The following is a 57671-nucleotide window of genomic DNA, read 5'->3' as shown; positions in this document are numbered from 1 at the left end:
GGGCTCTTTATTTTCGAATGAGTCTTCAGCAGCCAGCGTTGAATGCAGAAGGCTGATCGCTGACGACTGGCGGTTAGCCCTGTAATTCGTCCTCGATCAAATCCTCGCTGGCAGGCATGCCGTAGGCCACATACTTGGCATAGGAGAGGTAGATTCCAGCGCTATCGCGCATGGCCTTGGAGCCATTCGTCATCCGGACGACTTTGTCTGACCCAGGCGGCTCGCTATTTTGCAGATAGAGCACATGTTCGTGTAGGACTTGGGTGAAACGTTCCATTGCCGCCTCGACCTCTTTATATGCCTCAAGAACGGGATCATTCATGGTTGCCCTCCAGTCTTAGTTACGCATACATTAGGCTATGATGACCTTCAACGGCAAGGGGGCCGCACGGCTCTCAGTACAGGTGCTCAATTCCATTGAGCAGGTTACCAATGGCATGGTACGAGGCGGGCGGGATCGCCCTGCTCAGGCCGTGGCTGACCTCTCAAAACTTTTCACGAAAGATCGATCCTCTCTTTTGGCTGGCTATCTGGATAATCCGGCCTATGCCGCGGCCTATCTCCGGTATTTCCTCCCGGTAAATCTCTCTAAGATTCAAAGCGTGCTCGATGAGATGCCGCAGGACTGGACGGAACAAGGGCGCGGTGCTCAGATCCGCGTGCTGGATGTGGGGGCGGGACCAGGCACCGGCACATTGGCCGTGCGCGACTGGCTGCATCAGTATCGTCCGGATCGTGAGGAGGATCTCGCTGTTGTCGCGGTCGATGCATCGGGGGAGGCGCTCAAACAGGCCAGGCATCTATGGGATGCCTATGGCCAAGAATCGGGAGTGGCCGGTGGGCAACTGACCACCTACGAGGGATACCTGGAGCGGTCTCCGGGCGGGCCATGGTTCCAACAGATCGAACAACACGCGCCCTATGATGTCATCATCGTGGCGAATTGTTTGAACGAGCTGTTCTCTCGAACGGCCGATCCGGTGGAGGCACGGGGGAAGTGGGTTGCGCTGCTTCTAGCGAGGCTCGCGCCGACTGGCACAGTGCTCATTGTTGAGCCGGCCTTGCGGGAAACATCGAGGGCATTGCATCACGTCCGTGATCGACTGGTTCAGGACAAGGTCTGCACGGTCTACAGCCCCTGCCTTCACGAACACCGTTGCCCCGCGCTGGTGAACCCGTTTGATTGGTGTCATGAAGAGCGGCCGTGGGAGACGCCGCCTGAAATTCAAGAGATCGACGAAGAGGTGGGATTCATCAAAGATTCATTGAAGTTCTCCTATCTCCTGCTCAGAAAAGATGGACGGACCATCGTCGAGCGCAGGCCAGATGTGTATCGGGTGGTCAGCGAATTGCGTGAGATGAAAGGCGAGAAGCGGGCGTGGCTCTGCAACGAGTTGGGGCGATCGGAAATCGGCCGGCAAGACCGGCTGGCATCGCCGCAGAACGCCGCGGTTGATGCGTGGCACCGCGGGGCCATCGTGCAGATCGAGCGGGTTGTGCGGAAAGAACGAGAGGGGAAAGTGTCAGCCGTGGGCCGAATCGAGCGGGATGCGGCGGTGCAGATTATCCGATCAATCTAATGGGTACAGCATTGGCTAAGGATCGGTAGAAATGGGTGTTGAGAGTAGATGACGGAGAGCGTCAGGGGCTAGTCCGCTTCCGGCTCGGAGCTGCCGTGCTGGTGGCTCACCCGGTCTTCGTCGAACATCTCCGCCATTTCTGCGGCGATCATGTCGCGGTCGTTCGGCACAGAGATCAGCGGGATCTCTTTACGGATCTTAGGCGTTGGTTCAGGGTCTGGCTGTTTAATCTTGTCGTCCATAAGAACAGTATACACCACACTGGCTGGGTAATGGGGAGTTATTCAAACGCCTCCATGGAGGAGCGTTCGGGGAATTGCCGCTTGCAGCTCAGACAGGTCACGAAGTAGATGGACTCACGAACCGACATCGTCGCGCGAAAATCCAGATTGACGCCTCGGTGGTTGCAGGCGGTGCAGGAGATTTCCTTGAGCCGGTAGGGAATATCCGGCTGAGTGCGCTGATAAAACTCCATATCGGTATAAACGGGGAAGCTGTAGCGGCATTTCATGCAGACGCTCCGCCATTCGCCATCCGGCTGCATAAACCGGCGGTCGATTCCGAAGCGGTCGCCTTTGCAGATGGCGCACTGAACGGAGGTCAGGCGCCGTTCAACTTCTTCAGGAGCCAGTCCGGGCATAGGCGGTTCTCCGATTTCGTTGTATTCCTCGATAGTATAGCGTCCGCTTCTTTATTCCTGCAACCAAGAGCCTGGCAGCGTCAAGCGCCTTGACGCATCGAAGGAAGTGATTATACTGAAGGCACGATGCATTTGATTACCGATACGCTCTTACTGGGAAATATCGATGATGCGCGCCAGCCGATGGCTGCTATCGGCGCGCTGTTATTGGTGGCGGAAGAATATCAGGTTGAGCCGCCGGCCTGGCTGGAATATCAACACATTCCATTCAGGGAATTTTCCGCCGTTGATCCGGTGCGTCTCGATCAAGCTGTCGCTTGGTTGGAAAGCCGTTCTCCTGGAAGGCGCACGATGGTTTGCTGCCGAGCGGGAATGGGACGATCGGCCTCGGTGGTGATCGCCTACTTTTGTTGCAGCCAGGGCATGGCGTATGAGGAGGCCGTCGCCTTTGTCAAATCGAGACGGCCTGGCGCACAACCGCTTCCGAAGTTGCAGGAAACGATAGGAAAAGTTCTCAAGCTTCGAGCCCACCGGATTAGCCGGGATGCCAGGGCCGCTCATAAACCGCGCGTGGCCTAGGCAGACGACGATTTCCCGCATTGCGTTTTGCTCACCTCCCATGGCGTAATCACTATCCAGACCGTGCTCCTCTCGTACACATATTAGGTGGTCGATGCCTGAATTGCCTGAAGCAGAAGTGGCGGCACGCCAAATCCGTGCGCAGCTTGTCGGGGGGCGGATCGCCACGATCGCGGTGGGACGGCTGGATATCATCCGTGAGGGGGCGGGTTCGCTTGAATGGTATCCGGGTAGTATCGTGTCCGGCGTCGAACGGTATGGGAAGAGTGTGGTGCTGGAATGCCGGAAACCGGGCGGCTCTCGCTATCTGGTTGCGGAACTTGGGATGACCGGGTTGTTAGTCCTGCCTTCCGTTGAAATTCGACTTCCGCAACATGTGCATGCCACGCTGGAGTGTGAGGGCGCGAAGGCGTCCTCGTTGCGCTATTGGAATCCCCGCCGGTTTGGCCGGCTCTCGCTGCTGGATTGCGAAGGGCTTAACCGCTATCGCGCGCGGCGGTTTGGATGTGATCCCCTCCAAGTGCGAATCGAAGACTTTGCTGGACTGCTTCGGTCCAAGCGGCGCAGGCTGAAGGCGCTCTTGATGCATCAGCAGACCATCGCCGGCATTGGAAATATCTACGCCAACGAGATCCTGTTTCGCGCCAAACTCCATCCGAACGCGATTGCCAGCCGCCTGACATCCCCTGTAGTGGCGCGCCTCCATTGCGTCATGCAATCAGTTCTCCGGCACGCGATTCAATGTGGAGGATCGAGCGTGAAGGATTTCTTTGCGCCGGACGGGACGTTGGGACAGTATAAACAGCATCATCTTGTCTATGGCAAAGAAGGCCAGCCTTGTCCGAACAGTTGCGGAAGCGTAATTCGACGTGTACAAAGTGAACGCAGTTCGTTTTATTGTGAGAACTGTCAGATGAAGAAATAATCGTTGAAGTTAATGCGGCGGACAAAGGGAACCAGGAGGGCAGGTTATGATCATCTCAATCATCAATCACACGAACGGCAAGATTTCCGATGAGGAATTGCAGGGCGCCATTCGGGCGATCAACCGCCAGATCAGAGAGGATTTTGAGCCTTATTGGCATATTGGGGCGGAGTTGCGGCTGGAAGGGCGCAGTGGGGCAAAGCCCTCGAAGCAGAATCTGGCAGATATGCGAGGCGATGCCGTGTTGTACCTGTGGGATTCAGTGGATGTCGATGACGCGCTTGGCTATCACGACATGACGAATGCCGGAGTCCCCTATGGGTTCGTCTTTACCGAACTCGCCAAACAGATGAAAGAAGAATGGACGGTGACGTTGTCGCATGAAGCGCTGGAACTCATTGGGGATGCGGAGGTGAATTTGTTGGTGCAGGGGCCGCATCCCGTTGATGCCAAACGAACGGTGTTTCATTGGTATGAAATGTGTGACGCAGTGCAGGCCGAAAGCTATGACATCGATGGCGTCAAGGTCTCGAATTTTGTGCTGCCCTTATACTTTACGGGCGGTGAGGAGAAAGGCGGCCGGAACGATTTTCTCGGGCGCGCCTATAAAGGGAAGACCTTGCGGTCCTTTGGGGTGAACCCCGGAGGGTATGTCGGATTTTTCGACCCGCAAAAGGGCGATCATGACACCTTTACGGCGCAAGGCGATGCCGTGGCGGCGAGGCGGCTGAAGATCAAGTCGCAGATGAAAGGCGCACGGCGCGGCATTCGCTATCAACGCTATGCGAATCAGTCGTCAAAAAAACGCGGCTGATGCGGTTCGGCCATTGAATGGTCGGTCTGACGAACAGGCGAGACGGATTGTCGGGAACGGAGGGATTCCATTATGGCGCAGGCAGGCGCGTCGAAACGGCGCAGTGTTCTGAAGAAGAAAAAGGCGATGCCATCGGCGGGTGCAAGGCGCGCGGCCGCAGTGGCCCCAAGGGCAAGTCTTGCTATCGAGAACGATCGCCTTGTGGGGGCTGGCGTCTCCTTCGTCGAGACTCCGAACAAGGGGGGCGATCTCGCTCCGCGCTATCTCGTGTTTCACTATACTGCGGGGAAGAGTGCCCAGAGTTCGATTGATTGGCTGACGAACCCGGAGGCGAAGGCGTCTGCGCACCTCATCCTGGCCAGAGACGGGTCGATCTGCCAGCTTGCGCCGTTCAACGTGAAGACCTGGCATGCAGGTGTCAGTCATTGGGATGGGATGAGTGGGCTGAACAGCTGCTCCATCGGCATTGAAATGGACAACGCAGGGCCGCTCAAAAAAGTGGGTGATCAATACCAGGCCTGGTTCGGGACGATGTATGGGGAGGATCAGGTGCTCTACGCCAAGCATCGTCTTGATGACGAACCGCGCTGGTGGCAGGCCTACACGGAAGTGCAGATCCAGCGGGCCTTAGAGCTGGCTCAGCTCTTGGTCCGGCAGTACGGCCTCAAGGATGTGGTGGGACATGAAGACATCGCTCCTGAGCGGAAGAGGGATCCAGGCCCGGCCTTCCCACTGGAACATGTTCGCGCCATGGTGCTGGGCCGCACCGAAGAGGAGCCTGTGCGATATCGCGTGACCGCATCGTCGCTGAATATTCGCAGCGGTCCAGGCGTGGAGTGCCCCTCCGTTGCCGAACCGCTCACACAAGGGACGGAAGTGGTGCTCTTGGAGAAGCGCGACCGTTGGAGCAAGGTGGAATTGGTTGAGAATGGGGATATTGAGGGGTGGGTACGTAATTCCTTCCTGAAAGCGATCTAAAATAGAGAGATGCAGGAGCTTCCTGCCGTATCCCGTTCTAACTATCCAGAACGGGATACGGCGCGTCGTTCACCTGAAGTTTCAGCGAGTTATATACGTTGCCCTCTCCGTAGACCTCGCCGCTAGGTCTTTTGATCCCCTGATGGTTAGTTCCTCTGGTGTATTGTGTCATCTGACTGATTTCGTTAGAATCCTGCTCCCTTATCGCTGGTGTTCGCTACGTTGAAGGAGTGATGTCATGGCTAAGGTGCTTGAAGGCCCCGGGATGGGGTTGATGAAGAAGTGGGGGATCAATGTCCCCAATTATGTGGTGGTGACGTCTGTTGATGAATTGACCAAGTTGGGGCAAGCCAATGAATGGCTCAAAAAATCCAAGCTGGTCGCCAAGGCCCATGAGGCGCTTGGATCCCGTTTTAAGCTTGGACTCGTCAAGGTCGATCTGGATTTCAAGACTGCCGAAGCGGCGACGAAGGAAATGATCGGCCGGCAGGTGGGGAGCATCACGGTCACACAGGTGATCGTGTCGGAAATGATTCCTCACAAAGAAGAATATTATTGTGCGGTGAAGTCCACCCGTGAAGGCAGCGAAATCCTCGTCGCCAACTGCGGTGGCATCGAAGTCGAATCCAATTGGGAGCGCGTCAAGCGCCTCTGCCTCGAAGTCGGACAGGCTCCCTCGGCGGAATCTCTTGAAAAGCTCTCGAAAGAAGCAGGATTTGCCGGTCCGTTGGCCAAGAAGATGGCGGACTTTGCCGGAAAGATGTTTGCCTGCTTCGACAACGAAGATGCCCAGTATCTGGAAGTGAATCCGGTTGTCGTTCGTGAGAGCGACGGTGAACTGGTGGCTCTCGATGCGGTCACGCTGCTCGACGGCGATGCGAAGTTCCGCCATCCGGATTGGAATTTTGCCTTTGCCGCGGAATTCGGCCGGGCCTACTCCAAGAACGAAATGGAAGTGATGGCCGTCGATTCCAAGATCAAGGGGTCGGTCAAGTTCATTGAAATCCCCGGCGGCGATACCGCCATGTTGCCGGCTGGCGGGGGCGCCAGCGTGTACTATTCCGATGCGGTTGTGGCGCGCGGCGGCAAGCTGGCGAACTATGCCGAATATTCAGGCGATCCGCCCGATTGGGCCGTGGAAGTGCTCACGGAAAAAGTCTGCTCGCTGCCCGGCATCAAGAACATCATCGTGGGCGGCGCCATCGCGAATTTTACCGACGTGAAAAAGACCTTCGGCGGCATCATCAACGGCTTCCGCAAGGCGAAGGCCGATGGCAAGATGAACAATGTGAAAATCTGGGTGCGCCGCGGCGGTCCGCGTGAAAAGGAAGGGCTCGATGCCATGCGCGCGCTCAAGGACGAAGGCTTCGATATCAATGTCTTCGACCGCAACACACCGCTGACCGACATTGTCGATAAAGCGCTCCAAGTCAAGTGACCAGTGATCAGTGATGCGTGCCGGCTGGAAGGACTGCCTGCACGCGTCACCTATCACCCATCACAGTTTTTTTAAGAAGGGGAGATCCCGATGAGTATTCTGGCAAACAAAGACACCCGCGTGGTGATTCAGGGTGGTCAAGCCGGTGTCAACGCCGCCCGCCGCATGGCCGAATTTTGTTATTTGATCAAGCGTCCGCTGAATGTCGAGGCGTTCGTCTATCCGCCCGATGCCGGCAAGACCAATGAAATCCCTTACGGCAGTGGCCTCATCGCCATTCCAGTCTATAAGACCATTGCCGAAGCCACGAAGAATCATCCGTCCATCAACACGAGCCTCGTGTATATCGGCGCCGATCGCGCGATGAAGGGCGGCATGGAAGCGCTCGACGACGCGCATATCAAGGTCGTGTCGATGATCACCGAAGGCGTGCCGGAAAAGGATGCCAAGCTGCTCGGCGCCCATGCGCGCAAGCTGGGCAAGGTGTTCAACGGCCCCTCGTCCATCGGCATCATCTCGGCGGGCGCTTGCCGCCTGGGCGTGATCGGCGGCGCGTTCGACAATCTCGTGCTCTCGAAGCTCTACCGCGAAGGATCGTTTGGCGTTATTACCAAATCGGGCGGTCTCTCCAATGAAATTATCTGGATCTGCTCGCAGTTTGCGGACGGCATCACAACGGCCATCGGCATCGGCGGCGACGCCTATCCCGGCACCGACTATGTCAGTTATCTGGAAATGTTCGAGAACGATCCGCAGACGAAGGCGGTGGTTATCGTTGGCGAAATGGGCGGTGACCTCGAAGAGCGCGCAGCCGAGTGGTATGGCGCCAAGAAGCGCCGGGTGAAATTGATCGCGGTCGTGTCCGGCTTCTGTCAGGAGAGCCTGCCGAAGGGCATGAAGTTTGGCCATGCGGGGGCCAAGGAAGGTATGAAGGGCGAAGGATCAGCCCGGTCCAAGTCCGATGCCTTGAAGAAGGCCGGCGCATTGGTTCCGCCCACGTTCGGTGCGCTCGGTCCCGCCATCAAGGATACGTACGAAGAGTTGCTCAAGTCCGGGCAGGTGAAGGCCCCGGTTGAGCCGGCGTCCTTGCCGAAGCTGCCGAAGACCGTCGAAGAAGCCATGAAGGCCGACGAAGTGATGGTGGCTCCGCTGATCCGCACCACGATCAGCGATGACCGCGGCGATGAGCCCTGCTACGACGGGTATCCCGCGTCTGAGCTGATCAATAAGGGCTACGAAATTCCCCATGTCATCGGACTATTGTGGGACAAGCGCCTGATCTCGAAGCAGGAAGCAGAAATCATCAAGCGCATCATGATGCTCTCCGCCGATCACGGCCCCTGCGTGAGCGGCGCCTACGCCACGATTCTCGCGGCCTGTGCCGGAATCGGGCTCTCGCAGTCCGTGGCCGCCGGCATGATCATGATCGGCCCGCGTTTCGGCGGTGCGGTCACCGATGCCGGCCGGTTCTTCAAGTATGCGGTCGATAACAAGATGTCGGTGGACGAATTTCTAGCCTATATGAAGAAGAATCATGGCCCGGTTCCCGGCATCGGCCACCGCGTGAAGAGCCTGCGCAATCCGGACAAGCGTGTGAAGGAGCTTGTCGGCTATGTGAAGAGCCTGCCGATCAAGACGCCGTGCCTCGATTTCGCGTTGCAGGTCGAGCAGGTCACCGCGGCGAAGAAGGACAACCTGATTCTCAACGTGGATGGAACGATGGCCGCCGTGCTCGTCGATATCGGATTCCCGGTCGACAGCTTGAACGGCTTCTTCATTCTATCCCGGACGATCGGCTTGATCGGCCATTGGGTCGATCAGAAGCGCCAGGAAAGCCGCTTGATCCGGCTGTTCGATTACCTGGTCAACTATGCCGCCCCGAAACGGCGGGAGGTCCCGCCGCTGAAATAGTCGCGGGAAGTGCCGCCATTACAGTAGGCAAGTGGTGAGAGGCGCGCGGCGAGAGGTCTACCCCCTCGCTCCTCGCCTCGTCCCTCTAGTCTGAGAGCAAGGAGAGAAGTCATGTCGATGGATCTTGCGAAGAATCTCTATAAGAAAATGCCGGACGTGTTTGCCAAGGCCAGAAAGAAGTTCGGCCGTGGCCTGACGCTCGCCGACAAGATTTTGGTTTCTCACGCAGACAACTTCGATACGCAAACCTGGGATCGCGGCAGGGCCATGTTGGCCCTGCGCCCGGACCGTGTGGCGATGCAGGATGCCACGGCTCAGATGGCCGTGTTGCAGTTCATGCAGGCCAATAAAAAGAAGGCAGCTGTGCCCAGCACGATCCATTGCGACCACTTGATCCGTGCCGAGATGGGTTCCGAGAAGGACCTGCTCCGCGCGATGGACGAGAACAAAGAAGTTTATAACTTCCTGGCCTCGGCCGCGAAGAAGTACGGCATCGGATTTTGGAAGCCGGGCGCCGGCATCATTCATCAAGTGGTGCTGGAAAATTATGCGTTCCCCGGCTGCTTGATCATCGGGACCGACTCGCATACGCCCAACGGCGGTGGCTTGGGCGGCTTGGCCATCGGTGTCGGCGGCGCGGATGCCGGTGAAGTGATGGCTGGCTTGCCTTGGGAAGTGCTCCATCCGAAGTTGATCGGTATTCGTCTGACCGGCAAGTTGAGCGGCTGGGCCTCGCCCAAAGACGTCATTCTCTATCTTTGCGGTCTGCTGACGGTCAAGGGCGGCACCAACAAGATCGTCGAATACTTCGGCCCCGGGGCCGAGACCATCAGCGCGACCGGCAAGGGCACCATTTGCAACATGGGCGCGGAGTTGGGCGCCACGACCTCGGTGTTCCCCTTCGATCAAAAGATGGTGGCCTATCTGAACATCACGGATCGCGCGGAGCTTGCGAATCTGGCGACCGCGAACAAGGATCTGCTGGTGGCCGATCCGGAAGTCTATCAATCGCCGGAGAAATATTACGACCAGATTGTCGAAGTGGACCTCTCGAAGCTGGAGCCGCATGTGGTTGGTCCGCATACGCCGGATCTCGCCCGGCCCATTTCCAAGATGGCCGCCGAAGCAAAGGAGAAGGGCTATCCTATCGAGGTGAAGGCTGCCCTTATCGGCAGCTGCACGAATTCCTCGTATGAAGACATCAGCCGGTCGGCCCATATCGCGAAGCAGGGGCTGAAGGCCGGGTTGAAGGCGAAGGCCTCGTTCCTGGTCTCGCCGGGCTCCGAGCGGATCTATCACACGATGAAGCGCGACGGCTTTCTGGAGACATTCGAGCAGTTGGGTGGCACGGTGCTCTCGAATTCCTGCGGCCCTTGCATCGGCCAGTGGAAGCGCGCGGATGGCGTGAAGGGCAAGGCGGATTCGATCGTCAGTTCGTTCAACCGCAATTTCCCGGGCCGCAACGACGGCATCAACGAGACGTTATCGTTCCTGGCCAGCCCGGAAGTGGTGACGGCCTATGCCTTGTCCGGCGACCTGGGGTTCGATCCGGTCAACGGCACCATCAAGGGCGCGGACGGCAAGGAATTCAAGCTGGAGCCGCCGCAGGGCGAAGAACTTCCCGCCAAGGGCTTTGCCAAAGGCGAAGAAGGGTTCGTGGCGCCGGCGGAAAACGGCGAAGGCCTCACGGTCGATATTCCCCCGACCAGCGAACGGTTGCAGTTACTGCAGCCTTTCCCCCGTTGGGACGGGAAGGATTTCGACAAGCTGCCGCTGTTGATCAAGACCAAGGGCAAGACGACCACGGACCACATTTCTCCGGCCGGTCCCTGGCTCAAGTTCCGCGGCCACTTGGACAAGATCAGCGACAACATGTTCCTCGGCGCGAACAACGCGTTTTCGTCGGAGCCTGGCAAGGGCACCAATGTGCTCACCGGCGAATCGAACCTGACCATCGCGCAGATCGCCCGCGCCTATAAGGCGAAGGGGATCGGATCGATCGTCGTGGGCGACGAGAATTACGGCGAGGGCAGCAGCCGCGAGCATGCCGCGATGTCGCCGCGTTTTCTGAACGTGAAAGTGGTGTTGGTCAAGAGTTTCGCGCGCATTCATGAAACGAACCTGAAGAAACAAGGGATCTTGGCGTTGACCTTTGCGGACCCGAAGGATTACGAGAAGATCGAGCAGCAAGACCGCATCAGCGTGACGGGGCTGAACAGCCTGGCTCCCGGCAAGCCGGTGCACGTCACCATACACAAGGCGGATGGCACGGCGCTCACCATCCAGGCGAACCACAGCATCACCGAGCCGCAGATTGCGTGGTTCAAGGCTGGTTCAGCGTTGAACGCGCTGAACTAAATCGTACGACCAAAAGAGGGAGAGCCATGACGACGAAAGCGGACAAGATCATCTATACGAAGACGGACGAAGCGCCGATGTTTGCGACCTATTCGTTCCTGCCGATCATCAATGCCTTCAGCAAAGCCGCTGGTGTGTCGGTGGAACTGCGGGATATCTCGCTGGCTGGACGCATCCTCGCGGTGTTTCCTGAATACCTGACGCCGGAGCAGCGGCAGCCGGATGCGCTGTCCGAATTGGGCGAGCTGGCCAAGAAGCCGGAAGCGAATATCATCAAGTTGCCCAACATCAGCGCCTCGTTGCCTCAGTTGCAGGCGGCGATCAAGGAATTGCAGAGCCAGGGCTATAAGCTTCCGGAATACCCGGAAAATCCGAAGGACGACAAAGAGAAGGACATCAAGTCCCGCTACGATAAAGTCAAAGGCAGCGCCGTCAACCCGGTGTTGCGCGAAGGCAACTCCGACCGCCGCGCGCCGCTCTCCGTGAAGGCGCATACGAGAAAGCATCCGCACAAGATGGGCGCCTGGAGCCCGGATTCCAAGTCGCACGTCAGCCATATGAAGGGCGGCGATTTCTTTTCGAACGAAAAGTCACTGACCACGACCGCGGCGACCGATGCGCGGATCGAGTTTGTGGGCCAGGACGGCAAGACAACCGTCCTGAAGCCGAAAGTGGCGTTGCAGGCAGGTGAAGTCATCGATGCCACCTATATGAGCGTCAAGGCCCTGCGCAAGTTCCTTGAGGAGCAGATCGAGGATGCCAAGAAGCAGGGCGTCTTGTGGTCGCTTCACATGAAGGCTACCATGATGAAGGTCTCGGACCCCAAGATCTTCGGTCATGCCGTGACGGTCTATTACAAAGATGTATTCGAGAAGCACGGCGAGACGCTCAAGAAGCTGGGCGTAGATCCGGACAACGGCATCGGCGATCTCTACGCGAAAATCAAGGCCTTGCCGGAAGATCAGCGCAAGGCAATCGAAGCCGATGTTCAGGCGGTCTACCAGAAGCGGCCTCCGATGGCGATGGTGAACAGCGACAAGGGCATCACCAATCTGCACGTGCCGAGCGATATTATCATCGATGCGTCCATGCCTCCGGTCATTCGCGACAGCGGCAAGATGTGGGGCCCGGACGGAAAGCTGGCGGACACCAAGTGCGTCATCCCCGACGCCAGCTATGCGCCGGTCTATCGAGAGGTCATTGATTTCTGCAAGAAACACGGCGCGCTCGATCCGAAGACAATGGGCAGCGTGCCCAACGTCGGACTCATGGCGCAGGCAGCGGAAGAATACGGGTCGCACGACAAGACCTTCAAGGCGCCGGGCAATGGCACGATCCGCGTGGTCGATGCGTCAGGCAAGACGTTGCTGGAGCATCAGGTGGAAGAGGGCGATATCTGGCGCATGTGCCAGGTGAAGGATGCCCCGATCCGCGACTGGGTGAAACTGGCCGTGACCCGTGCACGGGCGACCGGAGCCCCGGCGATTTTCTGGCTGGATAAGGCTCGTGCGCACGATGCGCAGTTGATTGCGAAGGTGAATCAGTATTTAAAGGATCACGATACGACCGGCCTGGACATCCGGATCATGACCCCGGCGGATGCCACGCGCCTTTCGCTGGAGCGGATTAAGGAAGGCAAGGATACGATCTCTGTGACCGGGAACGTGTTGCGCGACTACTTGACGGACCTGTTCCCGATTCTCGAAATCGGGACCAGCGCCAAGATGCTCTCGATCGTGCCGCTGCTCAATGGCGGGGGCCTGTTCGAGACCGGTGCGGGTGGATCCGCGCCGAAGCATGTGCAGCAGTTCCAAGAAGAGGGTTATTTGCGGTGGGATTCGCTGGGAGAATTCCTGGCACTCGCCGCGTCTTTGGAACACCTGGCCAAAGTCGCGAACAATCCGGCCGCCAAGATGCTGGCGGATACGCTCGATCAAGCCAACGCCAAGTTCCTGGAGAGCAATAAATCACCAGCGCGTAAAGTGGGCGAGATCGACAATCGCGGCAGCCATTTCTATCTGGCGCTGTACTGGGCGCAAGCGCTGGCCCAGCAGACGCAGGACAAGAACCTGGCGGCGCGTTTCGCCAAGGTGGCCAAGGAAATGACGGATAACGAAGCCAAGATTGCCGGTGAATTGATTGCCGCTCAGGGCAAGCCGGTCGATACCGGCGGATACTATCATCCCGACGATGCGAAGGCCTCGAAGGCCATGCGCCCGAGCGCTACGTTGAACGCGATCATTGACGCGATTGCATAACAGGGTTACGGGGTGAGAGGCTAGGGGCGAGGAGGTGAACTCCGACCCCCTAGCCGCTTGCCCAGTGCCTCTAGCCTTCCAGGGGAAATAGATGGCCCAAGACAACACCAATGTGATCGATCAGCCCGAGGTCATGCAGCCCCGGATGGTTTCGATTGAAATCTCCGGCAAGAAGTACGACGTCCCGGAAGGGATCACCGTCATCAAGGCCTTGTGGTACACGGGGCAGGAAGTGGTGCGGGGGGCCGGTTGTCTCGGGGGATTCTGCGGCGCCTGCGCGACGTACTATCGCACGAAAGACGATCCCAAGGTGCGGACCTGCCTGGCTTGCCAAATGGCCGTGGAGGACGGGATGTCCTTCACCATCATGCCGCCTTTCCCCGCGCGAAAGGCGACGTACGATATTCAAGCGCTCAAGGATCCCAAGCAGGACCTCTTCAATCTCTATCCCGAAGCGCCGCTGTGCCGGAATTGCAATGCCTGCACCGAGGCCTGCCCGCAGAAGATCGATGTGCGTGAAGGGGTTTGGAAAGCGGTTTTCGGCGACTTCAAGAGCGTGTCGGAGATGTTCATGGACTGCGTGATGTGCGGTATGTGCACGCCGGTCTGTATCGCCGACATTGCCCCGAACCTGGTGGCGCTGTATGTGAGCCGGGCGCAGGGCGCGCGCTTTACCGAGAAGCCGGTGGGATTGGATGCGCGGATCAAGGAAATTCAAGAGGGCCGGTACAACGACGAGTGGAAGAAGCTTCTCAAAATGAGCGAGAAGGAATTAGCCGATCACTGTGCGACGGTGAAATAGCCTGGGACGCAGTCAGCCATCAGCTCTCAGCTCCTGAGAGATGTCGCTGCTGAACGCCGAACGCTGATAGCTGAAAGCAAATTCATGGACATTCACGCGCTGCAACAAATCGTTCACCAGACTCGGGATGCTCGACGCAAGCAAACCATCCCGAAGTTTTCTCCGGCTGACCGCGATCAGCTGATCCACAAGTATCACCCCGACTATCGCGCCAGCGCCTATCGCCCGATTCGATTCGGCCCCAATGCCGATGAAAAGACGGTCGTGGAACTGGCGACCTTGCTCGAAGGCGACAGCCTCATTACCGACGAGATGGATCTGACCCCGCAGTACACGACCGATGTGCTCGTGATCGGGGGCGGCGGCGCTGGCTGCGCGGCGGCGTTGCATGCGCATCATGCCGGGGCCAAGGTGATGCTGGCGACCAAGCTGCGATTGGGCGACTCCAACAGCGTGATGGCGCAAGGCGGGATGCAGATCTCCGTCGCGCCGGAAGATTCGCCGGTCACCCACTTCATCGATACGCTCAAGGGCGGCCACATGCACAACGATCATGACCTGCTCAAGGTCATGGTTGAAGAAGGGCCGTCGATCGCGAAGTGGCTGATCGAGCTGGGCGTGCTGTTCGACCGGCAGGCGGACGGCAATCTGCATGTGAAGAAAGGGGGCGGAAGCTCCAAGCCGCGCCTGCTGACCTGCTCCGATTATACCGGCCTTGAGATCATGCGGGTCCTCAAGGACGAAGTTCTCAATCAGAAAATTCAGCTGCTCGAATTCTGTGCGGCGGTCGAGCTGCTCAGCGACGAACACGGCCAATGCACCGGCGCCATTTTCAAGGATTTGGATAATCATCGCTTCGTCGTCGTGGCTGCCAAGTCCGTCATTCTCGCAACAGGCGGAATTGGCCGGCTGCATATTCAAGGGTTTCCGACGAGCAACCACTATGGCGCGACGGGAGACGGGCTCTGCCTCTCGTACCGCATGGGCGCCAAGCTGGCCCACATCGATACGTTCCAATATCACCCCTCAGGAGCGGTCTATCCCGAGCAGTTGGTTGGGCAGTTGGTGACGGAAGGGATTCGCTCAGAGGGCGGCCATTTGGTGAATGCCAAGGGCGAACGGTTCGTGAACGAACTCGATACCAGGGATGTCGTTTCTTCTTCGATCATTCGGGAGTGTGAAGAGGGGCGCGGCATCCGGACGATGTCCGGACGTGTCGGCGTCTGGCTGGATACGCCGCTCTTGGATGCGGAACATGGACCGGGGACGGTGGAAAAGCATTTCCCGGCCATGATGATGCAGTTCGAGCGGTTCGGCATCGATATCAGCAAAGATCCCGTGTTGATCTATCCGACCCTGCACTATCAGAACGGCGGAGTGAAGATCGATACGAATTCGGAAACCAATGTGAAGAATTTGTTCGTCGCGGGCGAAGCCTCCGGCGGGTTGCACGGGCGGAACCGTCTGATGGGCAATTCGCTGCTGGATTTAATGGTGTTCGGCAAACGCTCAGGATTGACGGCGGCGTCCCGTGCGGCATCGATGTCCCATGGAAAATTGACCGTGCAGCATCTGCAGCGGTTTCGGGCCGACGCTAAAAAACACGGGAATGTCAGCGGCGTCACCTCTCCGATGATCCTGCCGGCATATACTAGAAAAACGTAAGGAGCTTATGGCATATGGCTGATAGCGTATGGCAAGAAAGCCGAATCGCCGTCAGTTCCGTGCCTAAGCCATTAGCCATCAGCTATTAGCTCTTTGAGGTTCAGATGAATGTCCATGAGTTTCAGGCGAAACAGTTGTTTGCGCAATTTGGAGTGCCGGTTCCCCGGGGGAAAGAAGTAACGTCTCCGGAAGCGGCGACGGCTTGGGCCAATGAGCTGAATACGCCCGTGTTTGTCGTGAAAGCGCAGATTCACGCGGGTGGTCGAGGCAAGGCCGGCGGCGTCAAGATCACCAAGGACAAGGCGGCTGTGGCGGGGCTTGCCAAGGAGTTGATCGGGAAAACCCTAGTGACCCACCAGACCGGACCGAAAGGCCGTCAAGTGCATCGCCTCCTTCTTGAAGAGGGCGCAAATATCAGCAAGGAGCTATATCTGAGCATCCTGGTGGACCGCGATTCGGGATGGCCTGTGTTCATTGCCAGCACTGAAGGCGGGATGGAAATCGAAGAAGTGGCGGAAAAGACGCCTGAGAAGATTATCAAGGAATTGATTGATCCCGCCGTGGGGTTCCAGGGCTACAATGGGCGCAACATTGCCTTTGGTCTCGGCCTCAATACGATCGAGCCGGCGGTGATGAATCCCTTTATTCAGATGCTGGGCAATCTCTATCGATTGTTCATGGAAAAACACGCCGCGATGGTTGAAATCAACCCGCTCATCATCACCAAGGAAAAGACACTGGTCGCGCTCGACGGCAAAGTGTCCTTCGATGATAACGGCCTGTTCAAGCATCCCGATGTCCAGCAGATGCGCGATCTCAATGAAGAAGAGCCATTGGAAATCGAGGCGACCGCCAGCAATTTGAACTATGTGAAGCTCGACGGCAACATCGGCTGCATGGTGAACGGCGCGGGCCTGGCCATGGCAACGATGGACGTGATCAAGCTGGCCGGCAGCGAACCGGCGAACTTTCTGGATGTCGGCGGTGGCGCCACGAAAGACACGGTGGCAGCCGGATTCCGGATTCTCCTGAAAGACCCGAACGTCAAGGGCATCTTCATCAACATCTTCGGCGGCATCGTGCGCTGCGAACGCATTGCGCATGGGGTGATCGAAGCAGCCAAAGAAGTGAAAATTACGGTTCCGCTCGTGGTCCGGTTGCAGGGGACCAACGCCGAAGAAGGCCGCAAGCTGTTGGCCGAATCAGGATTGAAGCTGGACGTGGCCAATGATTTGTGGGAAGCGGCGCAGAAGATTGTGAAGTTGACGGGTAAGGCGGCGTAGGAAGTGAGGGAGGCACGGGGTCAAGTCCCTGTGCTCGCGCAACGCGCGGCCTCGAAGGGCCCTCGTTGAACGCGCGCAGTGGGGACTTAGCCCCGTACCTCCCAAGAGTGATGCGAAGCCTTCCCGTGGTGGGGCGGGCGAGAAAGAAAAGAGGACATCGTGAGCATTCTCGTTAATAAGAACACGCGGGTGGTGGTGCAGGGGATTACGGGGAAGGAAGGCTCCTTCCATGCGACGCAGTGCAAGGCCTATGGAACGAAGGTGGTCGCCGGGGTGACGCCGGGTAAGGCAGGGCAGGAAGTCGAAGGCATTCCGGTTTTCAATACCGTGGCCGATGCCGTCAAGAAAGAGGGCTGTGACACGTCGCTGATTTTCGTCCCGCCGCCGTTTTGCGCCGATGCGATTCTGGAGGCCGCCGATGCCGGTGTGAAGTTGATCATCTGCATTACCGAAGGCATTCCAGTGAACGACATGGTCAAGGTGAAGCGCGCCCTCTATGGCCGCGATGTGCGTTTGATTGGGCCGAACTGCCCCGGCGTCATCACGGTCGACGAAGCGAAGATCGGCATCATGCCAGGCTTTATTCACAAGAAGGGTGTGGTCGGCGTGGTGTCCCGCAGCGGGACCCTCACGTATGAAGCCGTGCATCAGCTCTCGACGTTAGGGCTTGGCGAAACGACCTGTGTTGGGATCGGCGGCGATCCGGTCAACGGCACCGGATTTGTGGATGTGCTGCCATTGTTCGAGAAGGATCCCGAGACGCATGCCATCGTCATGATCGGCGAGATTGGCGGCGATGCGGAAGAGAAGGCTGCGGCGTTCATCAAGAAGAACATCAAGAAGCCGGTGATCAGTTTTATCGCCGGCATCACCGCTCCTCCAGGCCGCCGCATGGGCCATGCCGGGGCGATTATTTCCGGCGGCAAGGGCACGGCGACGGAAAAGATGAAGGCGCTCGAAACGGCCGGTGTGAAAGTGGTGAAGAATCCGGCAGAAATCGGTAATGCGGTGAAGGCGGCTCTCGGGCGATAGCCCGGGGGCCCTCTCCCTCCCACGCATTCCATTTATCCCCTTCCCACGCCTCTTCCGGCGTGGTACTCTGTCAATATACATATCAGAGATAGGATCGGCTTCTCCGTCGGAGAGACACGGTGGCAAGTAGTGGAGCCCCGGTCGCTGTCTACCACAGTGAGAGGCTGCCTATGCTCGTGTTTCTGGTCCACGTCCGCGATCCCCAGTTCTACGCCCATCCGGCAAAAACCCGTGCGAAAAATGGCAATATCCGCGTCATGGGCTTCCCGCCCATCGGCATCATGTCGCTCTCGTCCGTCCTGAAACAGGCCGGCCACGAGTGTGTGATGTTTGACCAGGCCAATCCGGACACGCCGAACGACGTCATCGTTGAGGCGATCAAGCAACAAAAGCCGGCCCTTGTGGGCCTGAGCTTTCTGAGCACGACGAGTTACCCCTACGCCAAGATTCTTGCGCGCCAGATTCGTGCGGCGGACTCCACCGTCAAACTGGCCTTCGGAGGCGTGTTTGCGAGCCTCAATGCGGGGTTGGTGAAGCTGCAATGCCGGGAGGTCGATTTCGTGTGCCGTGGCGACGGCGAACAGCTTCTGCTCGATCTTCTGGCCAACCTGCAAGACCCCGAAACCGTTGCGGGTGTGACCTGGATGAAGGATGGCCAGGTCATCAACAACCCGGGCCGCCCGATGGAGCGGCATCTGGATCAATGGCCGTTTCCTGACCGCGAGAGCCTCAAGCTCGACTTTGTCGAGTCGATGCCGCTCGATGTGCCGGCGGTATTGTCGATGGAGCGCTTCACGACGATGCAGACCTCTCGCGGCTGTCCCTGGCCCTGCGTGTTCTGCGACATTCCGGTGTTCAATGAGGGCAAGTGGCGGGCGCGGAGCGCGCAGCATGTCGTCGATGAGCTGAAATATCTTGAAGCGAATGGCTATGGATCGGTCTATTTTGTCGACGATCACTTTCTGCTTCAGCCCAAGCGCATCGAAGCGATTTGCACGGGGGTGACCGACGCCAATCTCAAGATTCAATGGGGCATCGAGGGGCGGGTCGATTCCGTCGCCCAGCATTTGTTCCCCGCCATGGCCAAGGCGCACTGCCGCACGGTCATGTTCGGGATCGAAAGCGGCAGTCAAAAGATTCTGGACCGGCTGAAGAAAGAGCAGACGTTGGCCGAGGTGACGACGGCGGTGAAGAATGCCAAAAAAGCCGGTATCGAAATCGTGCACGGGTTCTTCACGGTCGGGAACCCCGACGAAACGGTCGAGGACATGCAAGCCACCTTCGATTTCGCCTCCAAGCTGCCGCTCGATACCTTCGGGTTTAACCGGCTCTGTGTCTATCGAGGCACGCCCTTATGGCAGGAATATGTGAAGCGCGGGCTCGTCAGCGATGTGACGGATTGGTACAAGTATTTCAAATGTTCGGAGATCGATCCCACCTGTCTGCCCGGTGAAGTCATCAACGACGTGCGGCAGCAGGGCCTCAAAAAGTTGTTCCTGTACAAGCTCACGCACTATCCGCTCCAGACCTATCGATTGCTCCGCCGGTTTCTCCGGTTCATGCCTGTGCGCGACGTGGCCTATCTGATCGCCAAGCCGTTCATGGGAAAGAAGACCGGCGCAACCAAGGCCGAGGTACTCTCGCGCGCGGTGGAACATGCCGAAACGAAGGACGCGGCCGCGCAGCTTACCCAGTTGAGCGACGAGATGTTGCACGACGTGATGGAAGCCTCGCGGCTGGAACGTCTGCGGATTCAACAGGAAGCGGAGGGGTCGCGGGAGTTGCCGATGTTCCAGGCACGCTAGACCGCAATGCCCCAGATGTGCTTGGCCACGATGCCGATGCCGTAGCTCACACTCACGGCGACGGTGATGATCATCAGATTGAGCGCGATGCGCCTGGTGATATCCATTCCGGACAAGAACGATAAGATGGTCGACACCAGCACCACCATGAGTCCGGCCGTAAGGACGGAATACAGGGCATCCTGCGCTCCAATAAGCACGGGCAGAACGGGCACGACAGCGCCCATGAGGTAGGCCGATCCAACGACGAGAGCCGAGGCCAATGGCTGCTCTTCCATCGGCGTCTCGTCAGACTGTTCTCCCAGGAAGATTCTCCTGGCCAGTTCGGTCGATTTCACTTCCTTTTCAGAGTTGAGGGCCAGGAACGCGCCCGCTCCCATCGAGAGTGCACCGGCGACCGCCGTTGTCGACGCGGCGATCAAAACCATGGTGGCGCTGCCGAATGCGCCGAAAAATCCGCTGACGGCGCCGAGGATCTCCACCAACCCGTCGTTCAATCCCAGAAAAATATTGCGAATCTTCTCGGCGTTGATTTTACGCTGGGTCAGCGCGGTGACGAGGACGTCCTCATGTTTGAATTCATCCATCAGGATGCCGCGCAAGGCGTCCGCCAGGGGCTGGCCTTGATACTCCCGCCAGATGGCGAGGTACTTTCGTACGCCATGGACTTCAATCGCTTCGAGCACGAGGTGCACGGCGGTTGACCCGAACATCCGGCAAATCAGCATCATAACGTGCAATTTGATGCGGCGGCCAAGGTCGAGACGGTCGGGAGCAAGATTGAAGAATTTCTTCCAGAAGGCGAGATGCGCCGTTTCAACCTTGATTAATTCATCCAGCGTCTCGTGGACATCCGGCTGAGTGACATCCCGCAATGCTTGGTAGAGCGAGAGGTCGAACAGTTCGTCGAGAATCAGCGTCCGAGGAAGATCGGGATCGTGAGGCATGGCGGCCATAGCACCTCGGTGATCGACGCGGAAGAGAGAGGGATCAACGGAGAAGAGTATAGCGGCTCGGAAGAAGGCGGTCCATGAGGAATATGCCGAAAGAAGCGGGGGAGCTTCTGTACCAGTTGTAGTGGTGTAGCTGGCTATATGAAAACTCGATGGGTCTTGCAAGTGCGGTGAGCGAGCACTGAGAGTGCCCGCCCCGCACGTGCGTTCTATGTGCCCATTTCCCAGCTGGCCAGATATTTTTCTTGTTCCTTCGTCAGCTTGTCGATATGTACTCCCATGCCGGCGAGCTTGAGCCGGGAGATTTCTTTATCGATGACGGCGGGGACCGGGTAGACCTTCTTCTCCAGCATCTTATAGTTCTTCACGATGTATTCCGCGCTCAGGGCCTGATTGGCGAAGCTCATGTCCATGACGCTCGACGGATGGCCTTCGGCGGTCGCGAGATTGACCAAGCGGCCTTCGCCAAGAAGGCTGACGCGATGGCCGTTCTTGAACGTAAACTGCTCGACGCCGTCGCGGACGACTTTCCGCTTCTTGGCCAGTTTCTCCAAGGCTGGAATATCGAGCTCCACGTTGAAGTGACCGCTGTTGCAGACGATGGCGCCGTCTTTCATCTTGGCGAAGTGCTCGCCGCGGATGACTTTTAAGTTCCCGGTCACGGTCACGAAGAAATCGCCGATAGGGGCGGCCTCTTCCATGGGCATGACGCGGTAGCCATCCATGACGGCTTCGAGCGCTTTCAACGGATCGATTTCGGTGACCACCACATCGGCGCCCATGCCCTTGGCGCGCATGGCAATGCCGCGCCCGCACCAGCCGTAGCCGGCCACGACGACGACGGAGCCGCACACGAGGCGGTTGGTCGCGCGAATGATGCCGTCCATGGTGGATTGGCCCGTGCCGTAGCGGTTGTCGAACATGTGCTTGGTGTCGGCATCGTTCACGGAGATGACGGGGAACTTCAGGACCTTTTTCTCGGCCATGCTCCGGAGCCGGATGACGCCGGTGGTGGTTTCCTCGGTGCCGCCGATCACATTGCGCAACAGCTCTTTGCGCTTGGAGTGCAGATGCGAGACGACGTCGGCGCCGTCATCCATCGAGAGGTGCGGCCGATGGGCAATGGCGGATTCGATGTGGCGGTAGTAGGTCGCGTTGTCTTCGCCCTTGATGGCGAAGGTCGGAATGCCTTCATGCTGGACAAGCGCGGCGGCCACGTCATCCTGTGTGCTGAGGGGATTCGACGCGCAGAGGCGGACATCGGCTCCGCCGGCCTTGAGGGTAATGGCCAGATTTGCCGTTTCCGTGGTGACGTGGAGACAGGCGGTGACCCGCACGCCTTTCAGCGGCTGTTGCCGCTTGAATCGTGCGCGAATGAGGCGCAGTACCGGCATGGTGGCCTCGGCCCATTCGATCTTGAGTTTGCCTTGGTCGGCCAGCTTAATGTCTTTCACATCGTAATCCACGGAGTCCTCCAGTGCAGTGATGAGTGACGGGTGATACGTGATAGGCAGCAGGGAAACAGGGTTATCGCCCGTTTCCGTGCTGCCCTATCGGTTGCCTAATGGGGAAACTAGAGCCCCGCGTCTCTGCGCAAGGCTTTGGCCTTGTCGGTCTTTTCCCAGGTGAATTCCGGTTCGTTGCGGCCAAAGTGGCCGTAGGCCGCGGTCTTGCGGAAGATCGGCCGGCGGAGCTTCAGGTGATCGATGATGCCGCGCGGGGTCAGCGGGAAATGTTTGCGGACGAGCTTATCGAGGCTCTCCACGGCCATCTTTTCGGTGTTCTTGGTATCGACGAGCACGGAGACGGGGTCTGCCACGCCGATGGCATAGGCCAGCTGGACCTCGCACTTATCAGCGAGTCCCGCTGCGACGATATTCTTGGCGATGTAGCGCGCCATGTAGGAGGCGGAGCGGTCCACCTTTGTCGGATCCTTGCCGGAGAAGGCGCCGCCGCCGTGGCTGCCATGGCCGCCATAGGTATCGACGATGATCTTGCGGCCGGTGAGGCCGGTGTCGCCCATCGGCCCGCCGACGACGAAACGGCCGGTCGGATTGATGTGGTGTTTCACGCTGGCGGGGTTGTAGAGCCCCTTCGGCATGACGGGCTTGATGACCTTTTCCATGATATCGCGTTCGATCTGCTTGTTGGTGACATCGGGGCTGTGCTGGGTCGAGACGACGATGGTATCGATACGCACCGGCTTGCCGTTCTTGTATTCAACCGTGACTTGGGACTTGCCGTCCGGGCGCACCCAGTTGAGGATCTTCTTCTTCCGGACTTCCGCCAGGCGCTTGGTCAGCCGATGGGCCAGCACGATCGGCATCGGCATCAATTCCGTGGTTTCGTTGGTGGCGTAGCCAAACATCAAGCCCTGGTCGCCGGCGCCGCCTGAGTCCACGCCCATGGCAATGTCGCTGGATTGCTGATGAATGGCGGTCAGGACCGAGCAGGTATGGGAGTCGAACCCCCACGAGGCATCGTTGTAGCCCACGTCCTTGATCACGTCGCGGATGATGTCGGGGATCTCCACATAGGCTTTGGTGGAGATTTCCCCGGCGACGAAGGCAATGCCGGTGGTGAGGATCGTTTCGCAGGCGACGCGGGAATATTTATCTTGGGCGAGAATCGCGTCCAGAATCCCGTCGGAAATTTGGTCGGCGATTTTGTCGGGGTGCCCTTCGGTGACAGATTCGGACGTAAACAGGTAATTGTTTCTCATTCGTTCCCTCTAAATTCTGGTTGTCGAAATCCGTACGTGATATCGGCGCAGGTGTGCTGTGTGCCGGGCGACGGGTCCGTTTCGTAGAATCGTCGAATCTTAGCGGAGATGGCCATTATTGTCCATCATTTCCCTTGTGGGAACATCCTCTCGCGCTCTGACAGGCTTGCTTGACTCTCGATGAACCCCACTTGTAAGATGATCAAATTTTCGCGGACTTAGGCACACTTCAGCAATAGCAATACCCCAGATCGACAGACATCGCGCAGATTGGGTGGGTGTGCGTCCGGCTCTTCGGGAGAAGGGCGGGGACCGCATCTCCTGTATGCGATGGAATCTGTCGGAGGGGGAGAAATAAATCTACATGAATAGCCAATCTGATGCCCTTCCTACGGAACCGGCCCCTCCGCGTCCATCGACTCCGGGATTAGGCTGGGACGAATTTTCCCGCGAGTTAGTCGATTTTTTCGCATCGGTCAAACTCGCCATTTTCCTCTTCCTCTTTATCGCGATCACCGCCACGATCGGGACCGTGATCCAGCAAGGGGAGCGGGCCGAGGTCTATATCCAGGAATACGGGGAGAACGCGTATCGGTGGTTTCTCCGGCTCGGGTTCACGGACGTCTATCACACCTGGTGGTTTACCAGCCTGCTCGGTCTTTTGTGTGTGAACTCCCTTACCTGCTTCTACAAGCGGTTTCCTTCCGTGTGGCGCTCCATGAAGCAGGACAAGGTGGGCGTCACGATGGCGTTCGTCAAGAATCTGAAGCAGCAGGCCGAGATTCCCGTCGAGAACACCAAGGAGTCGGTTGCTCAGAGTCTCGTGCAGCACTTCGTGTCAAAAGGCTATCGGGTCCTGGCGAAGAACGAGCCGGGCGAAGTCACCGTCTATGCGACCAAGGGGGTGATGGGACGGGTCGGCGCCCACATGGCGCACCTGAGCGCGACGGTGATCGTGCTCGGCGGTCTGCTCGGCAGCTATTATGGGTTTCAGGAATTCGGCGTCTGTCTGGAAGGCCAGACGTACCATATTCCGCGCGGCAACTTCGATCTGAAGGTCGATAAGTTCTGGATCGACTATCACGAAAATGGCTCGGTCAAGTCCTATAACAGTACGCTGACGGTGCTGGAGGGCGGGCAGGCAAAGGCCACGAAGACCATTACGGTCAATGATCCGCTGGTGTACAACGGCATTTGGTTTTATCAATCCAGCTATGGTGATGCGTGGGACCAGGTGGAAGTCGCCCGCATTAATATCAAGGATAAGGAAACCGACAAGGTTCTGAAGACGGTCGACCTCGAATGGCAGAAGGAGCAGACGCTGCCTGATCTCAATCTGAAGCTGTCGATTACGGATTTCGTGGCGGACTTCGCCTTCAACTCCACGGAGAAAAAAGTCTATTCCAAGACGATTGAGCACGCCAACCCGGCGATCAAGCTCGTTCTGACCGAGCGCGATTCGGTGCAGGCGACCCCCTGGCTGTTCCAGCAGTTCCCCGACCTGTTTGAAATCAAGGATTCCAAGTACCAATTCGAGTTGGTCGGGTATAAGCCGCGGAAGTTTACCGGATTGCAGATCGCCAAGAATCCGGGGATCAACGTCGTGTGGACCGGGTGTACGATGATCGTGGTGGGGATCACCCTCTCCTCGTTCATTTTTCATCGGCGGATTTGGACGAAGATCGTGCCGACGCCCACCGGTGTCGTGGTGCACATCGGCGGCACGACCCATAAGAGTCAGATCGACTTCAATAAGGAGTTCCGCAAGCTGACGGAGAAGATTCAGACGTTCAAGGCGTGAGCGGGTGGCGGCTGAGGCCTCTCCTTGGGTATGATAGACAGGCGCAGAAGCCTGCGCAGACGATAGACGGAGGACGTGATCATGATGCGATCGTTGTTCTTGTTCGATATGACGTTCTGGCTCTACCTGGCAGCCCTCGTGCTGTATATCGGTTATCTGTTTGCGCGCCGCCCGACGATGGCCCTGGCTCCGGCGGGGCATCCCAGCGACAACTTCGATGAGCGTGATGGCGCCTGGGCCACGCAGTTGGGGCAGGTGGCTACTCTGGTGACGGTCTTTGGCTGGCTGGTGAATACCGGGGCGCTGTTCACCCGCGCGTTTGAACGCATGGAGCATTCCGGCACGTTTGCCCCCTGGTCAAATCAGTTTGAAGCGATGGCCTATGTGTCTTGGGCCATTATTCTCGGCTACGTTATTCTGGAATTGCGCTACAAGATTAAGGCGGTCGGCGCCTTCGTTGTCGGAATCGGGTTCATTGCAATGGGGGCGGCGTCGCTCTTGCCCTATCGCTATCAGACAGCCGAGCCGCTGGTGCCGGCCCTCAATAGCTATTGGATCTACATTCATGTGTCCGTCACCTTGACGAGTTATGCGGCCTTTGCCATGGCCGGCGGGCTGGGCCTCATGTATCTTTTTAAAGAGCGGGCGGAGCGCCAAGGGAAGACAACGGGCTTTTACGCGGCCTTTCCCGATCTCGAGACCATCGATGAGCTGGGCTACAAGGCCATCACCATCGGGTTTCCACTGCTGGCCTTCGGCATCATTCTCGGCGCCATGTGGGCGAATTACGCCTGGGGCGGCTACTGGAGCTGGGACCCGAAAGAAACCTGGTCGCTGATCGTCTGGCTGATTTACGGCGCCTACATCCATGCGCGCATGACGCGCGGGTGGGAAGGCCGCAAAGCGGCGATCTATGCCGTCTTTGGATTCTTGATGGTCGTATTCTGTTTCTGGGGCGTCAACTTTCTCCTGTCCGGGCTGCACGCCTACGCGTAAACGAATAGGACACAAGGGGGTGGGGCCTGTGGCATCGACGATCCTGTTGCCGCACGTCTCAGCCGGTATTACCTATGGCTGATCAATCCGTCACTCCACCGCCGGCAACGTTGTCGCGCGTATTTATTCTTGGCGCGGGGGCGCTGGTGCTCGCGGCGACCTTTGTCATTGTGTGGCTGCAAAGCGCCAAGTATGAACCGCTTGTCGTCGGCAAGACGGCGCCGGATTTTGCGCTCACCGATCTGAACGAAAAGCCCTACCGCTTGTCTGACTTTCGCGGGAAGGTCGTCTTCCTGAATTTTTGGGCCACCTGGTGCGCGCCCTGTCGAGAGGAAATGCCCTCGATGGAAGTGCTCAACAAGAATTTCGAAAAAGACGGCCTCGTCATTCTGGCGGTCAGCATCGACCGGGTGACGACGGCCAAAGATATTCCCCCGTTTGTGAAGGGGCTCAATCTCACGTTCCCCGTGCTGCTCGATTCCTGGGGGAAGACGGACAAGCCCTATAAGCGGATGGGAGTGCCGGAAACCTTTATCATCGACCAGCAGGGCGTCATTCGAGAAATTATTATCGGGCCGAAAGATTGGACGCGCATCGATAACCTCAAGACCATCACAACTTTGCTCAATGTCATGCCCAAGACGGCGGACGGCGGCAGCACTCCGGGGATGGCTTCCAAGGCAGGTGGGCTATGACGCGGCGGCTGTGTGGACTTGGCCTGCTGGGGTTGTCAGTCACGGCATGGGCAATGTCATCTTGGGCGGCAGGTCCTGAGCCGGTTTCTGTGCAGGCTGAATCGGTTGCGGAGCGCGGTGTGGTCAGAGTGGGGGATGAGGCGCCGAATTTTCAATTGCGCGATCTTGCGGGCAACATGGTGTCCCTCTCGCAGTTGCGCGGGAAAGTGGTGCTGCTGAATTTCTGGGCGACGTGGTGCGGCCCCTGCCGGATCGAGATGCCGGCCATGGAACAGCTCTACCGCAGTTATGCGCGCAAAGACTTTGAGATTCTCGCGGTCTCCACCGACGCGCAAGGGGCGGCGGTGACCAGGCCGTTCCAGCAGGAAATGGGCTTCACCTTTCCCATTGTGCATGATGCCGATTATCGTGTCGGCTTGATGTATGGGGCGCGGTCCTTGCCCATGACCTTCATGGTGGACCGCAATGGGATCGTCCGGCAGAAGGTGCCAGGCGCCAGAAATTGGGATGCGCCTGAGGCGCGTGAGCTGATCCAAGCCATGCTGAAATATTAGCGATGCTGCAATCGATGCCCCAGATTTCGTTAGTCGCCGCATTTTCGGCGGGGCTCTTGTCGTTCGTATCGCCCTGCGTGCTGCCTCTGGTGCCCTCTTACATTTCCTATATCACCGGCTTGTCGGTGGAACAGCTGACCGACGCCGGCGAGCGCAGCAAGTTCAAGACGGCGATCGTGGTGAACGCGCTGCTGTTTATTGCCGGATTCTCCTCCGTCTTCATCGCCTTTGGCGCGTCGGCCAGTTTTATCGGCCAGATGCTGATTACCTATCAGGATCATATCCGCCGCATCGGCGGCATTATGATCATCGTGTTCGGCCTCTATCTGTTGGGCATCTTGAATCTGAATTTTCTGAAGATGGAGCACCGGTATCAGTTTCGCAACCGCCCGGCCGGCTATTTGGGGTCGTTCCTGATCGGCGTGGCGTTCGCGGCCGGGTGGACGCCCTGTGTCGGGCCGGTGCTGGGGACCATTCTTCTGTATGCCAGCACGACCGACTCGCTGCTCAACGGCATCGTGCTCTTGGCCTGTTATTCCCTCGGTCTCGGTCTGCCGTTGTTTTTGACCGCCCTGGGTGTCGATCGCTTCCTGGCCTATTTCAAGGAAGTGCGGGCCTATCTCTGGGGCGTCTCAACGGTAAGCGGCGTGTTTCTGATCATCGTCGGCATCATGATCTACGCCAATTCGCTGACGATGATCACCAGCTTCCTCGAACAACACGGAATCGGCTGGACCTTGGGCCAGTAATCTAGCGATCACCTATCAGCTCGGCACGAAAGTCATTCTCGCCAAGCGGTTTCTTCATCGCTCAGCACTCAATTCTCAGGACTCGCTGCTAATTGGTTAGCACCAGGCGCCGAGGCGGCAGGCTGTAAAGGCTTGGCCAAGGCTATTGGCTGAAGGGAGCCGCAGTCCGTTGAGCGTCGATGCGGCATTGGAGAGGTCGGGGAGAGCCGTTCCATTCCCGGAGGGGGATGAGGGAGGAGTATCGGCAAATGTTGGCGCGCTGGGATCCTTGGCGGCCATCATGCCGGCCGCAGATCCGCCGAGTTTGGCCAGGAGCGTTTTCCCCTTGCCTGCCACTGTGCTATCGGGATATTTCTGCGCCAAGAGTGTGAGATAGTTCGCGGCCCAATCGTCCGCGCCCATCTCGTGATAGCTCAATGCCAGAAAGTAAAGGGCGTCGGGTGCAACCGGCTTATCCGGGTAGATCTTCAAAATCTGCTCGAACCGGTGGACGGCGGCGAGATAGGACTCGCGGCGATAATAGAACTGGCCCACGAGCAGGTGGGTCTGGGCGAGCCAATCGTGGCATTCCTGGATTTTCTGTTGGGCCTGGGCGTCATAGCGGCTGTTGGGGAAGTCCTTTCGCATCCGTTCCAACGCCGTGATGGCTTTTTGCAGGGGTTCGGGGTCCCGGTCAATGGATTTGGCCATCTTGAAGTGGGTTTCGCCGATGCGAAAGGCCGCATAGGGCGCAAGAATATGCGTTTTGTGAAGGTCGAGGAAGTGGTTAAACTCCACCAGGGCCTCGGCATATTCTTCTTTTTCGAAGAAGGCTTCGCCGCGTTTCATGATCACATTCGGGTCATAGTTCTTTTCTGTCCCGAAGGCATCTCCCAGAAAGATCTGCTCGTCGGTGCCCCCGATGGGTTTCTTGCCAGCCGTTTTTTCTTTTGGCGTGCTGGAACAGGCTGTGGCCAGAAGCGACAGAAGGACAAGGCCAAGCGCCAGCAAGCCTATCGAACGCCAGCCGTCTGAGCAGTGCCGGGATGGGGAGATATGAGAGGGTATCATCACTGTGTGAATTCATAACAAGAGTTACGGTGAAAAGCAATGCCGGAGCCGATTGGTTGACCCGCCTCCATAGGACCCCTATAATCTCGCGGCCATGCACGGGGGATACGGTATGTGCCGGTTTTCTATCGGTCATTGAACAGGATGAAACGTCTGCGCATTATCGGGACCGGCAGCTGTCTGCCGGATCGGGTGGTGGAAAATCATGAGGTGGCTGGCCCCCTGGGGATGTCCGCTGGGCAGATCGAGCGTCTGACGGGCATTCGTGAGCGGCGTTGGGCCGTTGACGGGCAGGCCACGTCCGATCTTGCAATCGGCGCCAGCCGCTTGGCGCTTGAGTCCGCCGGTTGCGAGGCCTCTGCGGTGGACGCGGTGATTCTCTCGACGACGTCCTCGGACATGGCCTTCCCGTCAACGGCCTGTTTTGTCCAGCGGGGACTTGGTTGCCGGGGCGTCGGGGCGTTTGATGTGTCGGCGTCCTGTTCCGGGTTTCTCTATGGGTTGTCGATGGCCGACGCCATGATCAGGAGCGGACAGGCGGCCACGTGTCTCGTGATTGCCGCCGAAGTGAAGTCGAGATTTTTGGATCCGGCGGATGCCGCGACCGCCGCCTTATTCGGCGATGGGGCCGGTGCGGTGCTGGTGCGGGGCGAGGAAGATCACAGCCCGAATGGGCGAGGTTTGTTGGGGATTCGGCTGTACGCGGATGGGGCGAAGCATGATCTGATCCGTGTCCCGGCCGGCGGGTCTCGGCGGCCGGCATCGGCGGAGACCGTGGCGAACCACGAGCATGTCTTGCGAATGCGGGGCGCGTCGCTCTTTCGCATCGCGGTGCGCCGGGTCGAGCAGGCGGTGCAGGAGATCCTCAAAGAGTTTGGCGTTCGGATCGAGGATGTGGGGCAGGTGGTGTTGCATCAGGCGAACGGGCGGATTCTTTCACGGATCGCGGAGCGGTTGGGCGTCCCGCCGGAACGGCTGACCTCGGTGATTGACCGGTATGGAAATACCTCGTCGGCGTCCTTGCCGATCGCCTTGGATGCGGCGGTGCGCGGCGGCCGGATTGCGGCCGGTGACCTGGTGCTGCTGGGCAGCTTTGGGGGCGGGCTGACGTGGGCGACAGGCCTGATGCGATGGTAGATGAGGGAATTCCGAGGATTTGGTAATACGGTTGTAACACAGCGCGGATATAGATACGGCACCAGTTCACTTTTCAGGAGCGCGGATGGCCATGTTTAGTCTCATTCCCAAAGAAGAAGCCTTTTTCGATCTGTTTAAGAAGGCGGCGCACAACATGATCGAGGGCAGCCGCTTGCTCAAGGACATGATGGAGCATTTTCATGATCCCGCCGCCCAGGCCAAGCAAATCAAGGACGTCGAGCATGTGGGGGACGGGATTACCCACGACATTGCGACGCGGCTCAACCAGACCTTCATCACGCCGATCGATCGCGAGGACATTCACGATCTGGCCAGTGCGCTGGACGACATTCTCGATGCGGTCGAAGCGGTCGCCGACCGGTTCGTGATTTATAAAATCACCAAGCCGACGGAATCGGCGATCCGGCTCGCGGACATTCTCTATCACGCCTCCGTGGCGGTCGGCCAGGCGGTCGATCGCGTGGGGATGTCGCATGCGCAGATCAACGAATGCAGCGTGCAGGTCAACAGTCTGGAGAATGAAGCCGACCGGGTGTCGCGTGATGCGATTTCCGGATTGTTTGAGAAAGAGACCGATCCCATCGCCGTCATCAAGTGGAAGGAAATTTACGAAACTTTCGAGGCGGGGACCGATCGCTGCGAAGATGTGGCGAATATTCTTGAGCGCATCGTGCTCAAACATAACTAATTTGTGAGAGGGGCGAGGGGCTTGAGGCAAGGGGCGAGAGGTTGCAGGACTTATGTAGCGACGTTCCTCAACTCAGAGCCTCCTCTCGCCGCGTACCTCTCGCCACGAGCCTAAATTATGCCTGATCTGACTGGATTATTGCTCCTGACCGTCGTGCTGGCCCTGTTATTCGACTTTTCGAACGGGTGGCACGACTGTGCGAATGCGGTGGCCACGGTGGTGTCGACCCGCGTGCTCAGTCCGCTTGCCGCCGTGGTGCTGGCGGGCGTCTTGAATGTGGCTGGGGCGTTTTTCTCGACGGCGGTCGCCAAGATGATCGGTGGCGGAATCGTGTTTCCCGAGGCGATCACCAGCGCCGTCGTCGCGGCGGCCTTGGCCGGCGCGATTCTGTGGAATTTGGTGACGCTGCTGCTTGGGTTGCCGACCAGTTCCTCCCATGCGCTGATCGGCGGGCTTGTCGGCTCGGCAGTGGCGCACGGGGGCTGGGCGGTGGTGCAATTCAAAGGGTTGCAAAAAATCCTGGAGGCGATGGTCCTCTCGCCGCTGTTCGGTTTCGGCATCGGATTTCTGATCATGGTCGCGATCAGCTGGATGTTTTTCCGTGTGCATCGCGGGGTGGCGACGAAGACCTTCAGCCGGTTGCAGCTGCTCTCGGCCAGTTTCATGGCCTTCAGTCACGGGTCCAACGACGCGCAGAAGGCGATGGGCATTATTACGCTGGCGCTGGTTTCGTCGGGCCAGCTTGCCACGTCCGATGTGCCGACATGGGTGATCGTGTCCTGTGCGCTGGCCATGGGGTTGGGGACGATGGTCGGCGGGTGGCGCATCATGCGGACCCTGGGGATGCGGATTGTGAAGCTGGAACCGGTGCATGGCTTCGCGGCGGAGACGGGGGCGGCGAGCGTGCTGCTCTTTACCGCGCACTTCGGGTTGCCGGTCAGCACGACCCATACCATCACGTCGTCGATTCTGGGCGTGGGCGCCACCAAGCGTTTGTCGGCGGTGCGGTGGGGCGTGACGACCAAGATTCTGTCGGCCTGGCTCTTTACCCTCCCAGGCGCCGGATTGTTGGGGGCGGTGGTCTACGGATTACTCTCGCTGTTGCATTAACAGGATGTTGAAAAAGTCCTCCAGCGGCGTTCAGAGGCTCTCCGTACGTTCGTTAGTACGGCTTCGCCTCTTCGCTTGCTGCGGCCTTGCTGGACGGCCTTTTTGATCATCCTGCGATTGCTCTGAGCTGCTCCCGAGCTTGCTTCATTCATTGATGCTGACAGTTCTACGCGAGTGTTTCCGCAGCCTGTTAAGCTGACTCGCGGGGCGTTCTCACCGGCAAGCGCACGACAAAGCGGCTGCCGTGCGGCTGGTTGCCCTCGACCCACACCTGGCCTCCATGGCCCTCCACAATGTGTTTCACAATGGCAAGGCCGAGTCCGGTCCCTCCCAATTCTCGTGAGCGGGCCTTATCCACGCGGTAAAACCGCTCGAACACCCGCGGACGGTCTTGTTCCGGGATCCCCATACCGGTATCGGTGACGGTCAACTCAATGGCCTGGGCGTGCGCGGCGTCAGCCAATGCCTGAGCGGCGACGGTAATGGTGCCCTTCTCGGGCGTGTACTTCACGGCATTATCGAGCAGATTCGTCAGGACCTGCACGAGGCGGCCTTCGTCCCCCGCGATGGGGGGCAGATGTTCAGGGACGCAGGAAACCAGATGATGCCCTTTCTTATCGGCCAGGGGTTTGATCATCGACAGGGTGCGGTCGATGAGGTTGCGCAGGTCCAAGGGGTCTTCTTTGAACGACACGCTGCCCGACTCGATTTTCGACAGCTCCAGCAGATCCTCCAGGATGAGGTTCAACCGGTCGCTTTGCTTCAGGATAATCGAGAGGAAGTTGACGGCCGTCTCCGGATCGTCTTTCCCGCCGTCTAAGAGCGCTTCGACGTAGCCTTTAATGGAGGTAAGCGGCGTCCGCAGTTCATGCGAGACGTTGGCGACGAAGTCTTTCCTGATTTTTTCGAGGCGGCGCAGCTCGGTGATGTCATGAAAGACGAGCACCGCGCAGGCTTCGTTTTCACGCTCGCCTCCGGCCACGGAGGCCTCGATGTGCAGGCAGCGGCCTGTGGGGGCCAGGACGATTTCATCTTCATGATTCGTGCGGGTGCGCAGGATGTCGGCGACCAGATCCATGAGGTGGCGATGGCGGAACACGTCCGCGCAGGGGCGTCCCCGGGCGTCGGTGCGCGAGACGCCGAACATCCGCTCAAGCGCCGGGTTCACTTGCAGGACATGGCCGCGATAGTCCAGCACCAGGACGCCTTCGACCATGGAGGTCAGCATCGCAAGCAATTGGGCGCGGTCTTCTGACAGTTCGTCGATCTTGGCGCGCAGCTGGTCCGTCATCTGATTGAGCGTGTCGCCAAGCAAGCCGACTTCGTCGCGGGAATGAGTGTGGATGCGGATGGTGGAATCCCCCGTCGCGAGCCGGCGGGCGGCGCCGGCCATATCGGAGAGCGGTTTGGTGATATTGCGGGCCAGCCAGATACTGAGGAGCACGGCCATGAGAAAGGCGGCGCCGAGGGCGATGGCGAGATTACGCTGGAGTTTCGCGGTTTCCCGATCGAGCATGGTCATGGGCAGACCGAGGCGCAGAAAGACAGGCGGATGTCCAGAGGGCTGGTCCATCACCATCGCGCGATACATGGTGCGTTCGCCGGTGGTGTGGCTGGCGCGGATATCCGTGCCCTGTCCTGTGGCGAGGGCTTGCTGGATCTCCGGGCGGGAGAGGTGGTTTTCGACGGCGGCTAAGTCGGCGTCGGCGACGGCACTATCGGCGAGGACCGTGCCGTTTGCTGAGACGAGGGTGATCCGGGCGGCGGCCCTGTTTCCCAAGTCGCGCACGATTGCTTGGAGTGAGGCAGGCTCGGAACCGGATGATGGCGCAGGCTCGAGCGGCCGGAGTCCGTAGGCCACGAGCTTGGTTCTGGCCTCAAGCATGTCGCGCAGCTGTGAGATCTCCTGCTGTTCGAAGGATTGCACGATGAGCAGGCCGACCACCGCGAGCCCGCAGGTGACGGCGAGAAAGCTGCCAAGGGTGACTTTCCAGCGAATGGAGAGGGTCATGAATTAGGTGAAAGGTGAAAGGTGAAAAGTGAAAGGTTGGAAGGGGGTGCGTAAAAGAAATCACCAGGTCGCGCCCTATTCCCACGCGCATCACGCATCACTCATCACCCTTCACATCTTTCAGTTTATAGCCGAGTGATTTGACCGAGATGATGGCGTCGTCCAGCAAGGGGATCTTCTGTTTCAGCCGTCTGACGTGGACGTCGACGGTTCTCGTCGTTCCATAATATTCATAGCCCCAGACGGCGTTCAGCAGCACTTCTCTCGTCAGGACTCGCCCGGGATTCTTCAAGAGGTGTTCCAGGAGGCCGAATTCCTTGGCGGTCAAGGGGACTTCTTCCCCGTTCACGGTGAGTTCGTGACGAGCGAGGTCCATCACGATACCGCCATAGCTATACCGGGCCTGGCCTTCATCGGGTGTCCGGTCGATCCGCCGAAACAGGGCTTTTACCCGGGCGACCAGCGTCTTGGGGCTGAAGGGCTTGGTGACATAATCGTCGGCGCCCAATTCCAGTCCGACGACGGTATCCGATTCCTCCGCTTTGGCCGTCAGCATGATAATGGGGAGCATGGCCGTTTCCGGCGCTGATCGGAGCCGCTTGCAGACTTCGAGGCCGTCGATTTCCGGGAGCATCAAATCAAGGACGATCAGATCCGGTTTTTCCGCCCGTGCCTGCCTGAGTCCTTCCGCGCCAGTCGCTGCGGTGACGGTGCGATAGCCTTCTTTATCCAGATAGAGCTTGACGAGCTGGAGAATATCTTTCTCGTCTTCAACGATGAGGATTTTCTTGGCCGAGGCGCTGCTCATAGTGCCGCCCAGCCTACGGAGGAGGGGGCAGGCTGTCAAGTCACTGCGGGCAAGGGAGAAGGGCGGGACGGCACCGGTCAGTTTAGCTGAAACCGTAGGGGGGAATCGGTCGCAATGCTATGCTGGTTGGGTAATCAGGGAGGGGCCTATGCGTATCGATCGTGCCATTGCGATGCTGGGGCTGGCCGTATCGCTTGCCGCCTGTGCGGTCGAACCGGGACGGAGCGTCGGGGCCGGTACAGCCGCTGTCCCTTCTCCCGCTCCTACTTCCTCTGTTTCATCATCCGGTGCAGCCCCTGTTGAAATGGTTTCTGAGGCGTGCCGGGCTGCGCTCACGAGCCAGCCGGTGTCCGGGCCGAGTCTATTGAGCCTGGCATCTGTGAACCGCCGCACCACCAAACTCGGCCGCATCCCGGGGGAGTGCGGAGATGCCTATACGTCGCTGCATTTCGATCTGCGATTTGGCCCAGATGGCTGGTCATTTGCCTATCGATTGCCGGTTGGGCTGCAGGGGCAGCCGTATAAGCCGCCAGCCTCCTGCCGAGAGTACCGTGACTGCCATCTTCCTTCGCCGCCAACCGCTGTGGTAACCGGAAATGCGGTGACGCCCGTCTATGCGGAGACCGGCCTGTTGGTCTACAGCGCCAATGGGAAGACGCTCGCGTATTCGATGCGCCAGAAGGATCAAGCCGACATGGTCCTGCACGATCGTGTGACGGGCCAGGACACACACTATGCCGCTCCGGGCAAGGTCCTGTCCTATGCCTTGAGCCCCGATGGGGAGAAGGTGGCGTATGTGGCGGCCTTCCGGGAGCAAGGGCGCGACAAGTTTGCCATTCTGGAAAATGGCCGTACGGTGGCGATCTCAGCTGACGCGACCCCGCTGGTCTATCGCCAAGATGGCGAGCTGATCTATGTGCTCTGTGAGTCCGCCCTGGGATCGAAATGTGTGCTGGTGAACGGGAGCCGAAAATCAAGCATCAAGAAGAAGGGTGGGGTGTTTGAGCTGGCGGCAAGCCTGGACGGGGAATCGCTGGCGTACGTGACGGGAAACGAGAACGAGAAGACCGTCGTGTTCAATGGGCAGGACAGTCCGCCCCATTCGTCTGTGCAGGGGCTGCGTGTGAGCCCGGATGGAAAGCGGGTGGCCTATATTGCAAACGGCACCCGCATGATCGTCGATCAGCAGGAACGTGTCGAGTACGATGTGGTTGGGGCGCCGTCCTTCAGTCCGAACAGTCAGCGGGTGTTTTACGTGGCGGAAAGCGCTCAGGGGGAATGGGGCCTCGTGAACGGGTATGAATGGGTGCCAGGCTATCGAAGCTGGTGGGCCCATGCGCCGGTTGTCAGCCCAGCCGGCCGCCAGGTGGCCTACTTGGCCTTTACCGATTGGCCGCCCGCGGAGTGGTTTGTGGTGCTTGAAGGCACCAAGCTTCCCGCCTACGATTATATTGATCCGCTCTCATTGAGGTTTACTCCTGATGGGACGGTATTGATGTACGGGGCGCGTAAGGGACGGGAGTTGTGGTGGGTTGCGCACCCGGTCAAATAGCGTGTCGTGGCATCTGTTGACGGCCTTGGACGATCTGACGTAAGGTGAATCCGTTCAATATCGGGGTAGAGGGGGCGATCCCCCTGCCAAGCGTGAAGGAGATCAGCCGATGCTGAAGATATATCTTGCGAATCCGCGGGGGTTTTGCGCCGGAGTCGATCGGGCGATCGATATCGTCGATCTCTCGCTCAAGAAGTATGGGGCGCCCATTTACGTCCGTCATGAAATCGTGCATAGCCGCCATGTGGTGAACTCGCTCCGGCAAAAGGGGGCGGTGTTCGTGGAGGAGCTGGGTGAAGTGCCCGAGGGATCGGTGGTGATCTTCAGCGCCCATGGCGTGGCGAAGTCTGTGTGGGACGAAGCGAATAAGCGGCGGCTGCATGTCATCGACGCGACCTGCCCGCTGGTTATCAAAGTGCACAATGAAGTGAACCGCGACTATACCCAAGGATATGAGCTGATTCTGATCGGCCATGCCGGCCACCCGGAAGTGATCGGCACGCTGGGGCAGATTCCCGACAAGTTCCACTTGGTGTCGTCGGTCGAGGACGTTGAAAAGCTCGAGGTGGAAAACCTCGTGAATCTTTCTTATGTGACGCAGACGACGCTGAGTGTCGATGAATGCCGGGATATTGTCGGCGCGCTTCACAAGCGATTCCCGAACATCAAGGGCCCGCATCAGGAAGATATCTGCTACGCGACGCAAAACCGGCAGAATGCGGTGAAGGAGTTGTCCCGGCTGGTTGATGTCATTTTGGTCATCGGCTCGCCGAACAGTTCCAACTCCAACCGTCTGCGCGAGTTGGGTGAGCAATGCGGGATTCCATCCTATCTGATCGATTCGGCCAGCGACATCAACCCTGACTGGTTGAAGAACGCGAAGGCCGTCGGCATTGCCGCCGGGGCCTCGGCTCCTGAAGTGCTGGTGACGGAAGTGGTGGCCTTCCTCCGAAGCGCCGGCCCCTCCGAGCTGGAAGAACTCACGGTGATCGAAGAAGATGTCGAATTTCTCCTCCCGAAGGAACTGGTCCAGATCGAATCCGCCAGTAAGCCCGCAGCCAGCATCGCCAGTTAATCCGCGAACTTAAAGATGCCATATATCTAGTAGGGGGGCTCTTGTCCCCCTACTACCTGCGGTATTTTGGTTTTGATTTCCTCTTGCCCCTATGCTACAAGGGCCGAGCATTCGCAAGGGTGGTATTGATGGCTCAACCAAAGGTGAACCGATGTATTTGAAATCGCTGGACATGTTGGGTTTCAAGTCGTTTGCCGAGTCGCGGATCGCGTTCCCCGAGGGGGTGACGGCGGTGGTCGGGCCCAATGGCAGCGGGAAAAGTAACGTCGTGGATGCCATTCTCTGGGTGCTCGGCGAGCAAAGCACCAAGACCTTGCGAAGCGAAAAAATGGAAGATGTAATTTTCAACGGCACCGAGTTGCGGAAACCGTTGGGGATGGCCGAAGTGTCGCTGGTCATCGGGGGGCTCGATCAAACCACGCTGAAGCTCGAAGGCGGATCGGGGTTGCCCAGCCAGTTGAGCGAATTTCAAGAGCTGATGATCACCCGCCGGCTCTACCGCAACGGCGACAGTGAATATCTGATCAATAAGACACCGTGCCGCCTCAAGGATATTCGCAGCGTGCTGATGGATACCAGAGCCGGCAGCAAAGGGCACACGGTCATCGCGCAGGGGCAGATCGATCAGATCCTGAACGCCTCGCCGCAAGACCGGCGGGAGCTGATCGAAGAAACGGCCGGGATTGTCCGCTATAAGAAACAAAAGGCCGAAGCGCTCCGCAAACTCGATGCCACCCAGCAAAATCTTCTCCGGGTGCGCGACATCATTGCCGAAGTGAAGAAGCAGCTGAATTCGCTCGAACGGCAGGCCCGCCAGGCCCGCACCTATCAGACGTTGCAGCAGGAAGCGCGGGGGGTGGAGATCGAATTGCTCACCCGTGAGTTCCGAGCCTTGCGCCATGAGCTGCGCGAGGTCGAGGCCGAGGTGATGTCGCTCGATCAGCGGGAAGCGGAAACGGCCGCCGGGCTGGCGCGGCTGACGACGGATTTGGAGCAGTCCCGGATGCAGGCCATTGCGACGAGCGATGCGATCGGCAAGATCCGCGAAGAGCTCTCGGGCATCGAGCATCAGCAGGCGCAGGCGTTGACGGCTGCGGAGGTCGCGCGGAATCGGAGCCAGCTGTTCGACCAGCAGCAGCAGCAGGAAGCCGGCGAACTGGAAGACTTGGCTCGCGCACAGGGCGATCTGACCCAGGCGCTGGGCGAGTTGGAGGCGTCGCTGGCGGCGATCGACGAGGAATTGGCGCAGCGGGAATCGGCGTTTGCCGAACTCGATCGGGAGATGGCGCGCTTGCTGGAGCAGCGGGCCGCCGCGGTTGCGGAAGAAGAGCGCGGGCGCCGCGATATTTTGCAGCTGGCCGTGTTGGTTGCGAACACCGAGCAGAGCGTGTCCCAGCTGACCGCCCGGATGAATGAGGTGGCGGAGCGGGGGGCTCGTCTTGTCACGGAGCAAGGGCATTTACAGGAACAGCGCGCGATGGCCGTGACCCGCCATGAAGCGTTGCGGCAGGAGTATGGCGACGCGGGCCGGATGGTTGTGAGCATCCGTGCTCAACAGGAGACGGTGCAGGGGGAATCTGTCCGTGTGGCGGAAGAGCTGCGGGCGCTCGATGGCCACATCCTCCATCGGTCGGAGGAGCTGGCGGCGGTCGATTCGCGTCTCCAGGCCTTGCAGGGGATGGTGCTTGAGGAAATGGGGTATGGCCGGGCCGGCAGCGATGAGACCACCGCCCTCAAGTCGTGCGAGGGGGTGCGTGATGCCATTGCGGAATGGCTGGTCATTCCACCGGGGATGGATCGCGCGGTGGAGGCGGTGTTGGGCGAGCGGGTCCACGGATGGTTCGTCGATGACCCGGCGGTCGCGCAGCGAGCCATCGGCTTTCTCCAGGAAAAAGCCCTCGGACGCGGGACGTTTATTCCTCAACAGCCCCGCTGGGAGAGCGCTGGATCCGGAGACCGGTCCTGGTGGACCGCGTTGGCGAACCAGCCTGGCGTGGCCGGCCGTGCGGTGGATCTGATTCAGACGGACGCGCCTCGGGTGGCCGCGAGAGATTGCCTCTTCGACCGGGTGGTGATCGTCGAATCGCTGGATCACGCCGTCCGGTTATGGGCGCAGCAGCTCTGGGCCGGACAGGACGGGCCGATTTTGGTCACGCTCGCGGGCGAAGTGATGGATGCCTCCGGCGTGATCAGCGGCGGGCATGTGCGCGATGGGCAGGGGTTGTTGGAGCGGCGGCGGGAAGTCGTCAGCCTGGAAACCAAGCGGACGGAATTCACCGCGTTGCTGGAGCAGGAAAAACAGCGCCGGATCGAGTTGCAGGTGCTGGGGCAAGAGCTTGGCCAGCAGGCGAAGCAGTTGGCGGACTCGCTGCGCGAGACGGAAATGCAGAATCTCTCGCTGCAAAAAGACGAAGAACGCTTGCGGGGCGTTCTTGCCGATCTGGATCTGAAGCTGGCGGGCATCGAGGCGGACATTCACAAGGGGACCGCCGACCATCAGCGGTTTGAACAGGACGCACGTTCGGCCCAAGCCCAGCTTGAACAATGGATGAGTGAGAAAGCCGGCCAGGAAGCCAGCCTGGGCCGGGTACGGGAGCGGCTGGCGGCCATCGACCAGGAAGGCCGCGCGTTTCAGGAGCGGGTGACGGAGGCGCGTTTATTGTCCGAGGGACTGCGTTCGAAGCGGGGGCATGAACAGGCGAACCGGGCGCGCGTGATGCAGCAGCAAGTCGAAAGCGAACAGCGCCGGCAGTCGCTGGCGGACCATCTCGAAGGGCTTGTGCAGGCCATTCAGGAAAATCGTGACGAGCAGGCCCGCCAGGAAGCCTTGTGCCAAGAGTTTGGCCTGGCCGCCAGCCGGATCAAGACGGAACTGGTCACGGCGCAGGAGCAGCAGGCTCAGGATGTGGCGGCGAGCCAGGCGCTTGAAGCCAGTCTTGACGAGGTTCGCCGTACGATGTCGTCGGTGCGGGATGCCCGGATGGCCGTCGAAGTGCGGCGGGCGGAATTGCGGACCCAGTTGAGCACGGTCGAAGGCACCTTGTCCGGCACCTATCAACTCGACCCCGCCATGCTGACCGGTGAGGTTCCCGTGCCGGCGGAGCTGCCGGAGGCCGGAGAGGAGGCGGCTCCATCCAATCCGCTGGCCCAGTCGCCCGATGCCGAGCTGAAAGAGCAGCTTCAGAAGTTGCGCGACCGGCTCGATCGCATGGGGCCGATCAATTTGGCAGCGATCAGCGAGCATCAGGAGCTCGATCAGCGCTACACGTTCCTTTCGACGCAAGAGCAGGATCTGTCCAATTCCATCAGCTCGCTCAAAGAGATTATTCAGCGGATCAACCATACGACGAAGGATATGTTCGCGACGACCTTCACGGAGCTGCAGCAGAAGTTCACCGAAGTCTTTGGCCAGTTCTTTCCCGGCGGCCGGGCGGAGCTGCAGCTGGTCGAGGAGCCGGCCGGGGAAAACGGTGAAGGCGGAGGAAACCAGGATCCGGGTGTGGACATTGTCGCGCAGCCTCCGGGGAAGCGGCTCAAGAGCATTACCATGCTGTCCGGCGGTGAAAAGACGCTCACAGCGATGGCCCTCTTGTTCGCCAGTTTCTTGATCAGGCCGACGCCGTTCTGTCTGCTGGACGAAATCGATGCGCCGCTCGACGAGGAAAACATCGGACGTTTTACCAGCGTCTTGAGAAACATGGCGCAGACTGCGCAATTTCTGGTGATCACGCACAACAAGCGGACCATGTCGATCGCCGATTCCTTGTTCGGCGTGACGATGGAAGAGCCCGGCGTGTCGAAAGTGGTGTCGGTGCGGCTAGGCGATTTACAGCTGGCGTAAGCGGGTCGTAACGCACGAATATTCCAGAGGAGTTTCATCCTCCGTCGCTTGACTCATGTAGGGGCGTCTGTTATAAGCCCATCGATGGGCTGCTCTCCAATCGTGTGGCGTTGATGCTCGTGTGACTGTGTCTTGCGCCACGTCGTCTCTCTGTCCATCTCATTAGGTCCATATAGAAATCAATGAAGCTCTTTCGCGCACTCTTTGCCAGACTCTCCGACAGTTTCCTCTCCTCTATTCCAGGAAAGACGGCTTCGTCGGCCGAACCTGCATCCGCGCCGCCGCTTCGATTAGTCTCCGACAAAGCGGCTCAAGCGTCCGCTGTCGATTCCACGCCGCGCCGGCCCGCGAGCCATACGATGAGCCAGCCGGATACCATTGACGATGCGATCCGCCGAAGCCAGACCTGGTTTCTTTCGAAGCAGCATCCCGTTGAAGGCTATTGGGTCGCGGAACTGGAGGCTGATACGACGTTGACCTCGGAGTATGTGATGCTCCGGCGGTTTCTCGACTGCGTCGATCCGGTTCGCCAGGAGAAGGCTGTTCGGTATCTGCGGTCGATGCAGCTTCCGGATGGCGGCTGGCCGATCTACTATGGGGGGCCGGCTGATATCAGCGCCTCGGTGAAGGCCTATTTCGCGCTCAAGTTGAGTGGCATCCCGGCCTCAGAGCCGTTCATGCTCCGCGCCCGCGATCGCATTCTTGCGATGGGCGGCGTGGTGCAGGCCAACGTCTTTACGAAAATCGCGCTCGCGCTGTTCGATCAGTACGACTGGGAAGGCGTGCCCCACATGCCGGTCGAACTGATGCTGCTGCCGAAGCGGTTCTATTTCAGTATTTACGCGATTTCCTATTGGTCGCGCGCCGTGCTGATCCCGTTGCTGATCGTGTTTGCCCATCAGCCGGTGTGCCGCATCCCTTCCGAGCAGGGCATCGACGAGCTTTATGCCGTTCCGCGCGCTCAAATTCGGTTTTGGAAGTATCCGCCCTTCAATAAGGACCAGGATTGGTTCACGCCCCACAACCTCTTTGTCATGCTGGACGTGGTGCTGAAGCTCTATGACCGCATGCCGCTCATGTGGCTGCGCGAGAAGGCGATGCACAAGGCGGCCACATGGATGCTGGAACATTTGAAAGGCAGCGGCGGACTGGGCGCGATTTATCCCGCGATGGCGAATTCCGTGATGGCGCTGCGCTGTCTGGGCTACGAAATGGACGATCCCCTCGTGCAGAAAGCCCTGCGTGAGATCGAGGACCTTGAGGTGCATGAGACGGGCACGGTTGACGGCGAGCGGGTATCGACGCTTCATCTGCAGCCCTGCTTTTCACCGATTTGGGACACGGCGTTGCTGACGAACGCGTTGATCGAGGCGGGCCTGCCGCAGGATCATCCCGCGTTGGTCAAGGCCGGAGCCTATCTCATGTCCCGGCAGACGAAGACCGTCGGGGACTGGACGATTTCCTCGTCCCATACGGAGCCGGGCGGATGGTATTTCCAGTTTGAAAACGAGTTGTATCCGGACGTGGACGATTCGGCCGTCGTGCTGATGGCGCTCTCCAAGCTGAAGATGCCGCAACCGGCCGAACAGCGGGAATCGATTCGCCGTGGCATGCAATGGGTCTTGGCGATGCAGAGTTCCGACGGCGGCTGGGGCGCCTATGACAAGGACAATAACCGGGTTGTCTTCAACTACATCCCGTTTGCCGACCATAAGGCCTTGCTGGATCCGAGTACGGCGGATCTCGCCGGGCGCTGCTTGGAAATGCTGGCGGCCTTGGGCTATGACCGGACGCATCCCGCCGTCCAGCCGGCGCTGGCGTTTTTGAAAAAAGAGCAGGAAGCGGACGGCAGTTGGTTTGGCCGGTGGGGGGTCAACTATATCTATGGGACCTGGTCGGTGCTCGCGGGGCTTCGCGCGATCGGAGAAGATGTCTCTGCCCCCTACATTCGCCGGGCCGTGTCCTGGCTGGAGTCGAAGCAAAATCCCGATGGCGGCTGGGGCGAATCGTGCCTGTCTTACGCCGAGGATGCGCACAGCGGGAAAGGGGAGAGCACGCCGTCGCAAACGGCGTGGGCCTTGATGGCTTTGATGTCGGCCGATGTCACGGACTCCTTCAGCGTCGCACGCGGAGTGCAATTTCTCCTGCGGCATCAGCTCAAGGACGGCTCCTGGGAAGAAGTGGCGCACACCGGCACCGGATTCCCCAGGGTGTTTTATCTTCGGTATCACTGGTACTGCCAATATTTTCCCTTATGGGCACTGGCGATGTACCGCAACATTCGTTCCCGGGGCCACATGCGGGCCGATGAAGTTCGCCAGCAGGTGGACGCGACCGGGGCCTATCGGTTTGAGCGTTGACGGACAAGCCTCCTTCGCCCGCCCGCATTCCTCTGCATCCTGGATCCTGTCCGCGTATCGCGATCTTTGTGGCGACGGTCTGGGAGTTGGCCGCGGTGCGGGCGGCCTTGCCTCATGGGCGAACCGAGACCTGTGCGGGGAAGCCGCTGTATGTCGCCGAAGTGGGGCGCGGAGAGTGCTGGGTGCTGCAAACGGGCGTCGGGCCGCAGAAGGCCGGCGCCGGCGCCCGGGCGTTATTTCAGCGGCAGGCTTTTTCCGTGAGCCTGTCAACCGGTTTTGCCTGCGCGTTGACGGCGGCGGAGATCGGCGATGTCTTGATGGGGACGGCTGTGGCCATGATCGATTCCGCGAACGCCGGTCTGCCGGATTACTGCGAGGTCCCCGGGGCTGAACGGGACCGTTTTTACGCGGCGATCGGTGAGTTCAGGCAAGGCTCACGCTGTAGGGAGGGCCGATTCGTGTCGGTCGATCGTATCGTGGGGCGGGCCTCTGACAAGGGGGCGCTGGCTCAACGGACCGGCGCGGTTGGGCTGGATATGGAAAGTGCGGCATTGGCTTGTGAAGCCGGTGTGGCCCAGGTCCCTTTTGTGATCGTGCGAACGGTGTCTGATCTGTTGGAAGAAGAGCTTCCGCTTGACTTCAATCTGTTTCTCAGGCCCACTGGGTGGCTCAGGGGGATCGGCGCGGTGCTGGCTCATCCCGTGGAGAGTCTGTCGGGACTGTTGCGGCTTCGGCGGCAGAGCGCACTCGCGGCGCGGAATCTCACGAGGCTGTTGGGCGGCGCGTTCGAGGCATTTTTCGCGGAGAGGCCGGATTCACACACACGGGCGGTGCGATGACCATGTTGCAGTACATTGGGCGACCGGTGGTGAGATATGTGCGGGAAATGGGCCGCATGCTCATTTTTCTGCTGTCCTCGTTCGGCTGGCTCGCGCGGCCGCCCCTGCGGCTCATGCAGTACATCAAACAACTCCATTTCATTGGGTACAAATCGACCTTCGTCGTCGTGTTGACGGCTGGATTTACCGGGATGGTGCTCGCGCTGCAGGGGTATTACACGCTGCGCAAATTCGGCTCCGAGGGGCTGCTGGGATCTGCCGTGGCCTTGAGCATGATACGCGAACTCGGGCCCGTGCTCGCCGCACTCATGGTGACGGCTCGGGCGGGGTCGGCCATGACGGCTGAAATCGGCATCATGCGGATTACCGAGCAAATCGACGCGCTCGATACGATGGCCATCAATCCGCTGCAATACCTCATCGCGCCCAAGCTGGTGGCGGGCTTGATCGGCGTGCCGCTCTTGGTGGCGATTTTCGACGTGGTCGGAATTTACGGCGGCTATTTGGTCGGGGTGGATCTTCTCGGCGTGAATGCCGGATCCTATTGGACGTCGATTGAGTCCGCCGTGGAATGGAAGGATGTGTACGGGGGCATCCTCAAATCGATCAGCTTCGGGCTGATCGTGAGCTGGGTCTGTTGTTACAAGGGGTTCTATACGCGCATGAGCGCCGAGGGGTTGGGAACGGCCACGACGGAAGCGGTGGTCCTGTCTTCCGTGCTCATCCTGGTATGGGACTACTTTCTCACATCGGTGTTGCTGTAATCATGCTCAGACTGGTGGGCGTCAAGAAGCGGCTGGGCGGTCAGCCGGTATTGCAGGGCGTTGATTTGACGATCCCTTCCGGGAAGCTGACGACCATTATCGGTCCGAGCGGGGAGGGCAAGAGTGTGCTGCTGAAGCACATGATCGGCCTGCTTCAGCCGGATGAAGGCCAGGTGTGGGTTGGCGACGTCGATATCTCCCGCCTTCACGGCCAGCCGCTCAATGAAGTGCGGAAGCGGTTTGCGATGTTGTTCCAGGGCGCGGCGCTCTTCGATTCGATGACGGTGTTCGACAATGTGGCCTTCCCGCTGAAGGAAAAGTTGAGGATGAAGGGCCCCGAGGTCGCCACGCGGGTGAACGGCATGCTGGAGCAGGTCGGCCTGGCCGGCATGGGGCATAAGTTTCCCGCCGAGCTCAGCGGAGGCATGCGAAAACGCGCCGGCCTGGCGCGCGCCCTCGTGATGCGGCCGGAGATTGTGCTGTTCGACGAACCGACGACGGGCTTGGACCCGCTCATGGCCAAGTCCATTCATGAACTCATTACCAGCACCCAGCGGACCTTCGGTTTTACCGCAGTGATGGTCAGCCATGAAATCCCCGAGATTTTTGGGATTTCAGATTATGTCGCGATGTTGAAGCGCGGGCGCATTGCGGCGATGGCGCCTGCCGCAGAGTTTCTGCGGACGACTGATCCTGAGGTCAAGGAGTTTATCTCGGTCGGGGAGCCGGCCGTGGTGTCCGGTGTGTCAGCCGGTCTGTAAAGGGAGTCCTGTAATGGAGAATTCCAAATTAGAACTCATGGTCGGGGCATTTGTCCTGGCGGGGATCTTGTGCTTGGGCTATCTCTCGATTAAGCTCGGCAAGCTAGAGGTGATCGGCGGGGATCTGTATGAAGTCGCGGCGCAATTCAATTCGGCGTCCGGCTTGAAATCCGGGGCGACGATCGAGATTGCCGGGGTGGAAGTCGGACGGGTGCGGGGCATTACGCTGAAGGAAGATCGCGCCGTGGTGACGCTGGCTGTCGCGAACGGTGTGAAGCTGTACACGGACACCATCGCGTCGATCAAGACGCGGGGGATCATCGGCGAGAAGTTTCTCTCGCTGTCCCCCGGCGGCGGCGGCGATCCGCTGAAGCCCGGCGATGTGATTCGCGATACCGAATCCGGTCTCGACCTGGAAGAATTGGTCAGCCAGTATGTGCACGGGAAGGTGAACTGATGGTATTCGGGGCATCTCAGGGAGTCTCATGAGGGACCGCATGAGCGAGGGGGATTGGATGATGGGTGCACGAGTGAATCGATCGGGGATTGGGATGGTGGTGGCACTGGCCGGGGTTCTGCTGGTGTCGTCCTGGCTGAGCGCATCGGTTGTGCATGCCGGTCCGCCGACGGATTCGATGAAGGTCACGATCGACGAGGTGCTTCGGATCATTCGCGACAAGGAATTGAAGCAGCCGGCAAAGGCGGACGAACGCCGGGCTCTCTTGGAGAAAGCCGTGGCCGATCGGTTTGACTATCAGGAAATGTCCCGCCGGGCTCTGGGGGCTCCGTGGAATACGTTGTCGGATCAGGAGAAGCAGGAATTTGTCGGGCTGTTCCGAACACTGCTGACCAATTCGTATGCGGAAAAAGTCGAGACCTATTCCGGCGAAGGGGTGCAATATCTGAATGAACGGACGGAAAAAGAATATGCGGAAGTCCGGACAAAGATTTTGTCCGGCAAGACGGAAATTCCGCTCGACTATCGCTTGGTGAATCGAGGCCCGGAATGGCGGGTCTATGATGTGGTGGTTGACGGGGTCAGTCTCGTGAGCAACTACCGAGGCCAGTTTACCAAGATCATTCGCGCCTCGTCCTATCAGGATCTCGTCGAGCAGCTCCGGAAGAAATCTGACAAGCTGAAAGCTCCGTAAGCCCATCCAGGCACCACGTTCATGTCGGCCCTGCGTCGTATCTTCATTGTTATCGGCTGTCTCTGTGCCGGAAGCGGGGTTGTAAGCCTTGCTTCTGCCCGGGCGGACACACAAGTCTTTCCGGTCCCTTCTGTGTCCACCACGCGCAACGACGGCAGCGACGCAGGCCTGATCATGCCGATTCTGGTGACGGATCCGGACGGCGAGCTGAAGTATCTGATGGCGCCGATGGTCATCCGGAATTCGATCGTCGGGACGCGGGGGGTATTTAATCTCTTCCGGTATGAGCCCGGAGGGCGCGAAACGCGCTTCATCGGATCGTTCACGGAGAAGATCGAGCGCAAGCTGGTCTTTTCCTACACGGATCCTGCGTTCAGTAACGGGCGGTATTTCCTCCAATTCGGCGGGTCGTTTTTCAAGAATGCCACTTCCCGCTTCTTCGGCATGGGGCAGGATTCTCTCGAAGGGAATGAAAGCAACTATACGGCGCGAGAGTTCCGCGCCAATTGGCGGTTTGGGATTTACGCCAACGAAGTGACCCAGATTGCAGTGGCGCAGCGATTTCGCGATGTGCAGTTGCAGCGTGGGGCGACGGATCTGCCTTTTACTGTCGATCGGTTCGGCGGGGTCGATGGCGTCAAAGGGGAGTCCATCATTATCGGCCATCGGGCGAGTTTTCATTATGACACGCGCAACAATCTGGTCACGCCGACGGACGGAATGGCGGTGACGGCTTATGCGGAGTTGAATCAGAATATCCGGAACGGCGATCATCCCGTTTATTCACGCTACGAGCTGGAGGTGAAGCAGCTGTTCCCCAGCGAATCGAAGCGGGCCATCCTGGTGGTGCGGGCGGACTTGCAGGCGACGATCGGCACCCAGGTGCCGTTTTTCGAGCAGAGTTCGCTGGGTGGCCAGAATAGTTTGCGTGGATTCGGCGTCGATCGCTTTATCGACAAGCACCTGGTGGCCTTCAGCGTTGAGGAACGAATTCATCTTGCCAGGACGAGACTGGCCGGCGTGATGGCCGATTTCGAAGTGGCCCCGTTTGTCGATACCGGGCAAGTGTTCGGAGATTTTAAGGACGTCAGCTTTAAAGATTATCGGGTCACGCCGGGTCTCGGGATTCGGGGGATTGTTCGTCCGAATGTGGTGGGGCGTCTTGATTATGGATTCAGTCGTGAAGGCGGCGCGATTTTCGCCGGGCTCGATTTCCCCTATTAAAGGGATGGCGAGGTGGTGCCTGATGGTAGGGCGTGGATGCCGTTGGGCGGTTGTTCTGGGTCTTGTACTCTGCAGTGGGATGGTATCACAGAGAGCCGCCGCTGAGGGGTTTGGTCCATTCCCTGTCCGCAATTTCCAACCCATCCATCAATTGGTGCTCGGGCTGCCTGGTGATCGGGCCTCGGTGCTCAAGGCTGGCGAGCTGGATCTTCGGATCGAACTGGCCAATACCGCCAACGTCTTTTCCGATACGACTCCGCAGACCTCGGTGGCGATGAAGTTTGAAAGCCTCCGGTCGGGGGTGTTTCTTCGTTATGGAGTAACGGAACGCCTGGAGCTGGCAGCCGAAGTTCCTCTGTTGTTTCGCTATCGGGGCATTATGGATGGCATGATTCAAGCCGTCGAGCGGGGGACGACCGGTCTCGCGCCGGATCGGCGCGCGCTGAAGGATGCGGGATACCAGTTTAGCGTGAGGTCCGGCGGCCGAACGGTGATGAGCGGGAAAGAGGGCGTCGTGGGCTTGGGCGATGCGTCGGTGATGGGAAAGTATCAACTGCTGACCGAAACCGAGTCGGTTCCTGCGGTCTCCTTGCGGACGGCGATCAAGATTCCCACCGGTGATGAGCCCCATTTCTTGGGGAGCGGAAGTCCTGATTACGGTGTGGGGCTGGCGATGGAGAAGCGTGTGGCGCGCGACTGGATGGTGTATGGCAATGTGAATGGCGTGCTGCCGACAGGGAGGATCGCGGGGTATTCGTTGCAGCCGGTGGTGTCAGCCCTGGTGGCCGTTGAGTATCTCTGGTCCAAGGACTTCTCGCTGACCGCGCATTTCGACTATTTCTCGTCGCCGTTGCATGGCACGGGAACCAGTGTGCTTGATAAAGGCGTGACCGAGGCCGTGTTGGGGTTTAGCTATCGGCTCAAGCCCCATCTCTTGTGGCAGGTGTATGGAGTGGAGAACCTGGATTTTATTGTCGGCAGTGCGGCTGACTTTACGTTGTCGACTCTGGTGACCTATCAGTTTGGATCGTAGGGCCTGCTGGGCGGCGGCGAGGCCTTGAAGTGAGAGCGTGGAGCCGAAGTGCTTGACATCAAAAGATGTGTGTGTGAGACTTAAAAAAGTATGGTGGTCAATCTACGCAATCGAAGGACCATCCCTCTCTAGGCAGAGTTCCATTGAAATCATTGAGTTTGTGAAGTGACAATATAGGGAGACACTCCTATGTCGATCTTAAAAACCATCCAAAGTCCTGCCGATCTCAAGCGGGTATCGCCAAGCCAGTTTCCGGCGTTGTGTGAAGAGATTCGCGAGCAGATTATCAGTACTGTCGCGAGCGTCGGCGGGCATTTGGCTTCAAATCTGGGCGTCGTCGAGCTGACGGTGGCGCTGCACTATCTCCTGAAAACGCCGACCGACAAGATCGTCTGGGATACCAGCAATCAGGCCTATACGCACAAACTCCTGACCTCTCGCCGGGAGCAATTCCATACCCTGCGGCAATACGGCGGGCTCAGCGGTTTCACCAAGCGGGAAGAGAGCGAATACGATACGTTCAATGCCGGTCATGCCGGGACCGGCGTGTCGGCGGCGTTCGGCATGGTGGCCGCCCGTGAGCAGTTGGGCCAGAAACATAAAGTGGTCTGTGTCGTCGGCGATGGCGCGATGACCGCCGGGATGACGCTCGAAGGTTTGCACCATGCGGGCGGCCTCGGGAAAGACTTTCTGGTGATCCTGAACGACAATCAGATGTCGATCTCCAAAAATGTCGGGGCGATTTCAGCCTATCTGAGCCGGACTATCACCGGCGAGTTTTACGGAAAGGTGCGTGAGGAAACGGGCCAGTTGCTCGGGAAGATTCCGCATATCGGACCGGACATGCAGAAGCTGGCGCGGCGCGCAGAGGAGCTTGCCAAGGGCGCGATTTTGCCGGGATTGCTCTTCGAAGAATTGGGTTTCCAATACAGCGGCCCTATCGACGGCCACAATTTCGAGCATCTGCTCCCCACGCTGGAGAACGTGCTCAAGATGAAGGGGCCGGTGCTCCTCCATGTCATTACGAAAAAAGGCCTGGGCTATGAGCCGGCCATGAAGAACCCGGTGTGGTTCCATGCCTGTCCGCCCTTTGTGCGCGAAACCGGCGTGCCGGCGAAGAAGGCGGTGCGTCCGTCCTACACGCAGATTGCGATGGAGTCCCTGACGAAGCTGGCCCGCGAAGACAAGCGGGTGGTGGCGATCACCGCCGCCATGTGTGAAGGGACCGGCCTCACGGCGTTTGAGAAAGAATTTCCTGATCGCATTTATGACGTAGGGATTGCCGAGCAGCATGCGGTGACCTTCGCTGCCGGGCTTGCCACGCAAGGATTGAAGCCTGTCGTTGCCATGTATTCGACGTTCCTGCAGCGAGCCTACGACCAGGTCGTGCATGATGTCGCCACCCAGAATTTGCCGGTCGTGTTCTGCATCGATCGGGGCGGCCTGGTGGCGGAGGATGGCACCACGCATCACGGCGCATTCGACTACGCGTTCCTGCGCCATGCGCCGAATATGACCGTGATGGCTCCGAAGGATGAAAATGAATTGCAGCATATGATGAAGACCTGTTTGCAGCATGAGGGGCCGGTGTCGCTCCGCTATCCGCGTGGCATTACCCTTGGGGTGCCGATGGATGCGGCGCCGACGGCGCTTCCGGTTGGGAAGGGCGAATTGCTGAAGGATGGGTCGGAGGTGGCGATCGTCGCGATCGGGGTGTCCGTCTGGCAAGCGATGCAGGCGGCCGAGCGGCTGGAGAAGGAAGGTGTCTCGACGGCTGTCGTGAATGCCCGCTTTGTGAAACCGCTTGATCATGAGTTGATTGCCGATGTCGCCAAGCGGGTCCGGTACGTGGTGACTGTGGAAGAGGGCTGCAAGATGGGCGGGTTCGGCTCAGCCGTCTTGGAGTCCCTGTCCGATGCCGGCGTGACCGACGTGACGACAAAGGTGCTGGGATTGCCGGATTGGTACATTGAGCAGGGGCCGCAGGATTTGCTGCGCGAACGGTATGGCCTGACCGCCGAGGGAATCTATCAAAGCGTGAAGGAGCTCATCGGGAAGGCGCCGGCTGTGAAGCGCGACCGGTTCAGTGTCGGGTCTGTGGTGGATCATCTTCCGCACGGCGACGAACAGGGCAGCTAAGAGAACACCTAACCCGTTCAACGGGAGACCTATATAGAGCCATGCATATCAGCAGGAGAAAAACCCGGCAGATTACCGTGGGCACGGTCAAAGTCGGCGGTGATGCGCCGGTGTCCGTGCAATCGATGTGTTCGACCGACACGCGCGACGTGGCGGCCACGATCGAGCAGATCCGCCAGCTGGAAACCGCCGGGTGTGAAATTATTCGTGTCGCCGTGCCGGACGAAGATGCCGCGAAGGCCTTGCCGAAGATCAAGGCGGCGATGACGGTGCCGTTGATTGCCGATATCCACTTCGACCACCGGCTCGCGCTTCAGTCGGCGGAAATCGTGGATTGCGTGCGCATCAATCCCGGAAACATTGGCGCCTGGTGGAAGGTCGAAGAAGTCATCAAGGCGGTCAATGAGCGGGGAATTCCTTTGCGTGTGGGCGTGAACGGCGGCTCGTTAGAACGCCATTTGCTCGACAAGTACGGCTGGCCGTCGCCCGAGGCCCTTGCGGAATCGGCGCTGAACGCCGTCCATTCACTGGAAGATGTCGGCTTCACCAATATGAAGGTGTCGCTCAAGGCGTCCGATGTGCACCATGCGATCGATGCCTACTGGCTCTTTGCCCATCAATCCGATTATCCGTTGCATATCGGGATTACCGAAGCCGGCACCGCAATGACCGGTGCCGTCAAGTCGTCCATCGGACTCGGCTATCTGCTCTCGCAGGGCATCGGCGACACATTGCGGGTCTCGCTCGCGGCGGATCCGGTGGAAGAGGTCAAGGTCGGATTCGAGATTCTGAAATCGCTGGAGCTGCGCCATCGGGGCATCAATGTCATCGCCTGTCCGACCTGTGGACGGGTGGAAATCGACGTGGTCCGCATGGCGAACGAGCTGGAAAAGAAGCTGGGCCATATCAAGACGCCGCTCAACGTGTCCGTGTTGGGCTGTGTCGTGAACGGGATCGGCGAAGGGAAAGAAGCGGATATCGGCATCGCCGGCGGCGAAGGGAAGGGCATTCTCTTCAAAAAAGGAAAGCTGGTCAGGAAAGTGCCGATGGAAGAATTGATGGAGACGTTGATTCAGGAAGTCGAGCAGCTGGCCAAGGAAAAAGAAGCGGAAGGCAACGGAGAGGCCATCGCCCAAGCACATGAAGAAGGCTGGGAGCCGCTCGTGCCTGAGTCCGGTCAGCCGTCCACGCTCGGCAGAGAAATTCCCGTCCTCTCAAATAAACGGTAAGTTTTTCTTCTCGCCACTAGCCTCCCGCCCATTGGCCAGACTATAATGCCCCCTTCGTGAGGCGCCGTACCCAAGTGGTAAGGGAGCAGTCTGCAAAACTGCGATGCAGCGGTTCGAACCCGCTCGGCGCCTCCAATCAGATCCCTCTTGCCCCCGTGGCGATGCGTGTCGAACGCGGCGCATCGTTTGAGCGCCGTTCTTCTCAGTAATGGAAAATTGACGGGGTTCAAGCCAGATGTTAGACTTTGCCGAATTGTTAGATGCTTCCAACTCCGGCTACTCCACATAGCCGCTCACGATACAATCTCATCGGAAGGAGAGGGGAATGGCCGTACCGCTTTCCCAGATGTATACAGTCTCGAAGTATGTGCTCACTCAGAAGTTCAAAGGGGTGAAGCGTTATCCGCTGGTTCTGATGCTGGAGCCGCTGTTTCGCTGCAACTTGGCCTGCGCCGGTTGCGGGAAGATTCAATACCCCGATCATATCCTCGATAAGCATTTGACGCCTGAGCAGTGCTGGGCGGCGGCGGAGGAATGCGGCGCGCCGATTGTCAGCATCCCCGGCGGTGAACCGCTGATCCATCCGCAGATGGCCAAGATCGTTGAGGGGCTGGTTGCACAGAAGCGCTATGTCTATCTCTGCACGAATGCCATTCTGATGGAGCGCAAGCTTGATGAGTACACCCCCTCCGAGTTTTTGACGTTCAGCGTCCATATGGACGGGTTGCGCGATGAGCATGATCTGGCCGTCTGCCGCGACGGGGTGTATGAGGTGGCGGTCAAGGCGATCAAGGCGGCCTTGAAGCGCGGGCATCGCGTGACGACGAATACGACATTGTTCGATGATGCCAACCCCGAGCGGGTGCGGAAATTTTTCGACGAGATGATGGCGCTGGGGGTCGAAGGGATGATGATCTCTCCCGGGTACAGCTATCAGAAGGCGCCGGATCAGCAGCACTTCTTGAAGCGTGAACGCACGCGAGAGCTGTTCTCCAAGATTCTTGGCAGCCCCAAGCGCGGCTGGCAGTTCAATCAATCGCCCCTGTTCCTCGATTTTCTGATGGGGAATCGCGATTACCAGTGCACGCCCTGGGGCAACCCGACTTATAACGTGTTTGGCTGGCAAAAGCCCTGCTACTTGCTGCAGGAGGGCTACACCAACACGTTTCGCGAGCTTATGGAGCTGACCGAGTGGGACAACTACGGCACGGGCCGCAATGAGAAGTGCGCGGACTGCATGGTGCATTGCGGGTATGAGGCCTCCGCCGTGGAGGATACCTTTGGGACGATGTCCGGATTCAGCCGAACGGTGAAGTTGACGCTCCTGCCGACGAGCCGGTAGGTGCTTCGAGGATACGGATCATGACAGATACCAAGACTCATGGCGAACCCATTGGATCGGGCCCTCTGCAGGGGCGCCGGTTCAATCCGCGCTCATTCAAAGAAACGGGTGATGCGATCGAGTTGGCGTTTGATTATCGCGGCGATATCACGGTTGCGCTCAAGTCCGGCGAGCAGGTGTGCGGGTATCTCTACAATCGCGAGGTGAAAGGGGCGGATTCTACCTTCGACCTCTTTCCAGCCGACGGCGCCGGGACTCGGCGCATTCGCTATGAGGACGTTGAAATGGTGGCGTTCTCCGGCGAGGATACGGCGTCGGGGAAATCCTGGGAAACGTGGGTGGCCAAAAAAGAGTCGGAGCGCAAGGCGGAAGCGGATCGAGTGGCCGCCGACGCCAAAGCGCGCGGGTATCTGTAGCTCCCTCCTCGTTCCTGCTCCTCTTTTCTCCTGTGCATCGCATTCTCGTGACTCTCTTTCCCCTCTTGCCATTCTCTGTGGCGCCGATGGGGCTCCCGCAGACGGAATTCCTATATCCAGACGCATTATTCTCTTCGTCCTGTAATTGACAAGGCATAGGGGCTATGGTAGAAGAGTCGGCCTTAAAATCAGCTGAGGGCCTGTGTCCGCAATGTATGACAGGACAAGCTGATGTGTGCGATGCAATGAGGGGATTGGCGCAGACGAGTGGAGTGGAAACAGATCAGGCAATCCGGCTCTCGGTGGAGTGTTGCTGCCGCAATAGTCGGTATCGGTGCCTTCCTGGTTCAGCCTGCCATTCTCTATGCGACGCATGAAGCGGACCACCGGTTTACGGTCGAAGGCTTTGTGTGCGGGGCCGACGGGAAGCCAAGCGCAAACGTCGAGGTCCTGGTTAAGGACACGAGAATATCGTACGGGCAGACTGTTACGACGGGTGAGGATGGGTACTATCGGGCGGCGTTTCACCTGCATAATGACAATCTTGGTGATCCGCTTCTCGTAGAGGCCAAGGGAGAGCAGCAGAATCTCAAGATTCAGTTTGATCCGAAGGATCTTGAGAGCGAACGAAAAGTTCAGGTCAATTTTGGGTCTGGATGTGTGCATGATCGATCGGCTCCTCCGGTAGGGTTGTTGGTGGGGTTGGGCGTGGTGGCTGGAATCGTCGGTCTCTTTGTCGGGATGAAAGTGATCAAGTCCCGGCGAAAACGAGGGGCTAGGCTGGAGAAGGGGCAGGGAAAGAGAAGGAAATAGCCAGGCGATCCGGTTGCGGGTGGGCAGTGTGGCCGGTTCGATGCGCGTTAGCAGGGGTGTGGCAAAGCTGTGATGTATTGTGGCGAATGCATGGTGGCGCTTTTGTCGAGGGGACGGTAATCCTCTGCGGGAGCGTCTTTTTTTCTGTCTTTTTACTGCGCATACGCGACATTGAAAAGAACGATGGGCGGAAGGAAAGGAGTGGTGAATTGATATGAAAGCTTCATGGCATTTGATGTTGGCGTTGGGAATGGGATTGGCGATTGCCGGTTGCGGCGGCGGTGAGGGCGGTGGCGAAGGACCGGTCGTTCCTCCTCCTCCTGCGCCCGCGGAATATGCGGACAAGCATATGCCTGCCGGCTGGTGGACGGATGCGGCGAAGCTTGAGGAAGGCCGGAAGCTGTTTATCGGCGAGACCAATCCGGACGTCAACTGCGCCAGCTGCCACGGCAAGGACGGCAAGCCTGTCAAGGCAGGTGCCCGTGATTTCCGTGTCACTGACCGTATGAAATTGTATTCGGACTCTGTCTGGTTCTGGCGTATTTCCGAGGGCGTGCCCAACACCAAGATGAAGGCCTGGAAGAGCAAGTTGTCCGACGAAGACCGTTGGAAGCTCGTGTTGTTTGAGCGCAGCTTCGGCTTGGCCGGCAAGGGCTGGGATGAGGGCAAGAAGTCGTGGGTCGATGCGGCCAGTGTGGCGGCGGCGCCTGCGGCGGCAGCCCCGGCGGCAGATGCGGCGGCGGCTCCTGCAGCCCCGGAAGCTGGAAAGTAAGTCGGATTAATCTAGTTAGGAGGAGCGGCGAGGCATCATGAAAACATGGCAGCGCAGTCTCATGGTTCTCTTTGCGCTTCTGGCGCTGTTCGGCGGGGCGGCCTATGCACAGGCACCGGGTACGCCCTCGGTGGAATTCCCGTACACCGGGAATCGGACAGCGGTCTGGATCGTCGCTCAGCTCCATATCCTGTTTGCGGGATTCATTCTCGGCGCTCCGATCTTCGTCGTGATCTCGGAGTGGCTGGGCTACCGCAAGCAGGATCCCCGCTATGACCGGCTGGCAAAGGAAGTCACCAAGGTTACTGTCATCCTCTACAGTATGACGGCCTTGACCGGCGGTCTCTTCATATTTGTCTTGCTGGCGACCTATCCGCAGTTCACGACCTGGTTGATCAACCACTTCTTCATGGTCTTCGCCGTCATCTATCCACTGCTGTTCATCGGCGAGACCATTGTCCTCTACTTGTATTTTTATACCTGGGATGCGTGGAAGGGGAACAAGAAGGCGCGCCATATTGCCCTGGGTGTGCTGTTGAACCTGATCGGGTCGATTACCTTGTTCGTCATTGACGGTCCGACGTCGTTCATGAATACCCCGGTCAAGGCCGAGGGTGTATCGCCGGCGGAATTCTTGGCGACGGCGACGATCTGGGACAAGATGTTCAATTACAGCTGGATGCCGCTGAATCTCCATCGCCTGGTGGGGAATGTAACGTTCGGTGGATTCGTGGCCGGGTTGATCGCCGCCTATATGTATATGGGCTCGACCAAGGACGAAGAGCGCTCGTATTACGACTGGATGGGCTTTGTTGGAAACATGATCGGAGTCGGCGCGTTGCTCTTCCTCCCGTTCATGGGCTACTTGCTGGCCTACGAGCTCTGCGACTACGACGCGTCCATTTGCCCGTACATGATGGCCGACCAGCTCTCGATGTTCTTTGAGATGCAGGGGGCGATGATCGGGCTGATCTTCCTGGCCAGTAACTACTATATC

49 protein-coding genes and 1 tRNA gene (1 of these 50 only partly in view) are annotated in these 57671 nt (G+C 58.9%); 41 read left to right on the top strand and 9 right to left on the bottom strand.

Annotated features, from left to right (window positions below; genetic code table 11):
• Positions 1-73 precede the first annotated feature (73 nt).
• Positions 74-322 carry a hypothetical protein gene (locus RI101_01900; protein MEC4888787.1) on the bottom strand — a complete coding sequence of 83 codons (249 nt, stop codon included), beginning with the start codon at positions 320-322 and terminating at the stop codon, positions 74-76.
• 37 nt (positions 323-359) lie between these two features.
• Between RI101_01900 and RI101_01895 the strand changes: the two genes are divergently transcribed.
• Positions 360-1580 (top strand): small ribosomal subunit Rsm22 family protein, encoded by a 1221-nt coding sequence (locus RI101_01895; GenBank protein MEC4888786.1) that lies wholly within the window; start codon positions 360-362, stop codon positions 1578-1580.
• Between the two features lie 68 nt (positions 1581-1648).
• On the opposite strand, the gene RI101_01890 is transcribed toward RI101_01895, so the two are convergent.
• Positions 1649-1822, bottom strand: coding sequence for a hypothetical protein (locus RI101_01890; GenBank protein ID MEC4888785.1), 174 nt, complete (start codon positions 1820-1822; stop codon positions 1649-1651).
• Between the two features lie 38 nt (positions 1823-1860).
• On the bottom strand, positions 1861-2220 hold the full coding sequence (locus tag RI101_01885; GenBank protein ID MEC4888784.1) for a hypothetical protein: 360 nt from the start codon (positions 2218-2220) through the stop codon (positions 1861-1863).
• A 126-nt stretch (positions 2221-2346) separates the two neighbouring features.
• Here RI101_01885 and RI101_01880 point away from each other — a divergent pair, with 126 nt between their 5' ends.
• From RI101_01880 to RI101_01820, 13 genes are all read left to right on the top strand, one after another.
• A complete protein-coding gene (locus tag RI101_01880; protein ID MEC4888783.1) occupies positions 2347-2799 on the top strand; it encodes a dual specificity protein phosphatase in 453 nt (150 codons plus the stop codon).
• 94 nt (positions 2800-2893) lie between these two features.
• Entirely contained in the window at positions 2894-3724 is an 831-nt protein-coding gene (mutM, locus tag RI101_01875) for a bifunctional DNA-formamidopyrimidine glycosylase/DNA-(apurinic or apyrimidinic site) lyase (protein MEC4888782.1), read from the top strand.
• Positions 3725-3770: 46 nt separating this feature from the next.
• Positions 3771-4538, top strand: a complete 768-nt coding sequence (locus tag RI101_01870; protein MEC4888781.1) for a hypothetical protein — start codon at positions 3771-3773, stop codon at positions 4536-4538.
• Positions 4539-4610: 72 nt separating this feature from the next.
• Positions 4611-5516, top strand: coding sequence for an N-acetylmuramoyl-L-alanine amidase (locus tag RI101_01865; GenBank protein MEC4888780.1), 906 nt, complete (start codon positions 4611-4613; stop codon positions 5514-5516).
• 238 nt (positions 5517-5754) lie between these two features.
• A complete protein-coding gene (locus tag RI101_01860; GenBank protein MEC4888779.1) occupies positions 5755-6954 on the top strand; it encodes an ATP citrate lyase citrate-binding domain-containing protein in 1200 nt (399 codons plus the stop codon).
• Positions 6955-7044: 90 nt separating this feature from the next.
• Complete coding sequence (locus RI101_01855) at positions 7045-8865, top strand: citrate/2-methylcitrate synthase (GenBank protein ID MEC4888778.1); 1821 nt, start codon at positions 7045-7047, stop codon at positions 8863-8865.
• 111 nt (positions 8866-8976) lie between these two features.
• Positions 8977-11223: an aconitate hydratase gene (locus RI101_01850; GenBank protein MEC4888777.1), complete on the top strand. Its 2247-nt coding sequence runs from the start codon at positions 8977-8979 to the stop codon at positions 11221-11223.
• A 26-nt stretch (positions 11224-11249) separates the two neighbouring features.
• Positions 11250-13481: an NADP-dependent isocitrate dehydrogenase gene (locus tag RI101_01845; GenBank protein ID MEC4888776.1), complete on the top strand. Its 2232-nt coding sequence runs from the start codon at positions 11250-11252 to the stop codon at positions 13479-13481.
• Between the two features lie 91 nt (positions 13482-13572).
• Positions 13573-14283: a 2Fe-2S iron-sulfur cluster-binding protein gene (locus RI101_01840; protein ID MEC4888775.1), complete on the top strand. Its 711-nt coding sequence runs from the start codon at positions 13573-13575 to the stop codon at positions 14281-14283.
• An 84-nt stretch (positions 14284-14367) separates the two neighbouring features.
• Positions 14368-15948, top strand: coding sequence for an FAD-binding protein (locus RI101_01835; protein MEC4888774.1), 1581 nt, complete (start codon positions 14368-14370; stop codon positions 15946-15948).
• A 104-nt stretch (positions 15949-16052) separates the two neighbouring features.
• A complete protein-coding gene (sucC, locus tag RI101_01830) occupies positions 16053-17231 on the top strand; it encodes an ADP-forming succinate--CoA ligase subunit beta (protein MEC4888773.1) in 1179 nt (392 codons plus the stop codon).
• A 159-nt stretch (positions 17232-17390) separates the two neighbouring features.
• The gene (sucD, locus tag RI101_01825; GenBank protein ID MEC4888772.1) at positions 17391-18263 is read left to right on the top strand and encodes a succinate--CoA ligase subunit alpha; all 873 of its coding nucleotides are present in this window, start codon (positions 17391-17393) and stop codon (positions 18261-18263) included.
• A 170-nt stretch (positions 18264-18433) separates the two neighbouring features.
• Complete coding sequence (locus tag RI101_01820; protein MEC4888771.1) at positions 18434-20068, top strand: radical SAM protein; 1635 nt, start codon at positions 18434-18436, stop codon at positions 20066-20068.
• Here the strand turns inward: RI101_01820 and RI101_01815 are convergent.
• The 3 genes from RI101_01815 to metK all read right to left on the bottom strand — a co-directional run bounded on the left by RI101_01815 (position 20065) and on the right by metK (position 23743).
• A complete protein-coding gene (locus RI101_01815; protein ID MEC4888770.1) occupies positions 20065-21024 on the bottom strand; it encodes a VIT1/CCC1 transporter family protein in 960 nt (319 codons plus the stop codon). The genes RI101_01820 and RI101_01815 overlap by 4 nt on opposite strands.
• Before the next feature lie 206 nt (positions 21025-21230).
• Entirely contained in the window at positions 21231-22487 is a 1257-nt protein-coding gene (gene ahcY / locus RI101_01810) for an adenosylhomocysteinase (protein MEC4888769.1), read from the bottom strand.
• 107 nt (positions 22488-22594) lie between these two features.
• Positions 22595-23743, bottom strand: coding sequence for a methionine adenosyltransferase (metK, locus tag RI101_01805; GenBank protein MEC4888768.1), 1149 nt, complete (start codon positions 23741-23743; stop codon positions 22595-22597).
• Positions 23744-24107: 364 nt separating this feature from the next.
• Here metK and RI101_01800 point away from each other — a divergent pair, with 364 nt between their 5' ends.
• From RI101_01800 to RI101_01780, 5 genes are all read left to right on the top strand, one after another.
• On the top strand, positions 24108-25544 hold the full coding sequence (locus RI101_01800; GenBank protein ID MEC4888767.1) for a cytochrome c biogenesis protein ResB: 1437 nt from the start codon (positions 24108-24110) through the stop codon (positions 25542-25544).
• Between the two features lie 81 nt (positions 25545-25625).
• Positions 25626-26540, top strand: coding sequence for a c-type cytochrome biogenesis protein CcsB (gene ccsB / locus RI101_01795; GenBank protein ID MEC4888766.1), 915 nt, complete (start codon positions 25626-25628; stop codon positions 26538-26540).
• A gap of 74 nt (positions 26541-26614) precedes the next feature.
• A complete protein-coding gene (locus RI101_01790) occupies positions 26615-27235 on the top strand; it encodes a TlpA disulfide reductase family protein (GenBank protein MEC4888765.1) in 621 nt (206 codons plus the stop codon).
• On the top strand, positions 27232-27789 hold the full coding sequence (locus tag RI101_01785) for a TlpA disulfide reductase family protein (protein MEC4888764.1): 558 nt from the start codon (positions 27232-27234) through the stop codon (positions 27787-27789). The genes RI101_01790 and RI101_01785 overlap by 4 nt, the downstream gene beginning before the upstream one ends.
• Positions 27790-27791: 2 nt before the next feature.
• A complete protein-coding gene (locus RI101_01780; GenBank protein ID MEC4888763.1) occupies positions 27792-28538 on the top strand; it encodes a cytochrome c biogenesis protein CcdA in 747 nt (248 codons plus the stop codon).
• 96 nt (positions 28539-28634) lie between these two features.
• Here the strand turns inward: RI101_01780 and bamD are convergent, their stop codons facing one another.
• Entirely contained in the window at positions 28635-29588 is a 954-nt protein-coding gene (bamD, locus tag RI101_01775; protein MEC4888762.1) for an outer membrane protein assembly factor BamD, read from the bottom strand.
• 144 nt (positions 29589-29732) lie between these two features.
• On the opposite strand from bamD, the gene RI101_01770 reads away from it, so the two are divergent.
• From RI101_01770 to RI101_01760, 3 genes are all read left to right on the top strand, one after another.
• Positions 29733-30725 carry a beta-ketoacyl-ACP synthase III gene (locus tag RI101_01770; protein ID MEC4888761.1) on the top strand — a complete coding sequence of 331 codons (993 nt, stop codon included), beginning with the start codon at positions 29733-29735 and terminating at the stop codon, positions 30723-30725.
• Positions 30726-30810: 85 nt separating this feature from the next.
• Positions 30811-31434, top strand: a complete 624-nt coding sequence (locus RI101_01765; protein ID MEC4888760.1) for a DUF47 family protein — start codon at positions 30811-30813, stop codon at positions 31432-31434.
• A gap of 117 nt (positions 31435-31551) precedes the next feature.
• The gene (locus RI101_01760; protein MEC4888759.1) at positions 31552-32544 is read left to right on the top strand and encodes an inorganic phosphate transporter; all 993 of its coding nucleotides are present in this window, start codon (positions 31552-31554) and stop codon (positions 32542-32544) included.
• A gap of 190 nt (positions 32545-32734) precedes the next feature.
• On the opposite strand, the gene RI101_01755 is transcribed toward RI101_01760, so the two are convergent.
• Together RI101_01755 and RI101_01750 are read right to left on the bottom strand one after the other, a co-directional pair.
• A complete protein-coding gene (locus RI101_01755) occupies positions 32735-34555 on the bottom strand; it encodes an ATP-binding protein (protein ID MEC4888758.1) in 1821 nt (606 codons plus the stop codon).
• 97 nt (positions 34556-34652) lie between these two features.
• Positions 34653-35363 (bottom strand): response regulator transcription factor, encoded by a 711-nt coding sequence (locus RI101_01750; GenBank protein MEC4888757.1) that lies wholly within the window; start codon positions 35361-35363, stop codon positions 34653-34655.
• 148 nt (positions 35364-35511) lie between these two features.
• Between RI101_01750 and RI101_01745 the strand changes: the two genes are divergently transcribed.
• From RI101_01745 to RI101_01655, 19 genes are all read left to right on the top strand, one after another.
• Entirely contained in the window at positions 35512-36915 is a 1404-nt protein-coding gene (locus RI101_01745; protein MEC4888756.1) for a hypothetical protein, read from the top strand.
• A 109-nt stretch (positions 36916-37024) separates the two neighbouring features.
• Positions 37025-37990 (top strand): 4-hydroxy-3-methylbut-2-enyl diphosphate reductase, encoded by a 966-nt coding sequence (gene ispH / locus RI101_01740; protein ID MEC4888755.1) that lies wholly within the window; start codon positions 37025-37027, stop codon positions 37988-37990.
• A 151-nt stretch (positions 37991-38141) separates the two neighbouring features.
• Positions 38142-41831 (top strand): chromosome segregation protein SMC, encoded by a 3690-nt coding sequence (gene smc, locus RI101_01735; protein MEC4888754.1) that lies wholly within the window; start codon positions 38142-38144, stop codon positions 41829-41831.
• Between the two features lie 182 nt (positions 41832-42013).
• On the top strand, positions 42014-44191 hold the full coding sequence (gene shc / locus RI101_01730) for a squalene--hopene cyclase (protein MEC4888753.1): 2178 nt from the start codon (positions 42014-42016) through the stop codon (positions 44189-44191).
• On the top strand, positions 44188-45030 hold the full coding sequence (locus tag RI101_01725) for a hypothetical protein (GenBank protein MEC4888752.1): 843 nt from the start codon (positions 44188-44190) through the stop codon (positions 45028-45030). The genes shc and RI101_01725 overlap by 4 nt, the downstream gene beginning before the upstream one ends.
• Positions 45027-45794 (top strand): MlaE family lipid ABC transporter permease subunit, encoded by a 768-nt coding sequence (locus RI101_01720; GenBank protein ID MEC4888751.1) that lies wholly within the window; start codon positions 45027-45029, stop codon positions 45792-45794. The genes RI101_01725 and RI101_01720 overlap by 4 nt, the downstream gene beginning before the upstream one ends.
• A gap of 2 nt (positions 45795-45796) precedes the next feature.
• The gene (locus tag RI101_01715; GenBank protein MEC4888750.1) at positions 45797-46555 is read left to right on the top strand and encodes an ATP-binding cassette domain-containing protein; all 759 of its coding nucleotides are present in this window, start codon (positions 45797-45799) and stop codon (positions 46553-46555) included.
• Positions 46556-46568: 13 nt separating this feature from the next.
• On the top strand, positions 46569-47012 hold the full coding sequence (gene mlaD / locus RI101_01710; GenBank protein ID MEC4888749.1) for an outer membrane lipid asymmetry maintenance protein MlaD: 444 nt from the start codon (positions 46569-46571) through the stop codon (positions 47010-47012).
• 28 nt (positions 47013-47040) lie between these two features.
• Positions 47041-47706, top strand: a complete 666-nt coding sequence (locus RI101_01705; protein ID MEC4888748.1) for an ABC transporter substrate-binding protein — start codon at positions 47041-47043, stop codon at positions 47704-47706.
• A gap of 132 nt (positions 47707-47838) precedes the next feature.
• The gene (locus tag RI101_01700) at positions 47839-48930 is read left to right on the top strand and encodes a BamA/TamA family outer membrane protein (protein ID MEC4888747.1); all 1092 of its coding nucleotides are present in this window, start codon (positions 47839-47841) and stop codon (positions 48928-48930) included.
• 79 nt (positions 48931-49009) lie between these two features.
• A complete protein-coding gene (locus tag RI101_01695) occupies positions 49010-49963 on the top strand; it encodes a DUF3187 family protein (protein MEC4888746.1) in 954 nt (317 codons plus the stop codon).
• Between the two features lie 189 nt (positions 49964-50152).
• Positions 50153-52102 carry a 1-deoxy-D-xylulose-5-phosphate synthase gene (dxs, locus tag RI101_01690; protein MEC4888745.1) on the top strand — a complete coding sequence of 650 codons (1950 nt, stop codon included), beginning with the start codon at positions 50153-50155 and terminating at the stop codon, positions 52100-52102.
• 41 nt (positions 52103-52143) lie between these two features.
• Positions 52144-53331 (top strand): flavodoxin-dependent (E)-4-hydroxy-3-methylbut-2-enyl-diphosphate synthase, encoded by a 1188-nt coding sequence (gene ispG / locus RI101_01685; protein ID MEC4888744.1) that lies wholly within the window; start codon positions 52144-52146, stop codon positions 53329-53331.
• Positions 53332-53391: 60 nt separating this feature from the next.
• A tRNA-Cys gene (locus tag RI101_01680) sits at positions 53392-53466 on the top strand.
• 190 nt (positions 53467-53656) lie between these two features.
• Positions 53657-54673 (top strand): adenosyl-hopene transferase HpnH, encoded by a 1017-nt coding sequence (gene hpnH, locus RI101_01675; GenBank protein ID MEC4888743.1) that lies wholly within the window; start codon positions 53657-53659, stop codon positions 54671-54673.
• Between the two features lie 20 nt (positions 54674-54693).
• Complete coding sequence (locus RI101_01670; protein ID MEC4888742.1) at positions 54694-55089, top strand: hypothetical protein; 396 nt, start codon at positions 54694-54696, stop codon at positions 55087-55089.
• 267 nt (positions 55090-55356) lie between these two features.
• Positions 55357-55902, top strand: a complete 546-nt coding sequence (locus RI101_01665) for a carboxypeptidase-like regulatory domain-containing protein (GenBank protein MEC4888741.1) — start codon at positions 55357-55359, stop codon at positions 55900-55902.
• A 214-nt stretch (positions 55903-56116) separates the two neighbouring features.
• Positions 56117-56674 carry a c-type cytochrome gene (locus RI101_01660; protein MEC4888740.1) on the top strand — a complete coding sequence of 186 codons (558 nt, stop codon included), beginning with the start codon at positions 56117-56119 and terminating at the stop codon, positions 56672-56674.
• Positions 56675-56711: 37 nt separating this feature from the next.
• Positions 56712-57671 carry the 5' portion of a cytochrome ubiquinol oxidase subunit I gene (locus RI101_01655; protein ID MEC4888739.1) on the top strand. It continues 744 nt past the right edge of the window, so 960 of the gene's 1704 nt are visible here — the first part of the coding sequence; the start codon lies at positions 56712-56714; the stop codon falls past the right edge of the window.

The organism is Nitrospira sp. (assembly GCA_035968315.1).
Lineage (GTDB): Bacteria > Nitrospirota > Nitrospiria > Nitrospirales > Nitrospiraceae > Nitrospira_D.
The sequence above is the reverse complement of the archived record's forward strand: the minus strand, read 5'-3'. Positions and strand labels throughout refer to the sequence as shown.

Bases quoted from the DNA above. Each gene is read 5' to 3' on its own strand.
- RI101_01900 (MEC4888787.1), bottom strand. From the start codon at position 322: ATGAATGATCCCGTTCTTGAGGCATATAAAGAGGTCGAGGCGGCAATG.
- RI101_01895 (MEC4888786.1), top strand. From the start codon at position 360: ATGATGACCTTCAACGGCAAGGGGGCCGCACGGCTCTCAGTACAGGTG.
- RI101_01890 (MEC4888785.1), bottom strand. From the start codon at position 1,822: ATGGACGACAAGATTAAACAGCCAGACCCTGAACCAACGCCTAAGATC.
- RI101_01885 (MEC4888784.1), bottom strand. From the start codon at position 2,220: ATGCCCGGACTGGCTCCTGAAGAAGTTGAACGGCGCCTGACCTCCGTT.
- RI101_01880 (MEC4888783.1), top strand. From the start codon at position 2,347: ATGCATTTGATTACCGATACGCTCTTACTGGGAAATATCGATGATGCG.
- mutM (MEC4888782.1), top strand. From the start codon at position 2,894: ATGCCTGAATTGCCTGAAGCAGAAGTGGCGGCACGCCAAATCCGTGCG.
- RI101_01870 (MEC4888781.1), top strand. From the start codon at position 3,771: ATGATCATCTCAATCATCAATCACACGAACGGCAAGATTTCCGATGAG.
- RI101_01865 (MEC4888780.1), top strand. From the start codon at position 4,611: ATGGCGCAGGCAGGCGCGTCGAAACGGCGCAGTGTTCTGAAGAAGAAA.
- RI101_01860 (MEC4888779.1), top strand. From the start codon at position 5,755: ATGGCTAAGGTGCTTGAAGGCCCCGGGATGGGGTTGATGAAGAAGTGG.
- RI101_01855 (MEC4888778.1), top strand. From the start codon at position 7,045: ATGAGTATTCTGGCAAACAAAGACACCCGCGTGGTGATTCAGGGTGGT.
- RI101_01850 (MEC4888777.1), top strand. From the start codon at position 8,977: ATGTCGATGGATCTTGCGAAGAATCTCTATAAGAAAATGCCGGACGTG.
- RI101_01845 (MEC4888776.1), top strand. From the start codon at position 11,250: ATGACGACGAAAGCGGACAAGATCATCTATACGAAGACGGACGAAGCG.
- RI101_01840 (MEC4888775.1), top strand. From the start codon at position 13,573: ATGGCCCAAGACAACACCAATGTGATCGATCAGCCCGAGGTCATGCAG.
- RI101_01835 (MEC4888774.1), top strand. From the start codon at position 14,368: ATGGACATTCACGCGCTGCAACAAATCGTTCACCAGACTCGGGATGCT.
- sucC (MEC4888773.1), top strand. From the start codon at position 16,053: ATGAATGTCCATGAGTTTCAGGCGAAACAGTTGTTTGCGCAATTTGGA.
- RI101_01820 (MEC4888771.1), top strand. From the start codon at position 18,434: ATGCTCGTGTTTCTGGTCCACGTCCGCGATCCCCAGTTCTACGCCCAT.
- RI101_01815 (MEC4888770.1), bottom strand. From the start codon at position 21,024: ATGGCCGCCATGCCTCACGATCCCGATCTTCCTCGGACGCTGATTCTC.
- metK (MEC4888768.1), bottom strand. From the start codon at position 23,743: ATGAGAAACAATTACCTGTTTACGTCCGAATCTGTCACCGAAGGGCAC.
- RI101_01800 (MEC4888767.1), top strand. From the start codon at position 24,108: ATGAATAGCCAATCTGATGCCCTTCCTACGGAACCGGCCCCTCCGCGT.
- ccsB (MEC4888766.1), top strand. From the start codon at position 25,626: ATGATGCGATCGTTGTTCTTGTTCGATATGACGTTCTGGCTCTACCTG.
- RI101_01790 (MEC4888765.1), top strand. From the start codon at position 26,615: ATGGCTGATCAATCCGTCACTCCACCGCCGGCAACGTTGTCGCGCGTA.
- RI101_01785 (MEC4888764.1), top strand. From the start codon at position 27,232: ATGACGCGGCGGCTGTGTGGACTTGGCCTGCTGGGGTTGTCAGTCACG.
- RI101_01780 (MEC4888763.1), top strand. From the start codon at position 27,792: ATGCTGCAATCGATGCCCCAGATTTCGTTAGTCGCCGCATTTTCGGCG.
- bamD (MEC4888762.1), bottom strand. From the start codon at position 29,588: ATGATACCCTCTCATATCTCCCCATCCCGGCACTGCTCAGACGGCTGG.
- RI101_01770 (MEC4888761.1), top strand. From the start codon at position 29,733: ATGAAACGTCTGCGCATTATCGGGACCGGCAGCTGTCTGCCGGATCGG.
- RI101_01765 (MEC4888760.1), top strand. From the start codon at position 30,811: ATGGCCATGTTTAGTCTCATTCCCAAAGAAGAAGCCTTTTTCGATCTG.
- RI101_01760 (MEC4888759.1), top strand. From the start codon at position 31,552: ATGCCTGATCTGACTGGATTATTGCTCCTGACCGTCGTGCTGGCCCTG.
- RI101_01755 (MEC4888758.1), bottom strand. From the start codon at position 34,555: ATGACCCTCTCCATTCGCTGGAAAGTCACCCTTGGCAGCTTTCTCGCC.
- RI101_01750 (MEC4888757.1), bottom strand. From the start codon at position 35,363: ATGAGCAGCGCCTCGGCCAAGAAAATCCTCATCGTTGAAGACGAGAAA.
- RI101_01745 (MEC4888756.1), top strand. From the start codon at position 35,512: ATGCGTATCGATCGTGCCATTGCGATGCTGGGGCTGGCCGTATCGCTT.
- ispH (MEC4888755.1), top strand. From the start codon at position 37,025: ATGCTGAAGATATATCTTGCGAATCCGCGGGGGTTTTGCGCCGGAGTC.
- smc (MEC4888754.1), top strand. From the start codon at position 38,142: ATGTATTTGAAATCGCTGGACATGTTGGGTTTCAAGTCGTTTGCCGAG.
- shc (MEC4888753.1), top strand. From the start codon at position 42,014: ATGAAGCTCTTTCGCGCACTCTTTGCCAGACTCTCCGACAGTTTCCTC.
- RI101_01720 (MEC4888751.1), top strand. From the start codon at position 45,027: ATGACCATGTTGCAGTACATTGGGCGACCGGTGGTGAGATATGTGCGG.
- RI101_01715 (MEC4888750.1), top strand. From the start codon at position 45,797: ATGCTCAGACTGGTGGGCGTCAAGAAGCGGCTGGGCGGTCAGCCGGTA.
- mlaD (MEC4888749.1), top strand. From the start codon at position 46,569: ATGGAGAATTCCAAATTAGAACTCATGGTCGGGGCATTTGTCCTGGCG.
- RI101_01705 (MEC4888748.1), top strand. From the start codon at position 47,041: ATGAGGGACCGCATGAGCGAGGGGGATTGGATGATGGGTGCACGAGTG.
- RI101_01695 (MEC4888746.1), top strand. From the start codon at position 49,010: ATGGTATCACAGAGAGCCGCCGCTGAGGGGTTTGGTCCATTCCCTGTC.
- dxs (MEC4888745.1), top strand. From the start codon at position 50,153: ATGTCGATCTTAAAAACCATCCAAAGTCCTGCCGATCTCAAGCGGGTA.
- ispG (MEC4888744.1), top strand. From the start codon at position 52,144: ATGCATATCAGCAGGAGAAAAACCCGGCAGATTACCGTGGGCACGGTC.
- hpnH (MEC4888743.1), top strand. From the start codon at position 53,657: ATGGCCGTACCGCTTTCCCAGATGTATACAGTCTCGAAGTATGTGCTC.
- RI101_01670 (MEC4888742.1), top strand. From the start codon at position 54,694: ATGACAGATACCAAGACTCATGGCGAACCCATTGGATCGGGCCCTCTG.
- RI101_01660 (MEC4888740.1), top strand. From the start codon at position 56,117: ATGAAAGCTTCATGGCATTTGATGTTGGCGTTGGGAATGGGATTGGCG.